The 57,671-nt window shown below is 67.4% G+C and carries 33 protein-coding genes (2 of these 33 running past the window's edge); 24 read left to right on the top strand and 9 right to left on the bottom strand.

Annotated features, from left to right (window positions below; all coding sequences use genetic code 11):
• The 8 genes in view from ACFWFP_RS12455 to ACFWFP_RS12420 are tightly spaced (at most 40 nt apart) and all read left to right on the top strand, a layout consistent with a single transcriptional unit that may run on beyond the window.
• Positions 1–1,314: the 3' portion of an MlaD family protein gene (locus tag ACFWFP_RS12455; protein ID WP_379294834.1), read on the top strand. 63 nt of this gene lie to the left of the window's left edge; the window shows 1,314 of its 1,377 coding nt (coding positions 64–1,377); its start codon lies off the left edge, out of view; its stop codon occupies positions 1,312–1,314.
• Position 1,315: 1 nt separating this feature from the next.
• Positions 1,316–2,341 carry an MCE family protein gene (locus ACFWFP_RS12450; RefSeq protein WP_379294833.1) on the top strand — a complete coding sequence of 342 codons (1,026 nt, stop codon included), beginning with the start codon at positions 1,316–1,318 and terminating at the stop codon, positions 2,339–2,341.
• Positions 2,341–3,405: an MCE family protein gene (locus ACFWFP_RS12445; RefSeq protein ID WP_379294832.1), complete on the top strand. Its 1,065-nt coding sequence runs from the start codon at positions 2,341–2,343 to the stop codon at positions 3,403–3,405. The genes ACFWFP_RS12450 and ACFWFP_RS12445 overlap by 1 nt, the downstream gene beginning before the upstream one ends.
• The gene (locus ACFWFP_RS12440; RefSeq protein ID WP_379294831.1) at positions 3,405–4,499 is read left to right on the top strand and encodes an MCE family protein; all 1,095 of its coding nucleotides are present in this window, start codon (positions 3,405–3,407) and stop codon (positions 4,497–4,499) included. Before ACFWFP_RS12445 ends, ACFWFP_RS12440 begins: the two co-directional genes overlap by 1 nt.
• A complete protein-coding gene (locus tag ACFWFP_RS12435; RefSeq protein WP_379294830.1) occupies positions 4,496–5,578 on the top strand; it encodes an MCE family protein in 1,083 nt (360 codons plus the stop codon). The genes ACFWFP_RS12440 and ACFWFP_RS12435 overlap by 4 nt, the downstream gene beginning before the upstream one ends.
• The gene (locus ACFWFP_RS12430) at positions 5,575–6,849 is read left to right on the top strand and encodes an MCE family protein (RefSeq protein WP_379294829.1); all 1,275 of its coding nucleotides are present in this window, start codon (positions 5,575–5,577) and stop codon (positions 6,847–6,849) included. Before ACFWFP_RS12435 ends, ACFWFP_RS12430 begins: the two co-directional genes overlap by 4 nt.
• Before the next feature lie 25 nt (positions 6,850–6,874).
• A complete protein-coding gene (locus ACFWFP_RS12425; RefSeq protein ID WP_379294828.1) occupies positions 6,875–7,459 on the top strand; it encodes a hypothetical protein in 585 nt (194 codons plus the stop codon).
• Between the two features lie 40 nt (positions 7,460–7,499).
• Entirely contained in the window at positions 7,500–8,093 is a 594-nt protein-coding gene (locus ACFWFP_RS12420) for an SRPBCC family protein (protein WP_379294827.1), read from the top strand.
• A 334-nt stretch (positions 8,094–8,427) separates the two neighbouring features.
• Here the strand turns inward: ACFWFP_RS12420 and ACFWFP_RS12415 are convergent, their stop codons facing one another.
• Complete coding sequence (locus ACFWFP_RS12415; protein WP_379294826.1) at positions 8,428–9,369, bottom strand: SDR family NAD(P)-dependent oxidoreductase; 942 nt, start codon at positions 9,367–9,369, stop codon at positions 8,428–8,430.
• 326 nt (positions 9,370–9,695) lie between these two features.
• Here ACFWFP_RS12415 and ACFWFP_RS12410 point away from each other — a divergent pair, with 326 nt between their 5' ends.
• Genes ACFWFP_RS12410 through ACFWFP_RS12385 form a run of 6 tightly spaced genes read left to right on the top strand, consistent with a single transcriptional unit; the run spans position 9,696 to position 29,419 of the window.
• Positions 9,696–19,295: a beta-ketoacyl synthase N-terminal-like domain-containing protein gene (locus ACFWFP_RS12410; protein ID WP_379294825.1), complete on the top strand. Its 9,600-nt coding sequence runs from the start codon at positions 9,696–9,698 to the stop codon at positions 19,293–19,295.
• On the top strand, positions 19,285–24,270 hold the full coding sequence (locus ACFWFP_RS12405; protein WP_379294824.1) for a thioester reductase domain-containing protein: 4,986 nt from the start codon (positions 19,285–19,287) through the stop codon (positions 24,268–24,270). Before ACFWFP_RS12410 ends, ACFWFP_RS12405 begins: the two co-directional genes overlap by 11 nt.
• Before the next feature lie 30 nt (positions 24,271–24,300).
• Positions 24,301–25,512 carry a cytochrome P450 gene (locus ACFWFP_RS12400; protein ID WP_379294823.1) on the top strand — a complete coding sequence of 404 codons (1,212 nt, stop codon included), beginning with the start codon at positions 24,301–24,303 and terminating at the stop codon, positions 25,510–25,512.
• Entirely contained in the window at positions 25,509–26,273 is a 765-nt protein-coding gene (locus ACFWFP_RS12395; protein ID WP_379294822.1) for a thioesterase II family protein, read from the top strand. The genes ACFWFP_RS12400 and ACFWFP_RS12395 overlap by 4 nt, the downstream gene beginning before the upstream one ends.
• Complete coding sequence (locus ACFWFP_RS12390; RefSeq protein WP_379294821.1) at positions 26,274–27,791, top strand: FAD-dependent oxidoreductase; 1,518 nt, start codon at positions 26,274–26,276, stop codon at positions 27,789–27,791.
• A 38-nt stretch (positions 27,792–27,829) separates the two neighbouring features.
• Positions 27,830–29,419: an MFS transporter gene (locus ACFWFP_RS12385; protein ID WP_379294820.1), complete on the top strand. Its 1,590-nt coding sequence runs from the start codon at positions 27,830–27,832 to the stop codon at positions 29,417–29,419.
• An 87-nt stretch (positions 29,420–29,506) separates the two neighbouring features.
• Here ACFWFP_RS12385 and ACFWFP_RS12380 read toward each other — a convergent pair whose 3' ends face one another.
• Together ACFWFP_RS12380 and ACFWFP_RS12375 are read right to left on the bottom strand one after the other, a co-directional pair.
• Positions 29,507–30,517, bottom strand: a complete 1,011-nt coding sequence (locus ACFWFP_RS12380; protein ID WP_379294819.1) for a FecCD family ABC transporter permease — start codon at positions 30,515–30,517, stop codon at positions 29,507–29,509.
• Positions 30,518–30,597: 80 nt separating this feature from the next.
• Positions 30,598–31,692, bottom strand: a complete 1,095-nt coding sequence (locus ACFWFP_RS12375; RefSeq protein WP_379294818.1) for a FecCD family ABC transporter permease — start codon at positions 31,690–31,692, stop codon at positions 30,598–30,600.
• A 151-nt stretch (positions 31,693–31,843) separates the two neighbouring features.
• On the opposite strand from ACFWFP_RS12375, the gene entS reads away from it, so the two are divergent.
• The 4 genes from entS to ACFWFP_RS12355 all read left to right on the top strand — a co-directional run bounded on the left by entS (position 31,844) and on the right by ACFWFP_RS12355 (position 45,466).
• Positions 31,844–33,160: an enterobactin transporter EntS gene (entS, locus tag ACFWFP_RS12370; protein ID WP_379294817.1), complete on the top strand. Its 1,317-nt coding sequence runs from the start codon at positions 31,844–31,846 to the stop codon at positions 33,158–33,160.
• 99 nt (positions 33,161–33,259) lie between these two features.
• Positions 33,260–33,469 (top strand): MbtH family protein, encoded by a 210-nt coding sequence (locus ACFWFP_RS12365; RefSeq protein ID WP_379294816.1) that lies wholly within the window; start codon positions 33,260–33,262, stop codon positions 33,467–33,469.
• Positions 33,470–33,569: 100 nt separating this feature from the next.
• Complete coding sequence (locus ACFWFP_RS12360) at positions 33,570–38,321, top strand: amino acid adenylation domain-containing protein (RefSeq protein ID WP_379294815.1); 4,752 nt, start codon at positions 33,570–33,572, stop codon at positions 38,319–38,321.
• Entirely contained in the window at positions 38,318–45,466 is a 7,149-nt protein-coding gene (locus ACFWFP_RS12355; protein ID WP_379294814.1) for an amino acid adenylation domain-containing protein, read from the top strand. Before ACFWFP_RS12360 ends, ACFWFP_RS12355 begins: the two co-directional genes overlap by 4 nt.
• A 58-nt stretch (positions 45,467–45,524) precedes the next feature.
• Here the strand turns inward: ACFWFP_RS12355 and ACFWFP_RS12350 are convergent, their stop codons facing one another.
• The gene (locus ACFWFP_RS12350) at positions 45,525–46,550 is read right to left on the bottom strand and encodes an ABC transporter substrate-binding protein (protein WP_379294813.1); all 1,026 of its coding nucleotides are present in this window, start codon (positions 46,548–46,550) and stop codon (positions 45,525–45,527) included.
• 153 nt (positions 46,551–46,703) lie between these two features.
• Between ACFWFP_RS12350 and ACFWFP_RS12345 the strand changes: the two genes are divergently transcribed.
• Entirely contained in the window at positions 46,704–47,651 is a 948-nt protein-coding gene (locus ACFWFP_RS12345; protein WP_379294812.1) for a TauD/TfdA family dioxygenase, read from the top strand.
• Positions 47,652–47,655: 4 nt separating this feature from the next.
• On the opposite strand, the gene ACFWFP_RS12340 is transcribed toward ACFWFP_RS12345, so the two are convergent.
• On the bottom strand, positions 47,656–48,594 hold the full coding sequence (locus tag ACFWFP_RS12340) for a methionyl-tRNA formyltransferase (RefSeq protein ID WP_379294811.1): 939 nt from the start codon (positions 48,592–48,594) through the stop codon (positions 47,656–47,658).
• Positions 48,595–48,733: 139 nt separating this feature from the next.
• Between ACFWFP_RS12340 and ACFWFP_RS12335 the strand changes: the two genes are divergently transcribed.
• Positions 48,734–50,011: a lysine N(6)-hydroxylase/L-ornithine N(5)-oxygenase family protein gene (locus tag ACFWFP_RS12335; protein WP_379295130.1), complete on the top strand. Its 1,278-nt coding sequence runs from the start codon at positions 48,734–48,736 to the stop codon at positions 50,009–50,011.
• The gene (locus ACFWFP_RS12330) at positions 50,008–51,318 is read left to right on the top strand and encodes a salicylate synthase (RefSeq protein ID WP_379294810.1); all 1,311 of its coding nucleotides are present in this window, start codon (positions 50,008–50,010) and stop codon (positions 51,316–51,318) included. Before ACFWFP_RS12335 ends, ACFWFP_RS12330 begins: the two co-directional genes overlap by 4 nt.
• A 40-nt stretch (positions 51,319–51,358) precedes the next feature.
• Here the strand turns inward: ACFWFP_RS12330 and ACFWFP_RS12325 are convergent, their stop codons facing one another.
• Positions 51,359–52,048, bottom strand: coding sequence for an isochorismatase family protein (locus ACFWFP_RS12325; RefSeq protein WP_379294809.1), 690 nt, complete (start codon positions 52,046–52,048; stop codon positions 51,359–51,361).
• 376 nt (positions 52,049–52,424) lie between these two features.
• On the opposite strand from ACFWFP_RS12325, the gene ACFWFP_RS12320 reads away from it, so the two are divergent.
• The 3 genes from ACFWFP_RS12320 to ACFWFP_RS12310 all read left to right on the top strand — a co-directional run bounded on the left by ACFWFP_RS12320 (position 52,425) and on the right by ACFWFP_RS12310 (position 55,838).
• On the top strand, positions 52,425–53,504 hold the full coding sequence (locus tag ACFWFP_RS12320; protein WP_379294808.1) for an MBL fold metallo-hydrolase: 1,080 nt from the start codon (positions 52,425–52,427) through the stop codon (positions 53,502–53,504).
• A gap of 166 nt (positions 53,505–53,670) precedes the next feature.
• The gene (locus ACFWFP_RS12315; RefSeq protein WP_379294807.1) at positions 53,671–54,624 is read left to right on the top strand and encodes an HAD family hydrolase; all 954 of its coding nucleotides are present in this window, start codon (positions 53,671–53,673) and stop codon (positions 54,622–54,624) included.
• Between the two features lie 263 nt (positions 54,625–54,887).
• Positions 54,888–55,838 (top strand): DMT family transporter, encoded by a 951-nt coding sequence (locus tag ACFWFP_RS12310; protein WP_379294806.1) that lies wholly within the window; start codon positions 54,888–54,890, stop codon positions 55,836–55,838.
• Here the strand turns inward: ACFWFP_RS12310 and ACFWFP_RS12305 are convergent.
• The 3 genes from ACFWFP_RS12305 to ACFWFP_RS12295 all read right to left on the bottom strand — a co-directional run.
• Entirely contained in the window at positions 55,732–56,196 is a 465-nt protein-coding gene (locus ACFWFP_RS12305; RefSeq protein ID WP_379294805.1) for a pyridoxamine 5'-phosphate oxidase family protein, read from the bottom strand. The two genes, ACFWFP_RS12310 and ACFWFP_RS12305, sit on opposite strands and share 107 nt — an antisense overlap.
• Before the next feature lie 119 nt (positions 56,197–56,315).
• On the bottom strand, positions 56,316–57,461 hold the full coding sequence (locus tag ACFWFP_RS12300; protein WP_379294804.1) for a fatty acid desaturase family protein: 1,146 nt from the start codon (positions 57,459–57,461) through the stop codon (positions 56,316–56,318).
• Between the two features lie 31 nt (positions 57,462–57,492).
• Positions 57,493–57,671, bottom strand: the final stretch of a protein-coding gene (locus tag ACFWFP_RS12295; RefSeq protein ID WP_379294803.1) for a ferredoxin reductase. 940 nt of this gene lie beyond the right edge of the window; the window shows 179 of its 1,119 coding nt (coding positions 941–1,119); its start codon lies beyond the right edge, outside the window — the gene reads right to left on this strand; the stop codon is at positions 57,493–57,495.

The following is a 57,671-nucleotide window of genomic DNA, read 5'->3' as shown; positions in this document are numbered from 1 at the left end:
ATCGGCGTGCTTATCGCCACCACCGTCTACCTGCTCGGACTGCGCTACAACGGCGAGTTTCTCGACACCGTCGAGGTGACCGCGGGCATGACCAGCACCGGCGACGGCGTCCCCGCGCGCGCCGACGTCACCTTCCGCGGCGTGCTGGTCGGCCAGGTCGCCCGCACCGACATCGCCGCCAGAGGCGAGCGTCAGAACATGCTGTTGCGCATCGAACCGCCGATGGCCCAGCGCATTCCCGCCACGGTCACCGCCCGGGTGGTGCCGAACAACATCTTCGGCGTCACGGCGGTGGAGCTCATCGACAACGGACCCTCGCCGGACCGGCTGCGCGACGGAACGACCATCGCGCAGGACACCAGTGAGGTGGGCGCCCAGTTGCAGACGACCCTGACCACCCTGCGGACCGTTCTCGATGCCATCGACCCCATCCGGCTGGCGACTGTCCTCGGCACGCTCGCCGACGCGCTCGACCCCGGCTACCGCATGCCCGGCTCCACCATCGAACGACTCGACACCTGGACCACCCAGGTCAGGGCGACGCCGGGGATCGGCGACCTGCTCGGCGACCTCGGCGCCGCGGCATCGGCGGTCAACGAGTCGGCGCCGCAGCTGGTCGACACCCTCGTCGCGTCGGTGACCGTGGCGCGCACCCTCACCGAGAAGCGGGCGAACCTGATCGCTCTGCTGACCGCCGCCCGCGGCGCGGTCGGGGTCACCAACACCTTGTTCGAGCGCAATCCGGAGGCAGGCCCGGAACTGGTCGGCGGGCTGCACGAGACTTTCGGCGCGCTGGCCGCCGACTCCGGCGCCATCGGCGCCGCGGTCGCCAACCTCAATACCGCGCTGAGCAGGCTGGCGACGGTCTTCAACTGGGGACCCGACCGGCAGATGCGCTGGGCCGTCGATGTGAGCTTCACACCCTTCACCCAGTACACCGCCGCGGACTGCCCCCGCTACGGCGACCTCGCCGGGCCGCGATGCGGCGGCTCCTCGGTGCCGTATACCGCGCCGGAACAACACATTCCGACCCAGCTGCTGCCGCGGCGGCTGGAAGCGGCAGGCCCGCCGGCCGTCGTTCCCGGTCTCCCCGCGCTCCCGGTGATTCCCGGCTTGCCCGCGATTCCCGGCCTGACCGCCCCCGGACCCGCCACGGCCCCGGCCTCCGCTCCGGCGTCCCTGCACGGCGTCGAGGCCATCGAGGCGCTCGTCGGGCGACCGCCGAACGCCGCGCAGCTGGTGCTGCTCACGCCGGTCCTGGCCGACGGGGCAGTGCAGGTCACCTACTCCAACCCAGCGACCGGGGGGAACTGACATGATGAAAACCCGCACCGCCGTGCTGATCCTGACGCTGTTCGTCGGACTGGCACTGGTCGCGAGCTACACCATCTTCTCGACCTTGCAGCGCGGAGTCAGCGGCGACACCGTCCGCTACACGGCGACCTTCGGCAATGTCCTCGGGTTGCGCGTGGGCGACGACGTCCGGATGGCCGGAATCCGCGTCGGCCGCGTGGATTCCATCGAACTCGACGCGGATCGGCGCGCGTCGGTGGTGCTGCGCGTGCAGTCGCGCCAGCAGCTCACCAGCACGACCAAGGCACTGATCCGCTATCAGAATTTGATCGGGCAGCGATATGTCGCGCTGGCCGCCGGAGACCGAGGTGGGGACCGGTTGCGCCCGGACGGGTCCATTCCCTACGAGCGCACCGAATCGTCCTTCGACGTGTCCACGGTGCTGGCGGGATTCGAACCACTGTTCGCCACCCTGGAGCCCGACGACATCAACTCGTTGTCGCACACGCTGATCCAGGCTCTGCAAGGTGACGGAGTGTCGCTGAGCGCGCTGGTCACCCAGGCGGCGCAGCTCGCCGGTACCTTCCGCGACCGCGACGAGATCCTCGGCCAGGTGATCACCAATCTCGGTGGCGTGGTGGAGGGTCTGGCCCATCGCAGTGGCGAGCTGGAAACGCTGATCACCCAGACCCGCACGCTGACGGTCGACCTCTACGAGCAGGGCACGACGCTCGCGACCGCGGTGGAGCAGGCGTCGGGGTCGACCAGGCAGCTCGCCGATCTCATCACCCGGATCAGACCCGGCCTCGCGCAGGCGCAACAGTCCGCGAACGAAGGTGTGCGCCTGCTGATCTCCAACGGCGCACGACTCGACATCACCGCCGCCGAACTGCCTTTCGTCCTGGCGGGTCTCGCCCGGATCAGCGGCAACGGCACCTACATCAACTCCTATGTCTGCAGTCTGGATGTCTCGCTGTGGGGTGTGCTGCTTCCGCCCGGGATGTTCAACCAGATCGGTGGCAATTCCCATTCGGAGGTATGCCGGTAATGAACTCCCCCCGACCACCCGAGCTCCTGCGACCGCTGGTGTCCATCGCGCGGCGAATGTGGCAGGCGATACCGAGCTATAAGAGCAATCGCCACTGGTGGCTCGGCCTCGGCGCGGGGGCGGCGGTGGTGGTCCTGCTGTTCGGTTCGAGCGCGCTCACCCAGTTCGACCTGGGCAATCGGACCGTGTACGCCGAGTTCGCCCAGACCGCCGGGCTCCGCCAAGGCGACAGTGTCGATATCGCGGGCATCGAAGTGGGCACGGTGAAGTCGACGCGGCTGGCGGGCGACCGGATCGAAGCCGCGCTCTCGATCGACAACGGCATCCGGGTCGGCGACGACGCCAAGGCCGCGATCAAGATGTCGACGATCCTGGGCCGGATGCATGTCGAGCTCGATCCCGGCGCGCTCTCGGCGCCCGAAAGCCGCCGAATTCCGCTGGACCGGACCGAAGTTCCGTACAACCTGGCCAAGGTCGTCAACGACGGCAAATACACCCACTCCTTCGAGCACCTCGAGCGGATGGACCCCGTGGCCTTGCGGACCTCGCTGGACGCGCTGGCCCGGCAGATGGGGGACTCGCCGCAATTGACCGCGGCGGCACTGGATTCGGTGGGTTCGCTGGCCGCGGTCATCAGCGATCGCCGGGACGAGGTCGAGCAGCTGCTGCGCAATATCGACACGGTGTCGAGCGTGGTGTCCGACAACCAGAACGCCGTGCTCGTGCTGTTGACCCGCGGTCAGGCCATCGGTGACGCGGTCGCACGACGGCAATCCTTGGTCACCCAGCTCCTGGAGAGTATCGCCGCGGTCTCGAAGGACCTACAGGCGATGGGCATCGACAACGGGGGACAGCTCGCGCCGTTGATCGCCGATCTGAACACGATGTCGGCGGGCCTGCAAAACAACAAAGCCAATCTGGACAACCTGTTCCAGATCATGCCGGTCACGCTCCGGCAGTTCAACAACACTCTCGGAAACGGCCCCTACGGGGAGATCTATCTGCCATGGATGTTCCCCGACAACTGGCTGTGTGCCGTTGAGGCTGTGGAAGGTTGCCGCTGATGCGCACGACATTCGTCCGGATGGCCGTCCTGGCCGCTGTCGCCGTCCTGTTGTCGGGCTGCTCGGCGCTGCCGCACAGCCTGACCTCGCTGCCGGACCGGCTGCTCGGCACGGAGAAGACGATCACGGCGGATTTCGAGAATGTCGCCGGGCTGTACGTCGGCAACGAAGTCTCCGTTCTCGGGATGCCGGTGGGCCGGGTGACCGAGCTGGTCCCCAAGGGCGAGTACGTGCAGGTGCACATGGTCGTCGATCCCGAGGTCGACCTGCCTGCCGACGTGATCGCGGCGCTGGTCTCCCCGCAGATGATCACCAACCGCCACATCGAACTCACTCCCGCCTACACCGGCGGCCCCACCCTGCTCGACGGCAGCCACATTCCGTTCGCCCGCACCAGGACACCCGTCGAGCTGGACCGGATTCTGCGCAATTTCGACGACATCGGAAAGGCGCTGGCGGGCAACAACTCCGACGGCCCGATGGCTAGCCGGGTGCTGTTCCCGCTGCTCGACGGCAACGGCGACCGCATCCGGGAGACCCTGGACGCGCTCTCCGGCGCCTTCGAGGTGACCCTGGCCAACAAGGACCAGATCTCCAACGCGATCGTCCGGCTCAACGACGTCACCCAGATCCTCGCCGACAACGACGCGACGGTCCGCGACTTCAGCGCCCGGCTCACCCAGCTGGTCAGCCTGATGCGCGAGCAGTCCCCGGGGCTGCAGGCGGTGCTCACCCAGATCAACGACTTCGTCGCCAACACCAGCGCCGTCGTCGGGGAGAACAAGCAACCGCTGACCGACGCGCTGCTGCGATTGATCACGATCACCGCGCAGATGCGTGACCACGCGCGAGGACTCACCGAGATCGTCGACATCGCCCCGCTGTTCCTCGGCAACCTGGGAAACGCGGTGAGCCCCGAAGCCCGGGCCGTTCGCCTCCACCTGCTGACGGACAAGAGCCTGCTCGACAACGAATTGCTCTCGCTGTTCTGTCAGCGGGTCGAGCTACGGGCCGACGGCTGCCGAACCGGCAGACTCCAGGACTTCGGCCCCGACTTCGGACTGTTCGCTGCGCTGCTGGGACTGACCCGATGAGCCGGCATCTCTGCCGTGCGGCGGTGCTGGCGGTGGCAGCCTGCTCGGTCGCCGGCTGCACGGTGACCGTCGACTCCATGCCCTTGCCCAAGCCCGGCCTCGACGGTCCCACCTACACGGTGCGGGCGCTGTTCGACAACGCGCTGAACCTGCCCGATCGCGCGCACGTGAAGACCGGCGGCACCGACATCGGCGTCGTCACCGGCCTCGACACCACCGATTTCGTGGCGACGGTCGAACTCGAGATCCGCGCGGACGTCCGTCTGCCGCGCGGATCGCGGGCCGAACTCCGTCAGCCGACCCCGCTCGGCGACATCTACGTGGCCATCGTGCTGCCCGAACTCCGTTCCGGCACACCGATGCTGGCCGAGGGCGACGTCATCGACAAGGACCACACCTCGGCGGGCGCCTCGGTCGAGGAACTCATGATGTCGCTGTCGATGCTGCTCAACGGCGGTGCGCTCAGCCAGGTCGCCCGGATCACCAGCGAGTCGAACTCGATGTTCGCGGGACGTGGGACCCAGCTCTCGCATCTGCTCACCGAACTGACCGCGACCCTGACCGCGCTCAACGAACGGACCGGCCAGATCGACGCCGTCCTGCACGGTCTCGACGCGCTCAGCGCCACTCTCAACCAGCGCAAAGCCGAGCTCGGTCAGGCCGCGGACACCTTCCCGCCGCTGATCTCGGTGCTCACCGAGAACAATCGCGCCATCACCGAGCTCACCACCGAGGTCTCGACCACCCTCGGCGCGCTGGGCGAGTTCACCTCCACCAGCAGCGCCGACTTCGTCGGGCTCTTCGACAGCGTGCAGGCCCTGATGACCGGCTTCACCCAGATGGGCGACAACCTGGCAGGCGCGCTCGACCAGCTGCACGCGCTGAACCCGTCGCTGCTGGCCACCACCCAGGGCACCAGCCTCGCGGTCGCGGCGACGATCTCCTACCTCAGCGTCGGCGCCCTGACCGACCCGCACGGAAGCAGGCTGCCCGACGGATCGGACCCCGGCGCCTTCGTCGGCAGTCTCGCCGAAGTCCTCGCGCGGGTCCTCGGCCGGTTGCAGGGTGGCGGGCGATGAACGGATACCCCCGTGGCAGTGTCCGCTACACCGTGGCGCTCGTCCTCACCGTCGGCATCTGGTTCGCCGGGGTGGCGCTCGAGGTCGCCGCCGAATTCCTGCTCCGGGCCGCGGGCTGGGCGAACCGGCACGTCAACGGCATCGCGGCCGCGGGCCTGGTGGTGACGCTGATGGTCAGCGGCGGCTATCTGCTCGTCGATGTCGTCCGGATCGATCCGCTGCGCGACACCTTCACCGTGCGGGTGGGACTGGCCGGGTCCGGCGGGCTGCTCGAACATTCCGATGTCACGTTCCGCGGCGTGCGCGTCGGCACGGTGCGGTCGTTGGAGCTGTCCGAGACCGGCGTCACCGCCGTCGCCGAACTCGATGCCCGCTATCGAGTTCCCGCGGGCGGCACGGTGGTCGTGGCCCGGTTGTCGGCCGCGGGGGAGCAGTACCTCGATATCCGGCCCGATTCCAACGACGGCCCCGCTCTGAGCGACGGCGCGGTCGTCGAGCTGGACCGGACCTCGACGCCGGTCACCATCGACGAGTTCCTCACCAACACCGCCGATTTCATCGGCGGCTTGAATCCGCAGCGACTGAACGTCATCGTCGCCGAACTCGACAAGGCGCTGGCCGGCGGGCCGGACCAGCTGCGCACCGTGATCAGCGGGATCAGTCAGGCCATGGTGGGGATGACGGAGTTGCTTCCGCAGACCCGCAACCTCGTCGAGAAGCTGTCCGTCATCGCGGAGACGACCTCGCACGCTCAGCCGGACCTGCGCACTCTCGTCGAGGGGTCGGGAGTGCTGTTCGGGCAGTTCGCCGCCGCCGACCAGGAACTGCGGCGCCTGCTCGACCTCGGGCCGGGACAGCTGGCGACGCTCGGCGGCGTGGTCGCCGAGACCACCGACCCGATCACGAATCTGGTGACCAACCTGCGCGCCATCACCCGGGCCGCGCGGCTGCGCACACCCGCGCTGACGGCGCTGTTCCCGGCCCTGCGATCGGGCACGGCCCTGCTCGGAGTTCCGGCGCACGACAACGCCTTCCACACGATGGTGGATATCTGGCCACGACCGTTCTGCGAGTACGACACCATCCCGGTCTCGCCCGCCACCGTCTCCGACGGCAGTGTCCGGCTCTACAACTACTGCATCACCAGCGATCCCGCGCAGCAGGTCCGCGGGTCGGCGAACGCGCCACGACCCGATACGCCCGACAACACCGCCGGACCGCCGCCGGGCAGCACCGGCGACGAGCGATCCGTGCCGCTGCCCGGCCGTTGATTCCCCTGCTACCGAAAGGAACTCCATGACAGACACCGACGAATCGACAGCGCCCGCGCCGCCGGACTGCGATGAAACCGATACCGCGGCAATACCATCCACCAGCCGGGATCGCACCACGGCGATCGTGGTCGCCCTGGCAGTCGCCCTCGGTATCGGCGGAACAGCCGCCGGCGGCTACTTCGGCTGGCAGCACCACCGTGCGAGCGAACTCGAGCGAGCGCGCACCGAGGCACGGGCGGCCGCCTGCGCGTACGGCTCGGTGCTGTCGACCTACAACGCCACCGATCTCGACTCCTACTTCGCCGCCGTGCTCGATCAGGCCACCGGCGCGTGGAAACAAGAATTCGAGTCCACCAGCGCCGACCTGCGCGAAGTCCTGATCCAGGGCCGGGTGCAGTCCACGGCGGGCACCGTCGACTGCGCGATCGCCACCAGCGGCACCGACACCGCCGAGGCGATCGTCGTCGTCGACCAGTCCATCGCCAGCGTCGGCACCCAGCAGCAGCCGCGCCGCGGTCAGCTGTCGATCACGTTGTCGCTGGCGAAGTCCGGCGACCGATGGCTGACGAGCAAAGTCTCCTCGCCCATGCTGCGCACCACACCGTGAACCCGACTCCTCCATTCCCGCGACAAGGACTGCGCTGCACATGGTTTGGCTCGTTCTCCTCGGCACCGCACTCGGGGCCCTCGTGGTGGCCGCGGTCGGCGGTCTCGTCGTTCTGCTCGTCCTGCAGCGCCGCGCCGCACGGCTGCTCGGCGCCGAGACCCCGCCGGTCGGCGACCACGCGATCCGGCTGATCGAATCCCGGCGCCCGACCTTCCAGATGTCGGTCGAGCAGGACTTCGCCGCCATGCCGTGGGAAGTGTGGTCCGCGCTCGAGGACGGTGCCTTCACCTGGATCCCGATGATCGACGGCGTCACCTATCGTGACCTGGATCGTGGTCCGGGAACCGTCCGCACCCTCGACGCCATCGTCTTCGCCGCCGCGGAACAGATCACCCGCCGCGATCCACACACCCGGCTGAGTGTGGCCGGCATCGAGACCTCGATCCCGCTGCTGGTCAAGTCCTACACCATGGACTTCCACCTCTCCCAAACACCCGAGGGGACGACGGTTCTCCGGTGGACGATCGCGGGGAGACCGGCTGTCTTCGCTTTCCTCCGACTGAGCTGGACCGCGTTCTTCATCCGCCCGTTCGTCCGGGTCGTCCTCGCGAGATGGGCGAACTACTACCGCTGAAAGGCCCAACGTGGAGCCGGTTCCGAACCTCGATGCCGGACCTGCGGATTGCTGCGCTGAGGCGCGTCGCCACCCGACCACGCCCAGCTGAGGGCCGGTGCCGCCCAGCTTGGTGGGGAGCCGCCCCCGAAACGTCGCCAACGACGGCACAAACCGCAGGACGTGGCTGACCTCACTGTCGCCCACCCGCCGCTATGACGCCCCCGCGACAATGTCTCATGGTGAGACTCGCAAGGGGGTCGCCGAACGCACAGCTGCCGCGGCGATCGTGATCACCGCGGCAACTGCGAGCGTAAGGATGCTGGTTCGGCGGGACCGAGAGGGCAGCGATGAGTTAGCTGGTCGTTCGAGGGCTCTTCGACCACCACGGCGCGACCTGATGACTATCCAGTCTTGTCGTGGCGTTGAGGAACTCGAACAGTTCGTGCTCCCGGCCTGGATCGTACGAGTCAGCCGAGGAAGGCACGAGATGGTCGATCTCGACGTACCCGCCCCTCAGGTCTGCCGCGGGGATCGGGGTATTCGCGGTGGCAATCGCAGTGAGGTGTGTCGCCGATCGCTTGGGCGTCGACACTCCGGGTACGACCCGCATCGCGGGAAGCAGGTACTTCCAGCCGAATCGCTCGATCGCACTGCGGTCGCGCGCGAGTCCGGTGCCGGGCATCATCCCCGGGTCGTAGCAGATCGCGTCGATGCGCTGGGGAGCGCGCCTGGCGAGTTCGTGTACCCAGTACAGGGTTCCGAGTTTGCTGGTGGAGTAGGCGCGGATGCCGTCGCCGACCCGCGGCTCGGCCAGGATCTCGGGCGCCTCCCACCGCGGGGCTGCGACCATGCCGTAGGAGCGCCGGAACTTGCCGTAGTGGGTTCCCGATCCGATGCACATGATCCGGGCCGGGGCGGTCAAGGCATCGCTCAGCAACCCGACGAGCAGGTGTGGTCCGACGAGGTTGGTTCCGAAGGTCAGTTCGTAGCCGTCGACCGTTGCGGAACCGGTGGAACCGGTTTGGATGCCGGCATTCAGGACGAGGCTGCGCAAGGGCGGAATCGACTGTGCCGCAACGAGCTTCTTGATCCTGCTACCTGCATCGCGAACGCTGTCGAGGTCAGCTTGATCGCACACCACGTAGTGGAAGTTGGCCGGATCGCCGACGAGCGCGCGAAGCTCGTCGGCGCGCGCCTGAGAGCGCGCGGTGGCGACGACGGTCCAGTTGGGGACGGCGGCAAGCAGATGGGCCATGGACAGTCCCAGACCGGATGTCGCTCCGGTCAGCAACATTGTGGCGCCATTTGTCGTCGGATCCAATTTGTTTCCCTTCATATTGTTGCCTCGCTCGAAGTCGGGGCTTTCGAATTCTAGCGAGCGGGTTGATGTCTCTTGACAGTCTGCACAGGTTGCGTTCGCAACATTGCGTGACCTGAATCACATTGTCATTCTTGAATTCGGCATCCTAGACTCAGGACAAGTGGAGCAGGGAGGCTTCCGGGGGAGTTCAATTGGTTTCGACTCCTCGCCGCTTGTGTGCACATCGATGTGCCGAGGGTATGAATTTGTTCTGGTATTCCGCATCGTCATGCTGGAATTGTTGCGTAGGGGATGTTTCAATGTTCAACCCTTTTGATTCCGGTGATCCGTGCACTCTGGTCGAATTGATCAACTATCGAGCCGATCGAGATCCTGATCGTGTTGCGTACAGATTCTTGGAACCCCGCGCCGACGATGGGTTCGACTCCGCTGAGGTGACTTTCCAGCAACTGCGTTCCCGAGTTCGAGCAGCGGCGGCGACCATTGCTGACCGCAGTGACCTCGGGGACCGGGTTGTGCTGCTCGCTGCGCCGGGCCTCGACTATATCGTTTCGTTCTTTGGCTGCATATATGCAGGTAGAGTGCCTGTTCCCGCGTATCCTCCAACCTCTGCCAGACACCTTCCCCGGCTGTTCGCGGTCGTGCGATCGGCGCGAGCGCAGCTGTTGATCTGCGATCAAATCTTCTATGAAAACCGTGCAGTGATGTTTGCCGATGAATCGGTTGCCGACATCGGCTGGCTGTCGGTTGCTGAATTCGGCGCGCAGGAGGAGCCGGTCGGGGTATCCGAGCATGCACCGATGTCGACGTCGGCCGCATTCCTGCAGTACACCTCTGGATCGACTTCTGATCCGAAGGGGGTGATCATCACCCATGAGAACATCCTGGCCAATGCAAAAATGGCGGTCGAGTGTTTCGGAATCACTGCGGAAAGCGTTTGCGTTTCTTGGCTGCCGCCGTACCACGATATGGGTTTGATCGGTGGAATCATCTTTCCCCTTTTCGCGGGAATTTCATCCAATCTGCTGTCTCCGCTCACCTTCGTGCGCAGCCCCGAAGTGTGGCTTCAGGTTATCTCGAAATATCGCGCAACCCACAGTCCTGGCCCGAATTTTGCTTACAAGATGTGTTCGGACCGCATCTCTCCAGAAATTGCGGAATCGTTGGATCTTTCGAGTTGGACGCACGCATTGTGCGGTGCTGAACCAGTCGACGCCGCAGTACTCAATGATTTCGCTGACCGATTCACCGCGCAGGGGTTCAGAGGCGACAGCTTCTACCCGTGCTACGGCATGGCTGAAACGACGCTCGTCATCTCGGGCGGTCGTGACCGGCGCGAGTCGACATCACGCCTCGTCTCGGTGAACGCGCTGGCAGAGGGGCTGATATCCACGCCGCGTGACGCGCGTGACGCGCGTTCGCTGGTGAGCTCTGGCTGGATACCAGCCGGCACCGAGGCTGTCGTGGTCGACCAGAAAACCGGTGCTCCTGCTGCCGAGAATGCCATCGGCGAACTCTGGGTTCGCGGGCCGAGCGTTGCCGCGGGTTATTTCGAACTTCCCGAGGCAACCGCGCAAGCATTCTCGCGGTTTCTCCCTGACGGGCGCGGACCCTATCTCGCGACCGGCGACCTCGGCGTGATCGTTGAGGGCAACGTCTACATCACCGGCCGGGCAAGCGACCTGATGATCATCCGGGGCCGCAACGTCTACCCCCAGGACATCGAATTAACCAGTGCGACAGCACATGTCGGCGTTCATGGCGGTCGTTCGGCGGCATTCGCCATCGACGATGATTCGGGCATCGTCTTGGTTCAGGAAGTCTCCGATCGAGAAGCGACCCCAGCGGCACTGGCCGAAATCGCGGCTGCGATTCGGACCCGAATCTCGGAGGAACACAGTCTGGCGATCGCGACGGTCGTCCTCCTGGCCGTTCGCCGACTGCCACTCACCTCGAGCGGAAAAGTTCGGCGCAAGTCCGCGCGAGCCATGTTCCTTGCCGACGAATTACCCGATGTGCTTGCTGTTTTCGGTGCGGCAAGCGTCAGCGTGCCCGCTACGCGAGCTGTGCAACCCGACGCAGTGGTGAGCCGCACCGATATTGTCGCCGCGATCGTGGCGGCGCTGGTGGGTGAGCTCGGCTGCCCGCCCGAATCCATCGACACCCGCGAACCCTTCACCGCACTCGGCTTGGATTCCGTGAAGAGCGTGCAGGTCGCCCAGAACATCGCCACGGCCACCGGTTTCGACATCGCGCCGACGCTGCTGTGGGAACACCCGACCGTCGAGGCGCTGGCCGATGCGCTGTTCGGAGGTGACGCCACGGTAGCCGGGCCGCACGATGCGGCCGTCGACGAACCGGTGGCCGTGGTCGGCATGGGATGTCGGTTCCCCGGCGGCGTCACGGGAGTCGACGAATTCTGGGAATTGCTGGTGTCGGGCGGCTCCGGGATCAGCGTGGTTCCCACCGATCGATGGTCGATCGAGGATGTCTTCGATGCCGATCCCGCGGCAGCGGGTCGAACGTACTCGCGCCATGGTGGGTTCGTATCGGGGGTGGACGAGTTCGACGCGGCGCTGTTCGGAATCGCACCTCGCGAGGCGGCAGCGATGGATCCCCAGCATCGGTTGATGTTGGAGGTGGCATGGGAGGCATTGGAGCACTCGGGAATTGCGCCGGACTCGCTTCGCGGGTCGGCAACCGGTGTGTTCGTCGGGATGGCCGCGGGCGACTATGCCCAGGTGGGGCTGGTTTCGGGCGGATTGAGAGGCGTCGATGCCTACGCCGCGACCGGCAACGCGTCGAACTTCGGCGCGAACCGATTGTCCTATGCGCTGGGCCTGGAGGGCCCGAGCGTGGTCGTCGATACGGCATGCTCGTCGTCGCTGGTCGCGCTACATCTCGGCTGCGCGAGCATCCGGTCGGGCGAGTCGAGCACGGTACTCGTCGGCGGTGTGAGCGTTATGGCCTCCCCGGCGACAACAGTCGCTCTGTCGAAGGGGCGCATGCTGTCCGCCTCGGGAGAATGCCGCACATTCGATGCCGGTGCGGACGGCTACGTGCGGGGTGAAGGGTGCGGTGTCGTCGTGCTCAAACGGCTGTCGGCCGCGATCGCCGACGGTGATCGTGTGCTGGCGGTGATCAGAGGCAGCGCAGTCAACCAGGACGGCCGTAGCAATGGTCTCACCGCACCGAACGGTCGTGCTCAGCACAACGTGGTCCGTGCTGCCTTGCGCGCGGCCGGCGTCGAAGGGTCCGAGGTCGGGTATGTCGAAGCCCACGGAACGGGAACTCCGCTGGGCGATCCCATCGAGGTCCGGGCTCTGGCCGCAGCCCTCGGCAATGATCGCAGCGAGGATTCCCCGTTGGTGATCGGCTCGGTCAAGACCAATATCGGGCATCTGGAGGCAGCTGCCGGGATCGCCGGGCTGATCAAAACGGTGCTGGTCATGGAGCGCGGCGTCATTCCGCCACACCGCAACCTCGTCGAGCTGAACCCGCACGTCGACTGGTCGTCGATGGCTGTGCGGGTGGTCACCGAAGTGACCGCATGGCCCGGAGCAGGGCGCGTGGCCGGGGTGTCGTCCTTCGGATTCGGTGGCACCAACGCCCATGCGATCGTAGGCGCGGCCCCGGAGCGGGAGCGACCTGGCGCGATCGGTGAATCGGGCAGTGTCGCGGTCAAGGTGTCGGGCAACAGTGTCGAAGCGATTCGCGCATCGGCCGGGTCGCTGGCGGATTTCCTGGCCCGCCGGCCTGAGGTAGATCTCACCCGAGTGGCGTGGGCCGCCAACGTCGGACGCGCGGATCTAGCCGAACGCGCCGCCGTGGTAGCCGCGACCCGGACGGAGTTGCTGGACGGGTTGCGGGCACTCGCTGCCGGCGGAGTCGACACCGCCGTCCTGGCACCGACCCGTGCCGCCGGGGCACCGCCGAAGATCGCCTTCGTGGTCCCCGGGCACGGAGCAGGCATCGCTGGAGTGCTGCACGAGATCTACGGCACGGACCCTGTTGTCACCCGAGTTGTCGACGAAATTGTCACTGTGACAGGACTTTCGCTCTCTGTTCTGACCACGGCGTCGGACGAATCCCGGGACGCGCTGCGGGATACGCGCGTCGCGCAGCCCGCCTTGTATGCCGCCGCGGTGGCGTTGGGCATGTGGTGGCGCGCCCGCGGAGTCGAACCCGGCATGATCGTCGGCCACAGCGTCGGCGCCTACGCGGCTGCCGCTCTGGCCGGAGTGTTCTCGGCGACGGACGGCGCCCGCATCATCACCGAACGCGCCCGCCTGGTTGATGAGCTCACCGAGCCTGGTCGCATGGCGGTCGTCAAGTGTGCACGCCGGCACGTGGAACAACTGCCACAGGTGCTCGACGGCACGCTGGCCATCGCCGTTGCGAACGGCCCCGACCATCATGTGGTGTCGGGCTCGAGCGAGGTGGTCGCATCAGCGTGCGAACTGCTGACAGCTCAGGGAATCGAGGTCATCGAGCTGCCGGTGACGCGCGCGTTCCACTCCAGCCACATGGACCAGGTTTCGGCGGCATTGCCCGCGGTCATCGGCCGATTCGCCCTCTCACCGCCGACCATCGCGATGATCTCCGACACCTCCGGTGAACCGGTCGGTCCCGCTGTCAGCGACCCGGCATATTGGGCCGCGCACACGCGGCGCCCGGTGGACTTCGCGGCAGCGCTGGACACGATGATCGGGCGTGGCGTCGATATCGTCGTCGAGCTGGGGCCGGGCGGTTTGCTGTCGCATGTGGAGCGAGCGGCGGGGGAGCGGACCGTGCTGTGTGTGGCCGCGGTCGCCAAGAATCTGCCCCAGCGTGCGTTGACCCGTGCGCTCGGATTGCTGTGGACCCGCGGAGTCCGGATCGACTGGCGCGCGTGTGGGCCGCGACCCGATACCTCGATCACCTTGCCCACCTACCCATTCCAACGTCAGCGGTACTGGATCGGTGAACAGCTCGAACCCGACGTCGTAGCACCGGAACCCGGACGTGCCCCCGAACCTCGACGCCGGGTGGCGGAACAGCCCGCGCGGGTAGACGTCGCGGCCCGAGACCAGATGCAACAGCTGCTGTGTCGGCAAGTGGCGGAGCTGATGGGGGTCGCCGACGATCTCAGCCCCTCGGCAGGGTTGTTCGACCTCGGTCTGACCTCGGCGATGGTGGTCGAATTGCGCAACCAATTGGAGTCGATCACCGGCCGAACGATCCCGAGCACCGCGGTGTTCGATCACCCGACCATCGAACGACTTGCCGACTATCTCGTCGACCTCACCTCCGGCAGCCCGCAGCCGATCGTGAGCGCGCGTGCCGTCGACGCACCGTCCGAGCGGACCGACGACCACGAGCCGATCGCCATCATCGGATTGGGCTGTCGTTTTCCCGGTGGCGCGAACAATCCAGAGGCGTACTGGCGCCTGTTGTGCGAGGGCCGCGACGCGACTTCCGAGGTTCCGCAACAGCGTTGGCGCATAGACGATTACGCAGCCATCGACCCGCAGGCCGATATCGCCACCCACCCGATCCGGGCTGGATTCCTCGACATGGCCGTCGATGGATTCGACGCCGACGCATTCGGTATCGCACCCAACGAAGCCCGCAGCATGGACCCCCAGCAGCGGTTGTTGCTCGAGGTGGCCAGCGAGGCGCTCGATGACGCCGGGTACGGCCGTGACCAGATCGCCGACAGCGCCACCGGCGTATTCGTCGGTATCAACACCTCCGACTACATGCAGCGGGCGACGGCCGCTGGAGTGGCGATCGACCCGTATCTGGCCACCGGCAATACCTTCAGCGTCGCCGCGGGGCGGCTGTCCTATCATCTCGGCGTTCGTGGACCGAGCATGGCCATCGACACTGCGTGCTCGTCGTCGCTGGTCGCGCTGCACCTGGCCGTGCGCAGTCTGCGCTCGGGGGAGGCCGACGCCGCGCTGGTGGGTGGCGTCAACCTGATGCTCTCGCCCGCGACAACAGTGAGTTTGTCCAAGCTCAACGCACTGTCGCCGGACGGGCGGTGCAAGCCGTTCTCCGCCGCCGCCGACGGATACGGTCGCGGCGAAGGTTGCGGTGTCGTCGTGTTGAAGCGTTTGTCCGATGCGCAAGCCGACGGTGATCGGATCTGGGCGGTCGTTCGTGGTTCCGCGGTCAATCAGGACGGTCGCAGTGCCGGCCTGACCGTGCCGCACGGGCCGAGTCAGCACGCTGTTATCACCGAAGCGCTGCGCGATGGCCACCTGACCGCTGAGGCGGTCGGCTATGTCGAGGCACATGGCACCGGAACCCCACTCGGGGACCCGATCGAGATGAGCGCTCTCACCTCGGCGCTGCGCCCGCACGGCGTGCAGTCGACGCAGTTGCTGGTCGGTTCGGCGAAGTCCAACCTCGGCCACCTCGAGGCGGCGGCAGGCATCGCCGGCCTGATCAAGGTCGCGCTGATGGCCCATCACCGCCAGGTCCCAGCCACACTGCACTACGACCGACCCAGCGTGCACATCGACTGGTCGCGTATCGGTGCGCAAGTGGCAACGGAACTGACCGATTGGCCCGCGCGCCGGCCGTTGGTTTCGGGCCTGAGCTCGTTCGGGTTCAGCGGTACCAACGCCCACGTCGTCATCGAGGAAGCGCCGGCTACGGCGCAGGCTACGAACCCGGTGCCGGCCGATGGGGTCTCGCCCGGGCTGCTGGTGCTGTCGGGACGAACCGACGGCGCGCTGCGCGCGACGGCCGACACGTACCGATCCTGGCTACGGGGTCCTGAGCAGGCGGATCAGTGGGCCTCGATCACCCGCACCGCGGCGAGCCACCGCCCGCATCACTCGGCGCGCCTGGCCCTGGTCGCACGGTCGGCGGCCGAGGCCGCGGACCGCCTCGACGAGATCGTGGACACCGATTCCTTCGCTGAGGTCTCGGCGGTGGTGAAGCCGGACCAGCCGCCACGCCTGATCTTCGTCTTCGGCGGGCAGGGCACCCAGTGGGCCGGGATGGGCGCTTCGTTGCTCGCCGACGACACCGCCCGCTCGATCCTGCTGCGATGCGAGGCGACGATTCATGCGGTCGCGGGTTGGTCGCTGATCGAGCAGCTCACCGCGGACGACTCGTACTCGTTGCTGGCCCGCACCGAGATCGCCCAACCAGCGATCGTTGCGGTACAGATCGCCTTGGTCGAGATGTGGCGTGGCTGGGGCGTCGAGCCCGATGCGGTGGTCGGTCACAGTATCGGTGAGATCGCCGCCGCCTACTGCAGTGGAGCGCTCACCGTGGAAGCGGCGTTGCAGATCGCCGTGCGGCGCGGGCGGGTGATGCGCGAGACCTTCGGGCACGGGGCGATGGTGGTCATCGGCGCCTCCCGGACCGTCGCGGCAGAGCTGAGCGCTGAATTCTCCGACACCATCACACTGGCGGCGGCCAACAGTCCGTTCAACACCGTGCTGGCCGGAGCCAAGGCCAGTGTCGAACGAGTAGAGGCGATCGCCAAGTCGCGTGGCATGCTCGCCACGCGCATCCAGCAGGACTACGCGTTCCACAGCTACCAGATGATTCCGTTGCGCGAGCGATTGATCGGCGAGATCGCCTCGATCGGTGTCGATGCTCCGCGGATCGCGTACTACTCGACCGTCACCGGCCGGCGTGTCCCGGTCAGCTTCCGGCCGACGGCCGACTACTGGGCCGAGAACCTGTCTCGCGCGGTGTTGTTCCACGACGCGCTGGTGGCCGCACGCGAGTCGGCCGAATCGGTGACCGTGGTCGACATCAGTCCGAACGCGGTCCTGCGCAGCAGTATCGTGCAGTCGTTGCCGGGGGACGTCGAGTCGGTGGCGTCGATGAAGCGGAGCGCTCCGGCGGGCCACAGCATGCTCACCGCGGCGGCAGCCCTGCATGTGCGTGGTCATCACCTCGACCACGACCGGCTCCAACCGAGGACATCGCGGCGTGCGCAACTGCCGACCTATCGGTGGCAACGACAGCGGCACTGGCTCGACTTCGGGTCCGACTCGCCGGCAGCGAAGACCGCTGCCCCGGACATGGTGGGGCGCAATGTCTACGACGTGCACTGGCTCGACGTCGAGCGTGTCGCCGACCAGCCCGAGAATGCCGGACGTTGGCTTGTGGTCGGCCAACCGTGCGCAGCCCAGGACTCGCTGGTCGAGTTGCTCCACGAACGCGGCGCGTCTGTTGTCGAGGCGGCGTTGTACGACCCCGAGCAGGCTGTGGACGGCGACCGAATTCGTGAACACGTCGCGGCGTTGGTGGCCGAATGTGGCCCGGTGGATGGCGTGATCCAGCTGGTAGCCGCCGCGGACGTCGCCACCGCGGGGTTCGACACCGTGGTCACCGTATCCTGTGCGGCGGCACTGGCGACTGCTTCGGCACTGGCAGCACGTGGTTCCGAAGCAAAGCTGTGGCTGCTGACCAGCGGTGCCGTCGAAGCGGGGTCCGCGCCCATCGCTCTCGAACAGGCACCGGTGTGGGGTCTGGGCCGGGTGATCGGGCTCGAACATCCAGAGATCTGGGGCGGTCTGATCGACCTGGACCCGACTGCCGCCATCACGGATTCGCTGTCCGCGGCTCTCGACGATGTGATCGACGGTGACGGCGAAGACCAGATCGCGGTGCGGGCGGGCCGGCGGCTCGTCGCCCGGCTGCAACGGTCGGAGCTGGCACGTCCGACGACGCCACCGGTGAGCATCGCCGCCGACCGGACCTACGTGATCACCGGCGGTCGAGGCACCTTGGGGCTTCGCATCGCCGAATGGTTGACTCGTCGGGGTGCGCGCGAGCTGGTCCTGCTCGGACGGTCGCCACTGCCGGAGTCGGCACAACCCGACACTCACACCGGTCGAGTTCTCGCGACGATCGAGCGGCTTCGCGACCAGGGCGTCACTGTGCACACCCCGAGTGTCGATGTCGCCGATCAGACACAGATGGATCAGCTGTTCGCCGCCGACCGACCGTGGGCGCGGATCGCGGGCGTGGTGCATGCGGCGGGCGCGTTCACCCCGTCCTCGATCGACCAACTCGACTGGCCGGCATTCCAGGAAACGTTGACCGCCAAGGTCAGTGGCACCCGTGTCATCGAAAAGGCCTGTGCGGACGCAGAGCTGGACTTCCTGGTGCTGTACTCCTCGGGGTCGTCGGTGTGGGGATCGGCGTTGGCTGGCCACTACGCCGCCGCCAATTACTACCTGGACATGACCGCACATCGGCGCTCGCGCGCCGGTGCGCCGACCTATGCGATCAACTGGGGTTGGTTCGCCGACAGCCACATGGGGGCGCACCACGACACCTACTTCGAATCGATGGGATTGCCTGCACTGCCCGACGTGGTCGCCTTCGAAGCACTCGATCGGTTGATCGGCTCCGGCATCGCGCAACTGACCGTCGCGTCGGTGGACTGGGCGCAGTTCAAGCCGGTCCTCGAAGCCAAACGGACCAGACCGCTGCTCGCTGAGTTCGAGGTCCTCACCACCGAGTCGAAGACCACCACCGAGTTCCGTGCGAGTCTGCGCGGGGCGGCGTCGCAGGCCGCACGGTCGCGGCTGATGGCAACCGCCCTGCAGCGCGAGCTGGCCCAGGTGCTGGGTCGTGATCCGAACAGCCACCTCGACCCGGATCTCGGCTTCTTCTCCGCCGGAATGGATTCCATCGCCAGCGTGGCGCTCAAACGGCGACTCGACCTGTTGCTCGGCATATCGGTCCCAGCGACCGCCGCGTTCGAGCACCCCACCGTCAACACCCTGAGCGGCTATCTGCTCCACGACGTGCTCGATTTCCGCGACGACACCGCCACCGATGTGGTGGAGCACGCCGACAACGCCGAACTCGAACCGTTGTCCGCCGACGAACTGCTCGAACTGCTGGATCAGGAGCTGGAAAACCATGACAACTGAGTCTCTGAGCCAGGCTCCGGCCCCCACCCGCGGAACTCAGGACCGCGACGACATCGTTCGCCGCGCGCTCATCGAATTGCGCACGACAAAAAGGGAACTCGCGCAGGCTAGGGCCCGCCTGTCGGAACCGGTCGCCGTGGTCGGTATCGGTTGCCGCTTCCCCGGTGGTGTCTCGGGGGCCGACGAATTCTGGGAATTGCTGGTATCGGGGGCCTCCGGCATCGGAGTCGTGCCCGCGGATCGGTGGTCGGTCGAGGATGTCTTCGATGCTGATCCCGGTGTCGCCGGACGCACCTATTCCCGCCATGGCGGGTTCTTGGCAGGCGTGCAGGAATTCGACGCGGCCCTGTTCGGGGTGTCACCACGTGAGGCGGCGACGATGGACCCGCAGCATCGGTTGATGCTCGAGGTGGCGTGGCAGGCGCTGGAGCACGCTGGCATTGCTCCGGATTCGCTGCGCGGGTCGTCGACCGGGGTGTTCGTGGGTATGGCGTCGGGCGACTACGCACAGCTCGGTCTGTCAGCAGGCGGGTTGGCCGGCGTCGACGCCTACGCCGCAACGGGCAACTCCTCGAATTTCGGGGCCAACCGGTTGTCGTACACGCTGGGACTGCAAGGTCCCAGCGTGGTTGTGGACACGGCATGTTCGTCATCGTTGGTGGCGTTGCATCTGGGTTGCGCCAGCGTGCGTTCCGGGGAATCGGATGTGGTGCTCGTCGGCGGGGTGAACGTGATGTCGTCCCCGGTGACAACAGTCGCGTTGTCGAAGGGGCGCATGTTGTCAGCGTCGGGGCAGTGCCACACCTTCGACGCCGCCGCCGACGGATATGTGCGTGGCGAGGGCTGCGGGGTGGTGGTATTGAAGCGGTTGTCGGCCGCGCTGTCGGACGGCGATCGGGTGTTGGCGGTGGTACGCGGCAGCGCGGTCAACCAGGATGGCAAGTCCTCAGGTGTGACGGTGCCCAATGGTCGCGCGCAGCAAGAGGTCGTTCGTGCCGCGCTGGGTGCGGCGGGGGTATCCGGGTCCGAGGTCGGCTACGTGGAGGCGCACGGCACCGGGACACCGCTGGGCGATCCCATCGAAGTGCGGGCGCTGGCCGCGGTGTTCGGACCCGATCGTGGCCCCGACGACCCGCTGGTGATCGGCTCGGTGAAGACCAATATCGGTCACCTGGAAGCGGCTGCGGGAATCGCCGCGCTGATCAAGACGGTGATGGTGCTGGAACGCGGCGTCATTCCGCCCCACCGGAATCTGGTCGCGCTGAATCCACATGTCGATTGGTCGACTATCCCGGTTCGAGTGGCCACCGCTACCACCCCCTGGACGCGGACCGACCGGGTGGCCGGGGTGTCGTCGTTCGGATTCGGCGGCACGAACGCGCACGCGGTGCTCGGTGTCGCACCCGCTCGAGCTGACTCCGATGCGACACCGAGCGGGGCGCGAATCTGTGTTGCTGTCAAAGTTTCCGGCAACAGTGCCGGAGCGGTTCGTGAATCGGCGGCGCTGCTGGCGGACTTCGTCACCCGGCGCCCCGAGATCGATCCGGTGCAGGTGGCACGTGCGGCCAATGTCGGCCGGGCGGACTTGCCCGATCGCGCCGCGGTGATCGCACGGACACGGGCTGAACTGCTCGAAGGCTTGCGAGTCCTCGCCGAAGCGCAGGTCGATGCGAACGTGCTCGCACCCGAACATGTCAGCGGTGCACCGCGTACAGCGTTCGTCGTCGGCGGCGACATCGCGGCCCTGGGCGCAATCCTCGACGGCGTCTATGGATTCGATCCCGCCGTCACCGCGGCGGTGGACAGCATCGTCGAAGCGACCGACTTTCCGCTGTCGGTCCTGCTCGAAGACAGGGCCGAGCACAGAGCACAGTTGGCCGACCCCGCGATCGGCCGACTCGCGGACTACGTGGTCGCTGTCGCTGTGGGCCTGTGGTGGCGTGCGCGCGCGGTAGAACCGGAAGTGATCGTCGGCCACGGCTTCGGCAGGTACGCGGCCGCGGCCCTGGCCGGAGTTTTCTCGGTGATCGACGGTGCTCGCATCGTCACCGCGAAGGCCGGCGCGCCCGACACCCAGACCATGGAGCTGTGTGCCGGGATGACCTTCGCCGCGCCGCGAATCGACCTGCTGCTGTCGGACGACCGAGACCTCGACGCGGCGCGGTTCACTACTCCCGGCCTGTGGGCTCAGTGGAGCTGTGCGCCCGGCGAATTCAAACCTGCCGCGCTCGAGATCGTGGCGCGCGGCATCGACACGGTGATCGATCTCGGTGTCGGCACGCTGTTGGCGGCTTTCGATGACGTCGAGCACGGAGGGCCTCGGATAGCGACCCTCGACAGCGACGATCCGAAACGGGCGATGGTCCGTGCCGTCGCCGCACTGTGGCGGGCGGGCACCGCGATCGACTGGAAGGCGGCCACCCCGCGACCAGCCGAGCCGATCACCGTGCCGCACTATCCGTTCCAGCGAGAGCGGTACTGGATCGACGCCGGCTCCGCGTCCACCCCGCTGGTGTCGCGGCCGTTGCGACCCCGATTCGTCGCACTGGCGTCGGGCGGGCTGGTCGCGGAAACCATAGTTTCCGTCGCTGACCTGCCGTTCCTCGGTGAACACATGGTGTTCGACGAGTACGTCGTGCCCGGTGTGGTGTTCATCGAACTGGTGTTGCGTGCCAGCACCGAACTGCTGGGTACCGAGGTCCAGATCGACTCGATCCAGATCAAGCGTCCCCTGGTGCTGGGCCCTGATGCGGCAGCGACGGTGCAGGTCTCGGTCACCGGCGCCGACAACGCCTACACCGCCACCGTGCACAGTCGAGGCACCGATGGTGGCTGGCACCTGCATCTGTCGGCGCAGGTCCGCTCCGGTGTGGATCAGCAGATCGAACCACTGCGCCATGTCGGCCCCGCGCGAGGTGACGACCTGCCGCGCTACGGCACGCACGAGTTCTACACCGACTTCTGGCACCCACAGTTCCGGCTCGGCGCCAGCTTCCAACTCATCGACGATGCTCGCGGCGGATCCGGTTGGGCCGAAGCATCATTCACGATGCCCGCGAGTGACACCCGCGGCGTCCGCGCCGGCGTTCGTCCCGAATTGCTGCTGCTGGACGCGGCCGTACAGCTGGTTGCCCTGGCAGCGCACGACCCGGCCTCGCCGATAGGCACGCAGCGGCCGCTGCGACTGGGTACCGGGTATCGGCGCATGGCCATGCGGACCGAGGTTCCCGAAGGCCCGATCCGGGCGACGGCAACCGCTGTGGCGGGACCGAACGGGCAGCTCATCGGTGACGTCACCCTGGTCGGTAGCGACGGCAAGCACCTGGGATTCCTGGAAGGCGTCTCGTTCGCCCAGGTCAACCACGCCATGCTGACCCGCATGGCGGCAGCGGTGCACAGTGGCGAAGCCCCTGTCGGTCGAGCCGATCCAAGGGTCGGGGTCGACGCCACAGCCATCGCGGCGCTACCACGCACCGAACGAGTCGAGCGGGTGATCGAGTTTCTGCGAGCGGCGTTGGCCCGCATCACCAAAGACGACGCGGCGAACTTCACCACCTCCGAATCACTGGTCGAGCGACTCGACTCGCTGATGCTCATCGAACTGAAAGACAGTATCGAGCAAGCCTTTCCGCTCGAACTCGACACCGAGACGATGTTCGACGCGGCCTCGCTGACCGGATTGGCCTGCTGGATCGCAGACCAGGTGCCCACCGTGTCGACCCCGCGACCGGCGCCGGCCCCGGCGACTGTCGAACGACCCGCTGGCCCCGACCGGCGACCGCGGCGCGGTCGGTCGCGCCTGATGAGTGTCGATCAGATGTCGGCGAAGGCCGTCCTCGACGCCGACATCACCGCCATCGGCGCACCCGACCCCGACGCTCCGGCGGCGACGCTGCTCACCGGGGCGACCGGGTTCGTCGGCGCCTACCTCCTGGCTGAACTCCTCCGCACGACCGACGACGAGGTGGTGTGCCTGGTCCGCGCCGACGACGAGACGCACGCCGCCGAGCGGATCGGCGCCAACCTGGCCAAGTACGGCCTCGACAGAGCCGGCTATCGCGACCGCGTCATTCCCCTTGTCGGTGATCTGGCCGAGCCGCGGTTCGGGCTGTCGCAACCGGCGTTCGATGCGGTACACGGGCTCGTCGGCCGAATCCTGCACTGCGGCGGCATGGTGAAGTGGACCTACCCCTACGAAGGCCTGGCACCGGCCAATGTCGCGGGCACGATCGAGGTGCTGCGCCTGGCGACCGTCGGCGCACCCCGGCCGGTGCACTTCATCTCGACAGTCGGCGTGTTCTCCTCACGCGCCTACACCGCCGACACGGTCGAGGAAAGCGCTGAACTCGACACCAGTGGTCCGCTCGCGGTCGGCTACGCACAGTCGAAATGGGTGGCGGAGAAGGTGGTCCGGATCGCGCACGAACGCGGGGTGCCGACGACGGTCCACCGGATCAACACCAGCGGTGACAGCGTCACCGGAGCGTTCAACCGCCAGGACCATCTCAGCATGATGATCAAGGGCTGTGTCGAAGCGCGCATCGCTCCGACCGAGGCGCCGATGCCGCTACAGCCTGCCCCGATCGACTACGTCGCGCGCGGGATCGTGGCACTCAGCCGCGCCGAGTCGGCGGTCGGTGGCACTTTCCACCTCGTGCACCCACAGCAGCTGAGCTGGGCTGAATTGTTCGACCACATCGCCGCCTACGGATACCGGTTCGACGGGCTGTCGTTCGAAGCATGGCGAGACCAAGTGGTCAATCGGCGCGCGGGCACGATGGCGCTGGTCGGGCTGACACCGTTCCTGCACGAGTCTGTCGATGATGTGCGGCTGCCCTTCTCGGCGTCGGCCCACACCAGAGCGGCGCTGCGCGAACTCGATATCCAGTGTCCAGCGCTGGACCGCGCGCTGATCCACCGCTACCTCGACGCTTTCGTCGCCTCGGGCTTCCTGCCCGCGCCGTCCGAATCCTGAGCGTCCCCATCCTCGAAAAGGAGAACAATCGTGTCGACTGCGTTGATCGATCTGGCCAGTCCCGAATACCGGCTGAGCCCGTGGGACATCTATCGGCGGCTGCGTGACGAGCACCCGGTGTACTACATGCCCGAGGGCAGCTGGGACGGCGAAGACCTCTACGTGCTCAGCCGCTACGAAGACGTCGGCTTCGCACTCAAGGACAAGACCCAGTTCTCCTCGCAGATCCAGCACGACAACTACATGAACCTGCCCATGCTGGTGAACCGAGATGCCCCCGAACACACTCGCCTGCGCCACTCGACCAACCGCGCCTTCAACGCCCGGCTGGTACGCCAGCTCAGCGGCTGGGTTCGGACGTTGGTCGACGAACTGCTCACCGAGCTCTACCGCCACGACTCGGTGGAGTTCGTCGACGCCTACTCCACCGCGCTACCGCTGCGTGTCGTCGGCGGCATGCTCGGAGTCCCGCTCGACCGCAAGGCAGATCTGCGGCGCTGGTCGCAGGCGGTGATGAATTCCTTCGCGGTGTCGGCAGGCCTTGACCCCGACAAGGTGCCCGGCTTCTTCGAAGACATCGTCGAGTTCAGCAACTACATGGAAGAACTCGCACACGAACGCCGCGGCAAACCCAACCGTGGCGACATCCTCGGCGAACTGGTCGAGGAGCACGAAAGCGGTGCGCTGACGCGCGACGAAATGGTCACCATGGCATGGTCGTTCATCGCCGCAGGCCATGAGACCACCATGAACCTGCTCGGTGGCGGCATCGAGTTGCTGCTCCGCGAACCCGGCCTCGCGGCCGAACTGCGCGCCGATCCGAGCAAGACCGCGGCGTTCATCGAGGAGTACTTGCGGTTGAACAGCCCGACCCAGTGGCTGCTGCGCCGGACCGCGACAGAGCTCACCTTGCATGACACCACCATCCCCGCCGGTGCGCTGATCCATGTGGTGCTCGGGGCCGCCAACCGTGACCCCCGGCAGTTCGAGAACCCCGACGAGCTCGACCTGGGTCGACCGAATGTGAACCGGCACTTCGCCTTCGGCGCGGGCGCGCACTTCTGCCCGGGCGCGGCGCTGTCACGGCTGCTGGCCGAGACCACGTTCACCGCGTTCCTGCCGGTGCTCGACCGCTTCAGCCTCGACCCCGAACGGCCCGCGCAGTTGCGCAAGCAGCAGGGCTCCTACGGGTTCTCCCAGATGTGGATGAAGGTCCATCCGCAGACAGCACAGGCACTGTGAGTACCGACCTGGCGCTTCGGTGGTTGCGGGAGTTGGGGTCTGGCGCGCCGGGCAGGCCCGTGCTGGTGTGCCTGCCGCACGCCGGTGGAACGGCGGGGTTCTTCCGGCCGCTGTCGGTGACCCTCGCCCGGACCCACCGGGTGCTCGCCGTGCAGTACCCCGGGCGCCAGGATCGGTTTCGTGAACCGCTGATCGGGGACGTCGAGTCGATGGCAGAGGAAATCGCCGACGTGCTGCGCACCACTGTGGCCGGCCAGATCGAACTGCTCGGTCACAGCATGGGTGCGCTGATCGGCTTCGAAGTCGCGCGCTTGCTCGATACCGATGCGAACACGCAGGTTCGACACTTGACGGCCACCAACGCGCGTCCTCCCGCGTCGTCCTCGCCACGTCCGTATCTCCACGAGTTCGGCGACGCGCAGTTCTTGGAGCGGATCAGCGCGCTCGGTGGGACCGAGTCGAGCATCTTCGATCATCCCGAAACCCGGGCGATGTACCTGCCGTCACTACGCAGTGACTATGGCGCGGTCGAACGCTATCGGGCTGCCGAATCGGCGGACGTCGGGTGCGGGATCACCGTGCTCGCAGGGCTGCGCGACCCCCTGGTGCCGGCGGCGACAGCGCGAGGTTGGCGCGCCCACACTCGCGGTCGGTTCCGAGTGCGCGTGCTCGACGCCGATCATTTCGGCGTCCACCGCAACTCTGCTCGACTCGCCACCGAACTGCTGGCCGGAGCGAGCCTTCGGCAGAAAGACAATTGAGTGACAACGACGAACACCACCCGGCGCGAAGTCCTGCTGGCCGCGGCCGGCGTGCTGGCGGCTGCCACCCTGCCGATCGCACGAGCGCCGATGAGCCGGGCCCAGCCACGCGCGGACGTAGTAGTCATCGGTAGCGGGTACGCGGGTGCGGTCACGGCACTGCGCTTGGCGCAGAAGGGAATATCCTGCGTTGTCCTCGAGCGAGGACGACGGTGGCCGATCACCGCGGCCGGGGATACCTTCGCCACGGCAGTCGCTCCCGATGCCCGTGCTGTGTGGCTGCCGGGAGTAGCCACCGGCGTGCTCGAAGTCGTCACCGGCTCGGGCATCAACTGCTTCGCCGGCGCGGGCGTGGGCGGCGGGTCGCTGGTGAACTACACGGTGATGATGACCCCGGAAGAAGACCTGTTCACGGCCAGTTTCGGCGATCGGCTCGACTATGACGAGATGGTCAACCGCTGGTATCCACGCGCACGTGAGCTCATCGGATGCAGCCCGATTCCCGATGATGTCCTTGCCGCAGGCCAATACTCGGCTGCCCGTGCCTTCGATGAGGCGTCTCGGCGCGCGGGTCTGGAAGTGCGGCGTGTGCCGATGGCCACGGACTGGGACGTGGTGCGCGAGGAGATCGGCGGCCGAATCGGTCCGTCGGCCACTGCCGGGGACTGCATTCTCGGGGTGAACAGCGGCGCCAAGCTCAGCGTCGATCGCACCATCCTTGCCGCGGCCGAGGCGACAGGGCTGGTCACCGTCCTTCCTCTGCACTCGGTGACAGACGTCCGCGCCGACGGCGATCACTACTCGCTCACCTGCGCGGTTCTCGACACTGCGGGCCAGACGCGCTCCACTGCCGAATTCCACTCCAGCACGGTGGTTTTCGCCGCGGGATCAATCGGTACCTCGAAACTGCTGGTCCGTGCACGAGCCCGGGGCGATCTGGCCCGGCTGCCCGCCGATGTCGGGCGCTACTGGGGTTCCTCGGGCGACCATGTCACTGTTCGGCTCGGCAGGACCGCGGACGGACAGGGCGGACCGGCGCACATCGTCGCCCTCGACTGGCGCAGCGGTACGACACCGACCACCCTGCTGAATTTCCCCCTCGGCGTGCCGGTCCTCGGCGGTCTGAGCCAAAACGCGTTGGCAGTCAGCATCACCCCGCCATCGGGCTCACTCGTCTACGACGCGGGCCTCGACCGAGTCGAGTTGCGCTGGCCGGCCGATGACCCCGAAATCGGCCGGGTAACAAAGGATATCGGCACCATCCTGGCCAAGATCGGCGCGGTGACTTCGGGCGCGGCCCCTGCACTCGCACTACCTGCGGTGACCTCACACCCGCTGGGTGGTGCCGTACTCGGCACGGTGACCGACAGCTACGGGCGCATCGACGCGCATCCGGGCCTGTATGTCGTGGACAGCTCACTCGTTCCCGGATCGACCGGGGCGGTCCCGCCCGCATTGACGGTGACCGCACTGGCCGACCGATGCGCGAGTGCGCTGGTCGCGGACCTGACTCGGTGACCCCTCGACCCGCACAACGATATCCGGATGGAGAAACCGTGACAGTGTCTGTGGACCTCACTCCCGAAACCGACCGCCGCGCCGCAGGCTGGACGTTGGCGGCGGTCGCCATCGCGACCTTCATGCTCATGCTGGACCTCACCGTGGTGAACGTGGCGCTCTCGGACATTCGGGCCACGTTCGATTCCACTTTCACCGAGCTTCAATGGATACTCGACGCCTACGCGCTCGGTTTGGCCACGGTGCTGCTCGCTGCCGGGTCGCTGGCCGACCGGATCGGGCGGCGCCGGGTATTCCAATACGGCATGGTCGTTTTCACCCTCGCCTCCCTGGCCTGCGGGCTGGCCACCAGCGACGCCGTGTTGATCGGCGCGCGGTTCGTCCAGGGGCTCGGCGGTGCGGTCTTGTTCGCGGTCGGCCCCGCCCTGCTCGGGCACGAGTTTCGCGGCAAGGACCGGGGCCGCGCGTTCGGTGTCTTCGGCGCAGTCGTGGGGTTGGCGATCGCGTTCGGCCCGTTGATCGGCGGAGTGCTCACCGAGACATGGAATTGGCGCTGGATCTTTCTGATCAACGTGCCCTTCGCGGTGATCGCCTTGCTGATCGGCCGGCAGCGGATGCGTGAATCCTCCGACCGGGACGCGCCGAGAGTTGATTGGCTCGGGATGGCGACGTTCTCCTCGGCGCTGTTCTTCCTCGTCTTCGGACTGATGCGAGGTGAGACCGACGGCTGGACGAGTGTGCCGGTCCTCGGCAGTTTCGTCGCGACGGTGGGATTGCTGGTCGCGTTCGCTGTCATCGAGCGCCGCCGTGGCACCGACGCGATGGTCGATCTGTCGCTGTTGCGAAACCGGACGTTCAACGGCCTGTCGATCGTGGCAACGCTCTCGGCCATGTCGGTGATGCCTGCCCTGTTCCTGCTGATCTCGTATGTCCGTAACGTGCTGTCCTACACAGCCTTCGACAGCGGAATCAGGTTCTTGCCATTGACACTGACGCTGTTCGCCGCCGCAGTTGTCGCCGGAATCCTCACCGCCCGCGCCAATCCCGGGCTGCTGGTCGGTGCGTCGCAGCTGTTCATCGCCGCGGGTCTGGTCGCGGTGCTCTTGGTCGACGCGGCGTCGGATTGGACCGCGCTGATCCCGTCGATGCTGCTGATCGGCTTCGGCATGGGGCTGTTCAACCCGCCGCGTGCCGCGATCGCGATCGCGGTGGTCACCCCGGACAAGGCCGGGATGGCATCGGGCATCAACGAGACGATGCAGCAGGCGGGGATGGCCATCGGGGTCGCCGCGCTGGGGTCGCTGTTCCACAGCAGGGTCGAGACGGCGTTCCATGAGACCGAGGTAGCCGGCCTCATGGGTGCTCGCGCCGACGAGGCTGCGGAGGCAACCGCCGTCGGTGCGGGCCAGCAGGTCATCGACGCGGTGCCGACTCCCCTTGCCGCAGCAGTGGCCGACGCCGTCCGCAGTTCGTTCATTACCGGTCTGCACGAGGTCCTGGTCGGCGCGGCGGTCGTCGCCGGGTTGGCCGGTGTGGTGGCGCTGGTCTCGATTCGTCGACAGGATCTGGACGCGAACGCGCTCGCCGCGCCCGGGATACCAGTCGAGGTGAACGACGGCCACAGTTGACACAGCAGAGTCGATCACACTGCGCGACAGGATGATCCGCGCGCACGGCTGCCCATGTCGAAGGCCGATGAGGTGTGGCCGGTCGTTTCAGACGGTGTCGCTTCGACGGCGTCGAGTGATCAGGTGGATGAGATAGGGGGCGCCGAGCACTGCGGTGACGACGCCGACCGGTAGTTCCGTGCTGCCGAATGCCGCTCGGGAGATCAAGTCGGCGGTCAGGACGAGGATCGCGGCGAGAATCATCGACAGGATCAGCGGTGGACGTGGTAGTCGTGCCAGGCGTAGCGCGATCTGGGGCGCGCACAGGGCGACGAACTGGATCGGCCCGGACACCGCTGTCGCGACCGCGGCGAAGACCACGGCGGCCAGCAGCAGCACGCCGCGTGCCGGCGTCAGACGCACGCCGATCGCGCGGACGGTGTCGTCGTTGAATTGCAGTGCGCCCAGTGTGCGGGACCCGATCAAGGTCGGTGGGACCAGTATCGCGAGCGTGATCGCCAGGGGGACAGCGTCACTCCAGCCTCGTCCGTTCAAGCTCCCGGTCAGCCAGATCAGGGCGCGACCGGCGTCGTTGAGCTCGCCGACACTGAGCAACCACACGGTGGCGCTCGAGGCGATGGCCATGACTCCGACGCCGACCAGAAGCAGTCGCAGCGAATCGAGTCCGTCCCGGTAGGTGAGCCCGAACACGACGAGTCCGGCGAACAGCCCACCGACCAGCGCCACCGCGGGCAGCCCCGTGGTGCTCAGGATGCCGCCGGAGGTGCCGCCGAAGACGATGGCCGCGGTGACAGCCGCACCGGCGCCCCAGGTGACACCGAGGATGTCCGGGCTGGCCAGTGGATTTCGTGCGACCGTTTGGATGATCGCGCCGGACAGGCCCAATGCCGCGCCCACCAGCACAGCCGCGACGGCGCGCGGCATGCGCAGTTCGAGAACCGCGAGTCGATCGGCCGGGTGACCGCCGCCGAGCAGGACTGCCACGACCTCGGCCGGTGTCAGGGTGAATGCGCCGAGGCCGAGATTGACCACGAAAACAACGAGGAGAACGAGGGTCGCGACGATCACCAGCAGCAGTGGCCGTACGCGCAAAGCCATGGAGAACGCACCGATTCGCAGTGCGGGGCGTCGGAGCGAGGGCGGCGGTGCGGCGCTGACCCCGGTGCGCGAGCTGTGGTTCACAGTCGGACCAGCTTTCGTCGGCGCACCAGAACAACGAAGAACGGTGCGCCGATCAGCGCCAGCATCACACCGACCTCGATCTCGCCTGGCCGGGCGACGATGCGACCCACGGTATCGGTCAGCAGGACCAGGATGCTCCCGGCCAGTGCCGAGAAGGGGAGCAGCCAGCGATGGTCCGGTCCGGTGACCAGTCGGACCGCGTGGGGAACGAGCAGGCCGACGAACCCGATCGGCCCGCAGACCGCGACACTCGCGCCGACCAGGATCGTGATCGCGGTGATGCCGAGGATGCGCACCCGTTCCACGCTGTGACCGAGCGACCGGGCCACGTCCTCACCCAGCGCCAGCGCGTTCAATCCGGACGCGCCGGCGAGACCGAGCGCCAGCCCGATCACGAGAAACGGCAGGACCTGCACCACCAGGGGCATTCCGGCGACAGCGATCGATCCCACCTTCCAGAAGCGGAACGCGTCCAGGCTGCGCTGATCGAGCAGGACGACAGCGAACGTGATCGCTTGCAGCAGTGCGCTGATCGCGGCACCCGCCAGAACGAGCGTCAGTGGTGTCGGTCCACCTTTGCCTGCCGACCCGACCGCGAACACGATGACCGCGCCGAGGGCGGCTCCGGCGAAACCGAACCAGATGAAGCTGTGCAGATCGGTGATTCCGAGCGAGAAGGTCGCCAAGACGATGGCCAGGCCCGCGCCGTGGGTGATCCCCAGGATTCCGGGATCGGCGATCGGGTTGCGGGTGTGCCCCTGCGTCAGGGCTCCCGCCAAGCCGAGAGCCGCGCCGACCAGTGCGCCGATCACCGTACGGGGAACACGCAGATCTCGAATGATCATGTCGTCCTCGAGACCGGTCGGCGTGAGCAGCGCGTGCCAGACCGCGTCGAGCGGAATGGGCTTGGCGCCGATGCAGAGGCTCAGCGTGGCGCTCAGCACCAGAAGCCCGAGCAGCGCGATGATCTGGAGCGTGCGGGTGCGGTAGCGGGTCGCGGTGCGCTCGGGCACCGGGGAGTGCTCGACCACAGATGGTGCGGCGCCGGGATCGGCCGTCGAGACTCGGGCGCGCGACCCTGTGCGCCGCATCGGCGTATTCCTTTCGTGCACATCCAGATTCCGCTGGACTCGAATCGAAACTCTGCCCAACGATATCGGTGCTGAAGATCGAGAACCCCCCGAACGGCAATGAAATTTAGGTTAGGCTCACCACATCGTAGCTCGATGGCTGGAGGGGCTTGTGCGGCTGGGAGACGTGGTCATCGATGTCGGACCGCTGCGCGCCGCGCCCGAATTCCGGTTCGTCCTCGCCGCGCAGGCGATTTCGATGCTGGGCACGCATCTCACTGTCGTGGCGGTGAACCTGCAGGTCTATCAGCTCACCGGTTCCTCGTTGCAGGTCGGTGCGGTGGGGTTGGTCTTCGCGGTGGCGCTGCTCGTCGGCATACTGAGCGGAGGCGTGGTCGCGGACAGAGCCGACCGGCGCATGATCGCCGTCGCCACGCGGGCGGCGGTCGTGGTCGTCTTCGTGGGACTTGCCGTCAACGCGGCGCTGCCTGCTCCGCACCTCTGGGTTGTGTACGCCGCCGCCGTACTGGCGGGCGGTATCAACGGGCTGGGAGCTCCCGCGCTCATGGCACTCGTGCCCGCCCTGGTCGGCCCCGAGCGGTTGGCCGCCGCGGCCGCGTTGACTGCTCTCTCGATCCAGTGTGGTGCGGTGATCGGACCGGTGCTGGCCGGGGTGATCGCCGCGGGGCCCGGGCTGGCGGTGTGTTTCGCCCTCGATGCACTCTGCTTCGTGATCAGCGCGGTCTTGCTGTGCTTGCTCACCCCGGTGCCGCCGCCCGACATCGCGGAGGATCGGCATCCGATCCGCTCGATCGTCGAAGGATTGTCGTTCGTGCGGCGCGATCGCGTCGTCGGCGGCGTGCTGTTGATCGATACTCTGGCGATGGCAACGGCCATGCCGTACGCCTTGTTTCCGGAGTTGGCGAGCGAGCACTTCGGTGGTGGGCCGCAGACGGTGGGGCTGCTGTACTCCGCGCCCGCCGTCGGTGCGCTGTTCGCGGCGTTCGTCAGCGGGTGGGCCGGCCGGGTTCGCGAGACCGGCGTGGTGCTCATCGGCGCTGTGCTCGTCTGGGGTGTGGCGATCGCCTGCGTCGGGCTCACGGCGTCGCTGTGGGTCGCCCTGGCAGCCTTGGTCTTCGCGGGCTTGGCGGATACCACCTCGGAAATTCTTCGCAGAGCGCTGATCCAGCAGCGGACGCCGGATCGACTACAGGGCCGGGTCGCCGGCCTGTGGCTGGCGCAGGGAACGGTCACTCCCAATGTGGGCAATATGGCGGCAGGGGTGCTGGCGCGATTCCTGCCCGCGCCCGTCGTGCCGGTGATCGGCGGCCTGCTCTGTGTCGTCGCGGTGACAACGTTGTCGCTGCGCATGCCGGGTCTGCGCCGAGCGCGCCTGTCGAGTTCGGTCGACCCGCGAGCTGTCGATGCCGACTCCTACCCGCGCGAGGATGCTGCGGCACCGGATCACCTTGGCGGCGAACGTATTTGACGCATAGCCGCAAGGCTGTCGCGCCGTCAACCCCTTGCCATAATTAGGCAAGGCTTGCTTTACTTCATGGGCCGGCATTCGTCCGATCGAGGAGATTCCATGTCCCCCAATCCCTTTGACGATGACAGCGGCGAGTTCTACATCCTGGTCAATGCGGAGAAGCAGTACTCGCTGTGGCCGGTGTTCGCGGAGGTGCCCGCGGGCTGGACGGTCGATCACGGGCCGGGGGATCGGCAAGCGTGCCTCGACTATGTCGAGACCGTCTGGACGGATATGCGCCCGGCGAGCCTGATCGAGCGGATGCGGTGACGCGGCGACACCCCGAGCATGCCTGAAGTCCGATGAACATCTCGGGGGAGCTGATCGCACAGCCGAATTCGGTTGCCCCGGAAGCGAAAGGCGGTTCCGCATGAATGCGGACAGATCTGCGAACCTGGCCGAACGTCGTCGTGAACTGCTCCAACGCCGCCTGGCCGCGGCGAATCTGCTCAACGCGCCCGCGGTGCGCGCCGACGAATCCGCCCCATCCGGTGTCCCACGCCCACTCTCGCCCGGCCAGCAGCGCATGTGGTCGATCCAGCAGCTCGATCCGGGGACGGTCGGCTACAACGTGACGATCGCGGTGGATGTCGTCGGCACCCTGGATCCGGACCTGCTCGGGCAGGCTGTGCAGAGCGTGGTCGCCCGGCACGACATCTTGCGCACCACCTACCGCATGGACAACGACCGGCCCGTGCAAGTGGTGGCCGACGAACTGCCCGCCGTATACGAGCAGTTCGACCTCAGCGAGCTGGCCGATACCCCCCGTGCCGCGCGCGTCGACGAGCTCGCCCGCGCGGTCGCCGGGCGACCGTTCGACCTGTCGCAGGATTCGCCCTTGCGGGTCCGCCTGATCCGAACCGGTACCGCGACAAGCACACTGGTCGTGGTCGCCCACCACATCGTGTGGGACGACGCCTCCACCGCGGTGTTCTTCGGCGAGTTGATGGACGGTTACCGGGGCCTGCTCGCCGGGCGACCACTGCGCGAGGATCGAGCGCAGCGGCAGTTCGCCGATGTCGCGCTCGGTGCGAGCGGACCCGACGAGGCCGGACTCGCCTATTGGCGCGGCAGGCTCGCGTCCCTGCCTGCCGTGTTGGATCTGCCCGGCATCTCCGGCGGCGCGGGCGGCCGGGGGCAGGAGCTGTCGCGGCCGATGGGTCCGAGCACCGGACGTCGGGTCAGAGAGCTCGCCCGGCGCGAAGGCGTGTCGACCTTCATGGTGCTGTTCGCCGCGGTGTCCGCGCTGGTGCACGGCTATACCGGCGCACGCGAATTCCTCATCGGCGCACCGGTTGTCAACCGCGACTTCGTCGGCTCGGAGTCCGTCATCGGCTATCTGGGCAATACGATCCCACTGCGTGCCGAGGTCGATCCGGCCGATGATTTCGCGACACTGCTGGCTCGGTGCCGCAACACCTGCCTCGACGGCTACATCCATCAGCACATCGAGCTCGACGACATCGCCAAGGCCGCCGACACGCAGCGGCCGCGCGGCGACGGGCGCCTGTTCGACATCGTGTTGTCGCTGCGCTCACCGATGCTGGAACCGTTTCGCGCCGCGGGTCTGCACGTGAGCCGGCGACATGTGCCCGGCGGCGATGCCCGCTTCGACCTGACCCTCGCGATCGAAACCGACGGCGACGAGATGTCGGTCGAGGCCAATTATCCGGCGGGCGAGGGAGCCGGCGACCAGGTAGGCAGGTTGCTCACCCAGCTCGATCGGCTACTCGGCGCGGTGCTGGCCGACCCCACCGCCCCGCTCGCCGAGCTGGTCCTGCTCACGCCCGGCGAGCGCGAGCAGGTTGTGCGTGCGTGGAACGACACCGCGACACCGGCCGACACCCGATTGCTGCCTGACCGTTTCGCCGATCGAGTCGCCGCAACGCCCGACGCGACAGCGGTCATCGATTCCGGAAGTGGCTCGGCCACCGTCGAAATGACCTACACCGAGCTGCATGTCCGGGCCAATCGGCTCGCTCGGCATCTGGCCGGGCACGGTATCGGCCCCGAGAACATCGTCGCGCTGGCTGTCCCACGATCTGCCGGCATGCTGGTGGTGGTCCTGGGAACCCTCGCGGCGGGCGCGGCCTATGTCCCGGTGGATCCGTCCTATCCCGCCGACCGGGTGCGGCTGATGCTCGACGACTCGCGCGCGGATCTGGTGATCACGACGAGCTCGGTGGCCGCGGGCCTCCCCGAGGCGGGTGTGCGGCGACTGGTGCTGGACGAGCCGGATGTCGTGGCGTTGCTGGAGTCGCGTTCGGGCGCCCCGCTGTCCGATCGAGACCGGACCGGCCCACTGCACCCGGACAATCCCGCCTACGTCATCTATACCTCCGGGTCGACCGGCGTACCGAAGGGCGTCGTCGTCTCGCACCGGGCCGTGGGCAACCACCTGGATTGGGCGATCCGCCGATTCACCGGTCTGGCCGGACGCACCCTGCTGCACTCGTCGATCTCCTTCGACTTCACCGTGACCCCGCTCTTCGGGACGCTGCTGTGCGGTGGCGTGCTCGAACTGTGCGACGAGGGGCCCGACGCGATCGCGACGGCCGCCGGGCCTGCTTCCTTCCTCAAGGTCACCCCGAGCCATCTCCCGCTGGTGTCGTCGGTGAACTTCGCCGCGGACGGTCCACGGACCCTCGTGATCGCCGGTGAGGCACTACGCGCAGAAGCACTGGACCGGTGGCGACCCCCGGCAACCGGCACGATCGAGGTGATCAACGAGTACGGGCCGACCGAAACGACAGTGGGCTGCACGCTGTACGACATCGTCACAAGCGATGACCAAGTACGACAAGCGGGTTCGATTCCGATCGGCCGCCCGGTCGCCAATACCCGGTGCTACGTGCTGGACCGCGCTCTGCGTCCGGTTCCGGTCGGCGCCACCGGGGAACTCTATGTCGGCGGGGTTCAGCTGGCCCGCGGATATCTGCGGCGGCCGGGTCTGACGGCGGCGCGGTTCATCGCCGATCCTTTCGTCCCCGCCGATTCCGCTGTCGGTGGACGTCTCTATCGCACCGGCGACCGGGCGCGCTGGAATCCCGCCGGCGCTCTCGAATTCGTGGGCAGAGTCGACGAACAGGTGAAGATCCGCGGATTCCGGGTGGAACCGGGGGAGATCGAGGCGGTGCTGGAGCGACATCCGCTCGTCGCTCGCGCCGTCGTGGTGGGCCGCTCGGACGGGCCCGGCGGAATCTACCTCGCGGCCTACGCGATTCCCGCCGATTACGTGGGCTCCCGTTCTGCCGTCGACGGTGCCACGCTGCGTGCGTACCTCGCCCGCGAGCTGCCCGAGCACATGGTCCCGGCGGCTGTCGTCGTGCTGGACGAACTGCCCCTGTCGCCGTCGGGGAAAACCGATCGGCGCGCACTGCCCGCACCGGAGTTCGCGAGGGGCACGGACACGTCCCGGCCGCCGTCCGGCGCCGCGGAGGAAACGCTGGCACGAATCTTCGCCGAGGTACTGCATCGCGACACCGTCGGCGTGACCGAGGCGTTCCTGGAGATCGGCGGCGACAGCATCCTCGCGATCGGGCTCGTCAGCCGCGCCAGGAAGGCGGGGCTGAAGATCCTGCCCAAGGACGTTTTCGAGCATCGCACGATCGAGGCACTGGCTGCCTTCGCGACCCGTGACGACGAACCGGAGCAGGCGACGGCACCCGATGATCCGGTGGGAGCCGTCGAGGCGTCGCCGATCATGCGGTCCTTCGCCGAGCGTGGCCTGCTCGGTGACCGCCACCGCATGTGGGTGCTCGTCGACGTTCCACCCTTGGAACCCAGCACCCTCGGCAAGGCGCTCGACGCGGTGCTCGACACCCATGATGTCCTGCGGGCGCGGCTGGTTCGCGCGGACCGGCCACACCTGGATGTCCGCCCGCGAGGAGCGATTCGCGCGCGATCACTGGTGCGCCGAGTCCCGGTCACCGAGGCGAGGACCGCCGGCACCGTCGCAGGCGAGCTCGAGTCCGCCGCGGACCGCCTCGACCCGGTGAACGGGGTGATGGCGCAGGTGGTCTGGTTCGATGCCGGTCAGGACCGAGGACAGTTGCTCCTGGTCGCACACCATCTGGTGGTCGACGGGGTATCGCTGCGCCTGCTCGTGGAGGATCTGGCGGGTGCGTGCCGCGCGGCCGAGGCCGGTGCGGACCCGGCCCTGCCGGCCGTGGGTAGTTCGGTGCGGGCGTGGTCGCGAGGCCTGGTCGAGCAGGCCGGGTCACGGGCGAAGGAACTCGACTACTGGCGTGACGTAGTGCGCGGACCCGACGAACTGCTCGGGTCGCGTCGGCCGGACCCGGTTCGGGATACGTGGTCGACCGTCGAGTCGGTGACCGTGGAACTGGACGCGGCGACGACCGACGCCCTCCTCACCACGGTGCCGCAGGCCTTCTTCGGCACCGTGGAGGACACGTTGCTCGCCGCTTTCGCCCTCGCCGTCACCGGCTGGCGCCGCGAGCGCGGCACCGACGCCGAGTCGGTGCTGGTGCTGATGGAGGGGCACGGGCGCGAGGAGTCCGCGGTCGCGGGCGCGGATCTTTCGCGCACGGTCGGCTGGTTCACCACGCAGTATCCGGTGCGCCTGGATCTTGCGGGAATCGATCTCGATGACGCGTTCGCCGCCGGATCGGCGGCGGGCGTCGCCCTCAAGCGCGTCAAAGAGCGTCTGCGCGAGATACCCGACCACGGTGTCGGTTACGGGATACTCCGCTATCTGGATTCCGGCGCCGCGGCGCCGCTTCGTGAATTCGCTGCTCCACAACTGGGTTTCAACTATCTGGGCAGGGTGGAGGTCGGCACCGGTGCCTGGTCGATCAGCCCGGGTGGGCTCGGTGCGGCTTACGATCCGGCCATGCCGATGCCGACCACCGTGGTGGTCAACGCGGTCACCGAAGTCGGACCGGAGGGCACCCGGTTGACCGCGCATTGGATGTACGCGGGTGGGATCCTCGCCGACGGCGACGTGCTCGCCCTGGCCGAACGGTGGCGGGCCGCGCTCGACGCGCTCATCCGGCATGCGGCCGGGCCAGGTGCGGGCGGCCGTACACCGTCGGATCTGTCCCTGGTGTCGCTGGACCAGTCTCAGCTCGACGCCCTCGAAGCGAAATGGCGGAAGTCGTGACCGCGCCGGGATCGGGGATCGAGGACATCCTGCCGCTGTCCCCGCTGCAACAGGGCCTGCTGTTCCACGCGACCTGGGACGAGCACGATCCCGACGCGATCGACGTCTACATCGCCCAACTCGTCATCGATCTGGAAGGGCTGTTCGATCGGGATTGGATGCGGGCGGCCCTGGCCGCGTTGACCGCACGCCACACCGTGCTGCGCGCCGCGATCGTCCGGGATTTCGACGAGCCGATGCAGGTGGTGCTGCGCGCTGTCGAGGTCCCCGTCACCTATATCGATCTCAGCGACCACCCCGAGGCCGAGACCGAGGCCCGCCGCCTCGTCGAGCAGGACCGCCGCACCCGGTTCGACCTGGAACAGCCACCGCTGCTGCGGTTGCTGGTGATCCGCCTCGGCGACCGGTCCCACCGGATGGTGCTGGCCAACCACCACATCATCAGCGACGGCTGGTCAACACCGTTGCTGATGCGCGACCTGTTCACCCTCTACGCCGGGACAGCGGGCGACAGCGGACCGCCCCGGCCGTATCGGGACTATCTCACCTGGCTGCGCCGGCGTGACAATGCCGCGTCGAGGGCGGCGTGGGCCGCCGCACTGGACGGGATCCGGGAACCGACACTGCTCGCGCCACAGCTGCGCGGGACGTCGATGTCGCTGCCGGACAAGGTGGGTCGGGTCATCGAACCGGAGTTGGCCGGTGGGCTCGGCCGGTTGGGTCAACGCCTCGGCGTCACTGTCAACACCGTGCTCCAAACCGCGTGGGGTCTGCTCGTGGGGCGGCTCACCGGACGTGACGACGTGGTGTTCGGCGCGACGGTTTCGGGTCGGCCCGCCGACCTGCCCGGCGTCGAATCGATGATCGGGCTGTTCATCAACACCGTGCCGGTCCGGGTCCGCCTCCCCGCGGGGGAACGCCTCACAGATCTGCTGACCCGGATGCAGTCCGAGCAGGTGGCGTTGCTCGACCACCACCATGTCGGGCTCGCGGACATCCAGCAGGCGCTCGGCACCGGAGCGGGGGAGCTGTTCGACTCGCTGGTGGTGTTCGAGTCGTTCCCGTTCGACGCCGAGGCGATCACCCGGGTGCAGACCGACGGCGGGTTGCGATGCACCGCCATCGATCGCCCCATCGCCACGCACTATCCGTTGACGCTCATGGCGTTGCCGACGCCGGGTGCACTCGAACTCAGCCTCCGATATCGGCCGGACGCGTTCGACGCCGCCGCGGCACGAACCCTGCTCGACCGGCTCGCCGCGCTCCTCGCCGCCCTCGTCGCCGATCCGGAAGTTCCCGTGGCGGCGATCGATCCGTTCACCGATGTCGAGCGCGCCGCCTTCCTGCGGGCCGGGCACGGTGCGCGGACCGCCGTCCCCGCGACGACTCTGCCCGAATTCTTCGTCGCTCGAGCGCGCCGCGCACCGGACGCGGTCGCGGTGGTGTGTGGTTCGGTGGAACTGTCCTACGGCGAACTCGATGCCAGGTCGCAGCGGCTGGCGGGCAGGCTGATCCGGGCGGGCATCGGCCCGGAGGACCGGGTGGCGATCCTGCTCGGCCGTTCCGCTGATCTCGTCGTGGCGATCCTCGGCGTCGTCCGGTCCGGCGCGGCATATGTGCCGATCGACCCCGACTACCCGGCCGACCGCATCCGGTTCGTCCTCGACGACTCCGCGCCCGCGGCCGTAATATCCGACGAGAGTCACACGGGCGCAGCGGATCTCGGTCTTCGACTCTTCACCGTCACCGACGGATCCGAGCCCGGGGGCGACCCGGCCGATCGGTTCGCGCCGATCGCGAGACTGCGCCCGGATCACCCCGCTCACGTCATCTACACCTCCGGCTCCACCGGCAGGCCGAAGGGCGTGGTGGTCTCCCATCGCAGTGTGGTGGCGTTGTTCGCCGCCGCGCAGCCACTGCTGAGCCTCGGCCCCGACGACGTGTGGACGCTGTTCCATTCCACCGCATTCGATTTCTCGGTGTGGGAACTGTGGGGGCCGCTGTTGCACGGTGGGCGCTTGATCGTCGTCCAGCGGGCGGTGACCCGTTCACCCGGAGAGTTCCTCGACCTGCTGGCCGAGCATCGGGTCACCGTGCTCAACCAGACGCCGTCGGCCTTCGCGGAGCTCGTGCGAGCCGACGCGGAACGCACCGGGATCCCGCTCGCGTTGCGCCTCATCGTGTTCGGCGGCGAAGCGCTCGAGCCGACTCGTCTGGCCGGTTGGTACAGCAGGCACGCCGGCGACGCACCCCGTCTGGTCAATATGTACGGCATCACCGAAACCACCGTGCACGTCACACATCTGGCGCTCGACGCCGCGCACGCGGACTCGTCGGCGAGCGCGATCGGCAGGGGACTGCCCGGACTGGATGTGTACGTGCTCGACAGCGCCCTGCGCCCGGTCCCGGACGGGGTCGAAGGCGAGATCTACATCGGCGGAACCCAACTCGCGCGCGGCTACCTGGGACGACCCGGCCTCACCGCGGCCAGGTTCGTGGCGAATCCGTTCGCCGTGCCGGGACAACGCCTGTACCGATCCGGCGATCTGGCTCGGCGGACATCGGACGGATCGCTCGAATACCGCGGCCGCGCCGACGACCAGGTGAAGATTCGCGGTTTCCGCATCGAACCCGGCGAGATCACCTCGGCGCTGGCCACCCACCCGGAGGTGACGCAGTGCGCGGTGGTGGCCCGCGACGACCGTCCCGGCGGAACCTACCTCGTCGGCTACGTCGTCGGTCGCTCGCCGGATCCACTTGTGTTGCGCTCCTACCTGCGTGACCGGCTGCCCGAGCACATGATTCCCGCGACGTTCGTCGACCTGGACCGGCTGCCGTTGACCGGCAACGGCAAGCTCGACCGGCGTGCGTTGCCCGCTCCCGACTTCGGCGACGGCACCGGCGGCCGCGCTCCGGAGACCGGTACCGAACGCGAACTCGCCGCACTGTTCGCCGAGATCCTCGGCCACGACCCGTCCCGGATCGGTGCCGAGGACTCGTTCTTCGCGCTGGGCGGGCACTCCCTGCTCGCCACGCGACTCGTCTCGCGGGTCCGCACCCGCCTGGGGCGCGAGATCAGCGCGCGGTCGATCTTCGACCATCCGACGGTCGCCGGCCTCGCCGCCACGATCGAGCACACCGCCACCGGCACCCGGCCGTCGCCGCGATCGGGGCGAGCGGACCGGGCCCGTATCCCGCTGTCGTTCGCACAGCAGCGGCTGTGGTTCCTGTACTGCTTCGAAGGTCCGACACCGCACTACAACATCCCCTTCGCCCTGCGCATCACCGGTCCACTCGACGTGGCGGCCTTGCGGGCGGCCCTGGCCGACGTGCTCGCGCGCCACGACAGTCTGCGCACCGTCATCGCTGTCGACGCCGAAGGACCTCGGCAGCAAATCCTCGACGCGGCCGAGTGCCGACCGGAACTCGAGGTGCGCGACGTCGCCGCGGATCAGGTCGACATCGAGCTGGTCGAGGCCGCCGGGCACGCCTTCGAGCTGGACCGCCACCTGCCCATCCGTTTCCGGTTGTGGCACTGCGATGCCGAGGACGAGCACGTGCTGTCGGTGGTGCTGCACCACATCGCGGGCGACGGTTGGTCGACCGGTGTGCTGCTCGACGACATCGGCACCGCCTATCGCGCCCGCCGCGCGGGCCGTGCGCCGGGATGGTCGCCGATGCCGGTGCAATACGCCGACTACACCCTGTGGCAACGCGACCTCCTCGGCGCCGACGACAATCCCGGCAGTCTCGCGGCCACCCAGATCAGCTACTGGCAGGAAACGCTCGACGGCATCGGCGACGAACTCACCCTGCCCACCGACCGGCCGCGTCCCCGGCAGCCGTCCTACCGTGGCCGGGCCGTGCGCGAATCGGTGCCGGAGCGCACGGCGAGCGGCGTGCGTGAACTCGCGCGTGAGCTGGGCGCGAGCGAGTTCATGATCGTCCAAGCGGCGGTGGCGGTGACCCTGGCCAAACTCGGTGCGGGAAAAGATATTCCGCTCGGCACGCCGATCGCGGGCCGCACCGACGACGCACTGCACGGCCTCGTCGGCTTCTTCGTCAACACCCTGGTGGTGCGCACCGACGTCGCGGGCAATCCGACCCTGCGCGAGATCGCCGCCCGCAGCCGAGACGCGGTCCTCGGTGGCCTCGAACACCAGGATGTGCCGTTCGAGCGACTCGTCGAGGCGCTGAATCCGGAGCGGTCGCCTGCCCGGCATCCGTTGTTCCAGGCGATGGTGACCTACGACGACGCACCGGGCAGGGTCGACCTCGACGGTGTGCGAGCCCGGCTGATCGTCCCGGAGCTACCGGTCGCGAAGTTCGACCTGTCGTTCCGGTTCACCGCCGGAGCGGGCCGTGCCGGGCTCGACCTCGAAATCGGTTACAGCACAGATCTGTTCGATGCAACGACGGCGCAATCGATGCTGGCCAAGCTGCTGCGGGTACTCGATGTCATGGCCGCCGCACCGGACACGAGGCTCGCCGAGCTCGCCGTGCTCGACGCCGCCGAACGTCGTCGCCTGCTCTACGAGTTCAACGACACCGCGGCGCCCGAACCGGAGCACACCCTGCCCGAGCTGTTCGCCGCGCAGGTGCGGCGGGCACCGGATGCCGTCGCGGTGGTCGGTGCGGGCGCCCGGCTCACCTACGGCGAACTGGATTGCCGGGCAGCGGCATTGGCCGCCGAGATCGCCGCGTACGGGATCGGGCCCGAGCAGATCGTGGCGATCCACCTGGACCGCGGCGCCGAGCTCGTCGTCACGCTGCTGGCCGTGCTGCGCTGCGGCGCGGCGTTCGCGCCCGCTGAACCGTCGCTGCCCGCGGCCCGCGTCGCCGAGATCTGCCGCAGCTCGGCAGCGCGGCTGGTGCTGACCACCGCGAGCCACCGCGCCGATCTCCCGGATCTGGCCGATGTCGACGTGCTGGTCGTTGATCCGGTCAGCACCCCGCTGCCGTCGGCGGTGCCCGCGAGCACCCCACCGGCGCTCACCGGGGACAGTCTCGCCTACGTCATCTACACCTCCGGCACGACCGGGCGCCCGAAAGGCGCGATGATCCGGCACCGGCCGATCTGTTTCCGCCTGCTCTGGCAGGCCGGCCTCCTCGGATTCGGCCCCGGTGACGCGACCCTGTTCAAGGCGCCGCTCGGGTTCGACATCTCCATCAACGAGATATTCCTGCCGCTGGTCACCGGAGCCCGCCTGGTGATCGCCGAGCCCGGCGCCGAACGCGATTCCGCCAGGCTGCTCGACATCATCGGCGAACACCGCGTCACCTTCGCCTATCTGGTGTCCTCGGTGCTGGACGTGATGCTCGGGCTGCCGGGTATCGAGGAGGTGGCAGGCACGCTCACGCATGTGTGGTGCGGCGGTGAGGCGCTCACGCCCGAGCTGTTCGCCCGGTTCCGGGACCGGCTGGGCGATTCGATCATGTATCACGGCTACGGTCCGGCGGAGGCGACGATCGGGGTCAGCCACCTGATCTACCAGCCCGGCGCCGAACGTGGTTCGGTGAGCATCGGCAGGCCCAACCCGAACACCCGCATCTATGTGCTCGACGAGCTGCTCCATCCCGTCCCGATCGGCGTCCAGGGCGAGTTGTATGTGGCGGGTCTGCCCCTGGGGCGCGGATATGTCAACGATCCCGCGGCGACGGCGGCACGGTTCGTCACCGACCCGTTCGGCCCGCCGGGCGAGCGCATGTACCGGACCGGCGACCTCGGCTACTGGACCCCGGAGGCGACCCTCGAGTTCCGTGGCCGCGCCGACGACCAGGTCAAGATCCGGGGCATGCGGGTCGAACTGCAGGAGATCGAATCCGTTCTGGCCGAACACCGGTCGGTTCGCAACGCGGTGGTCGTCACGACCCGGTCCTCGACGAAGGTGGCGGTGCTCGTCGGGTACTGCGCCACCGGCGCGGACGACCCGGTCACCGGCGAGGAATTGCGCGGATTCCTGCGCGGCCGGTTGCCCGAACACATGATTCCCGCCGCGGTGGTGTGCCTTCGCGAGCTACCGCTTCGCCCGTCGGGCAAGGTGGACCGCCGGGCGCTGCCGATGCCCGAGCTCGGCGCGTCCGCGCCGCACCGTGCGCCGACGACCTCGACCGAGAAGACGCTGTGCGCGCTGTTCACCGAGATCCTCGGCGTGGAACAAGTCGGCGCTGACGATTCCTTCTTCGAACTCGGCGGCTATTCGCTGCTGGCGACCAAGCTGGTGGCCAGGGTCCAGGCCGAACTCGGGGTGGAGGTGGCACTGCGGACCGTCTTCGACGCCCCGACCGTCGCCGCGCTGGCGCGCATCGTCGATATCGGTGACGTGGCCGCACTGCCGACTGGGACCAGGGAGGAGGGAGCGTTCGCGCCGCTGTTGCCGATCCGCCGGACCGGTGACAAGCCCGCCCTCTTCTGCGTGCACCCCAAACTCGGCCTGGCGTGGATGTATTCGGGCCTGCTCCCGCATCTGGATCGGGACCGGCCGGTCTACGGCTTGCAGGCCACGGCCATCGACGCCGACCACCTGGCCGCTCCCGGCATTCCCTACCTGGCGCGCAGCTACGCCGCCCGGATTGTCGCGATGCAGCCGCACGGGCCGTATTACCTGCTGGGCTGGTCGCTGGGCGGACGGATCGCCCAGATGGTGGGCACGGTGCTCGAGAGCTGGGGGCACGAGGTGCCGCTGCTCATCCTGTTGGACGCCTACGCGGACGTGGATCCGCCTGGGGCGGTGGCTGATTCACCGCTGGACCTGTCGACCCTGTACTACCGCTGGCTCGAACGGGCCGGTTACGACGTGAGCGGTCTGGATCCGGTCACCGTCACGGCGGCGACCGTGCGCGGCTACGCCGCCGAATTCGGTGGCGTGTTCGGTGGTCTGGCGGAGGGCGAGATCGGGGAGCTGGTCGACAGCTTGCTCGCGATCACCCGGATCGATCGCACCGCGGCGCCGTCGAGATTCGCCGGTGACGTGGTGTTCTTCGCGGCCGAAGACAGCGAAGGCGCCGCGCTGGCCGGCTGGCGTCCCTACCTGTCCGGCCGGATCGACGACTACCCGGTGAACTTCGACCACGACGATCTGATGGCTCCGCATTCCCTCGCGCAGATCGGTCCGATCGTCGCGGACCATCTGCGCGGGAGATGACAGCACGGTGCCCGGCCGCGACGCGTGCGCGGCCGGGCAGACAGACGGCAACGGCGGATCAGGCGAACCGGCGCGCCAGCAGTGGCACCAGACCGTCGACGGCGTACGGCACGCTCAGCACCGAACCGGCGGACAGCGCCAACGAGATGTTGAAGTCTTCCACGACGACCAGGCGATTGTCCTGTGCGGCCCGCGAGGCCGCCAGCGCCGGGTACTGCGCGAGGGTGTCGGCGCGGCTGAGCCCCTCTCTGGTCAGCACCACGACGACGTCGGCGTCGGCCTGGTTGACGAGTTCCGCCGACAGTTCCACGAAGAACTTCGAGGGGTCGAGCCCGGCCACGTACGCCGTGGGCACCAGCCCCAGCGCCGCGGCGATCTTCATCCGGGTGTCGTTGACGGTGTACACGCCCAGTTGCCGCGCGCTGCCGAGCAGGATCGATACGGTCTTGCCGTGGAAGGCCGGATTCGCTGCCTTGGCCCGGTCCAGGACCGCCTGGGTGTCGGTGATCAGCTTCTCGCCGTCGGCTTTGCGGCCCACCGCCGCGGAGATGATCCGCGTGGAGTCCTGCCAGGTCACCGTATTCGGCGCGGTGTTCGGCGGCAGCCCGAGCGTGGGCGCGATCTTGGTCAGCGCCCGGTACTCGGTCTCGTCGCCGGCGGACTGCACATCGAGGACGAGGTCGGGCCGCGCGGCCAGCACCTGCTCGATGTTGATCGGGTTGGTCAGAATCGTCGGATTCGCCGAACCGAGTTTCGATTCCGCCCAGACGCCGACGCCTTTCGTCATGGGCGGGACGAAGCGATACACCGTGGCCGGGGTGATGCCGAGTGCGAGCAGCACATCGTGGTCGGTGCGGCCGACGGAGGCGATCGTCGTGGGAGCCCGGTCGATGGTGACGGGACCGAATTTGTCGGTGACGGTCACCGGGAAGGAGTCTGTCGAATCAGGCTGGGGTGCACCGGTTTCGGCTCCACCGCTGGTGCCGCAGGCCGCGAGCAGTGCCGCCGATCCGACGGTCGCGGCGCCGAACCCGAAGAACTGTCGACGGTTCCAGGTCCGCGGCGATACGGGTTGTCGATTCATGGATGAGTGCTCCTTCGCAGCGCTGCACAACTGGTCTCGGCACAGATGCCGCGGCAGTCGGTAAGGGATTCAACGGGTTTCGTCGAAATAGACGGAAGCCGAGCGTCAAAATAGCATAGGCTACCCTAATAATGCAGAGGTTCGGGAGGATGGATGACCATCGACACGCCATCGGCGCCACCGGCAATGCCCTTCGTCGTCGACGGAGCGGGCCCCGCGGCCGACCGGCTGCGCGAGGATCGCACCGCGATCCGTGACCGGCTCACCGAACACGGAGCGGTGCTGCTGCGCGGATTCGACGTCGGGGGAACCGACGGGTTCGAGAACTGCGTGCGCGCGGTATCGGGGGAACTGCTGACCTACGTCGAGCAGTCCTCGCCCCGGACGCGGATCAAGGGCAATGTCTACACCTCCACCGAGTACCCCCAGCACGCGGAGATCCCCCTCCACAACGAGATGTCCTACCAGCAGATCTGGCCGCTGACGCTGTTCTTCCACTGCGTCGAACCGCCACAGACCCAGGGCGCGACACCACTGTCCTCGACGCGGCGGGTGTACGAACTCATCGATCCGGCCGTCCGGGCCGAGTTCGAGCGACGACGCTGGATGGTCGTGCGCAACTACGGCGAGGACATCGGTCTGCGATGGTGGACCGCCTTCGGCACCGAGGATCGGCACGAGGTGGCGCGGTTGTGCGCGGCGGGCGGCGTCGAACCCGAGTGGCGTGACGGTAATGCTCTGCGCACCAAGGCTGTTCGTGATGTCGTTCACCCTCATCCGAGCACCGGTGTGCCGTTGTGGTTCAACCACATCGTGCTCTTCCACGAGAGCAGCCTCGAGCCGTCGGTGCGGGAGGGGCTGCTCGACATCTACGGGTGGGACGGACTGCCGAACAACACCTATTACGGCGACGGTGCGCCGATTCCCGATGATGTCGTCGCCCACCTGCGGCAGTGCTACCGCGAGGCGTCGACGCGATTCGACTACCGGCGCGACGATCTGCTGATCGTCGACAACATGGCGACGTCGCACGGTCGCGAGCCGTTCACCGGACCGCGCAAGATCGCCGTCGCCATGTCCGAGCCGTCGAGTGGTGGCTGAGCGCCTACGTGCCGAGATAGCCGCCCATGGTGTGGAAGTGGTCGCGGGCGGCGATCTCGGTACCGTCCTCGGTCCGGACGCGTTCGATGACCAGCCCGCGGCTGCGCCCGCGCCGGGCGTCCGCGCCGGCGACGATCACCACGCCCTCGCCTTCCGGGATGAAGATGCGCCCGGGCGTGCCGCCGTAGGCGCGCTGGGAGACCGAGGCGCGCACGATCCGCAGCGGTCGCCCACGGTGGAGCGTGAAAGCATTGGGATACGGGTCGGATTGGGCGCGGATGAGTCGCTCGATGTCCTCGGCGGGCCAGGTCCAGTCGATCCTGCTGTCCTCGAGCGACCGCTTGTGGAAGAAACTGGCCGCGGTGGGGTCCTGGTCGGTCGGCGCGACCTGCCCGTCGGCGATCAGGGTCAGGGCCTCGGTGACAACGGGTTCGATGAGATCGACGGTCTTGTGGAACAGGTCGGCCCCGGTGTCTCGCGGGCCGACCGGCACCGAGTGCTGCACCACGATGGCGCCGGCGTCGAGGTCCTCGTTCATCATGTGCGCGGTGACGCCGACTTCCTTCTCTCCGTTGATGAGTGCCCAGATCACCGGCGAGAAGCCCGCGTAGGCGGGCAGCAGGGAGTCGTGCACATTCAGGGTGCCGTATCGCGGCAGTGCGAAGATCTCGGGCGGCAGCCAGGTGCGCCAATTGTTGGCGACGACGATGTCGGGCTCGGCCTCCTTGACCGCTCTGGCCATGTCGTCGTCGGGCCGGTTGGCGATCACGACGGGCACGCCGTTCGCGGTGGCGAGATCCGCGACGGAGTCGGCCCAGATCCTTTCGTAGACATGCTCGCTCTTGGGGTGCGTGACAACCAGCGCCACCTCGTGGCCCGCGTCGAGCAGCGCCTTCAGTGTGCGGTGACCCCAGGTCTGATACCCGAACATCGCGACTCGCATGCTTCCTCCTCGTGCCGGATCACTATGTCCGCCAACGTAATAAGCCAATCCTGACCTAACTTAGGTTAGGCTAGCTTTGCGCTTTCATCGAGGGATGGGACAAAAAATGCCGGTATGTCACGATGCTCCGGTCCATGATCTGATCGGGGTCGGTTTCGGCCCCTCGAATCTCGCGCTGGCGATCGCGGTCAGCGAACTCGATCCCCGAACCGACGCCGCGGTGTCGGCCCATTTCCTGGAGCGCCAGCCCAAGTTCGGGTGGCATCGCGGAATGTTGATCGAGGACGCCACCATGCAGGTGTCGTTTCTGAAGGACCTGGTCACCATGCGAAACCCGGTGAGCGAGTTCAGTTTTCTCGCGTACCTGCACGAGCGGGGACGGTTGGCCGACTTCATCAACCACAAGCGGCTGTTCCCCCTTCGGGTCGAGTTTCACGACTATCTGGAGTGGGCTGCCGCCGGCGTCGAGCACCTGGTGTCCTACGGGAGCGAGGTCGTCGCGGTGACGCCGGTGGCCGACGTGTTCGCGGTGAGTCTGGCCGACGGCCGGGTCTTCCACGGCCGCAATGTCGTGCTCGCCACCGGCCTGCGGCCACGCCTGCCTGCCGGGATCGAGCCCACCGACCGCATCTGGCACAACCACGAGCTGCTGCACCGCGTCGAAAAACTGAGCGATCCCGCTACGTGCGTGGTCGTCGGATCAGGGCAGAGCGCCGCCGAGGTGACCGCTTTCCTGCACGACCGCTTTCCCGCCGCGACCGTCTGCTCGGTGTTCGCGCGCTATGGCTACAGCCCCTCGGACGACAGTCCCTTCGCCAACCGGATATTCGATCCGGACGGGGTCGATGCCTTCTACTCCGCGCCGGAGGAGATCAAGCGGCAGCTGATGGCCTATCACGGCAACACCAATTATTCGGTCGTGGATCTCGACCTCATCGACGATCTCTACCGCCGCAGCTACCGGGAGAAGGTGGGGGGCGAGCAGCGGCTGCGGATCTTCCACGCGTCGCGGGTCACGGAGGTGGTCGAGAGCGGCGACGGCGTCCGGGTGGTCGTCGAGTCCTCGACCAGCGGCGAGAAGACCGTGCTCGACGCCGATATGGTGGTCTACGCCACCGGCTACCTGCCCGCCGACCCGGCACCACTGCTGGGGGAGCTGGCCCAGCACTGCCGCACCGACGACCAGGGCCGCTGGCAGATCGAACGGGATTACCGGCTGGTCGTGCCCGACTCGATCGGCGGCCTGTACCTGCAGGGCGGGACCGAGCACTCGCACGGCATCACCTCGTCGTTGCTGTCCGCCACCGCCGTCCGAGCGGGGGAGATCCTGCGTTCGATCCTGGATCGACGCGACGCGGGCACGCCGCGGTCGAGCGACCGCGCCGCGGACGTGGCACGGAACGAGGCGAACCGATGATCGAATACGACTACGAGTCCTTCGCCCTTGCCCACGACCCGATCGCCTCGGCGGTTCGCCTGGCTCGCGAGGCCGTCGACGACTATGTGCTCTACGAACGCACCGGTGAATGGTGTTTCGCCGCAGGTGAACTCGCGACCGTCACCCTGGACGCACAGCGGATCTACTGCCGTTGCGATGACACCGAATCTGTCCGGGAATGGTCCGGGTCGCCGAGCAGCGCATTGCACGCGGCGCTGGCGGAATTGCCGGTCGACGACTGGCACGCCTACGGCCAGGTGAATTTCGGATTCGCGGAACTGCTTCCGCCTGTGCGCCGCCGTGGTGCCGCGCCGCCGAGCGGAACGCTGGTTCGCCTCATCGTCCCGCGCACCGAGGTCCGGCTCAACGGTCGCCGCGTATCGATCCGCAGTGTGCGGGCGAGCGACCGGGACCGCGTCCGCGAGCAGCTCGCCGCCCCCGCGCAGTCGGGTGAGCACGCCGCCGCCCGGATCGACATCCGGACGGAGGGATCGGCCTACCGAAGCCGGGTTGCGCAGGCCGTCAAGGAGATTCGCAAGGGTCAGTATCAGAAGGTGATCCTGTCCCGCTCGGTGCGGCTACCCTTCCCGGTCGATCTGCCCGCGACCTACGAGCTCGGCCGACGGGCGAACACACCCGCCCGCTCGTTCCTGCTCCGCCTCGACGGTGTCGCGGCAGCCGGTTTCAGCCCTGAGGTGATCGTCACCGTCGACGAGGACCGCCGGGTCGCGACGCAGCCACTGGCCGGAACACGCGCGTTCGGTCGCGGCACGCAAGCCGATGCCGCCGCGCGCGCCGAACTGGAAACTGATCCGAAGGAGATCCACGAACACGCTGTGTCGGTGCGGACAGCCGTGGCGGAGTTGCGTCCGGTCTGCACCCCGGACTCTGTCTGTGTCGAGGAGTTCATGGGCATCCGGGAACGCGGGAGCGTCCAGCATCTGGCCTCGCTTGTCTGTGGCGTTCTTGCCGACGGCCGAACCGCTTGGGACGCGCTGGAAGCGGTCTTTCCCGCAGTGACCGCCTCCGGCATACCCAAACGCGAGTCGCTCGACGCGATCGCTCGGATGGACGAACCGCGCGGCCTGTACTCCGGTGCCGTCCTGCGGATCTCACACAGCGGCGCCCTCGACGCCGCCCTCGTCCTACGGGCGGTCTATCAGGAGGGCGACGGCGCCTGGCTGCGGGCGGGCGCGGGCATCGTCGCCGACTCCGTACCCGAACGCGAATTCGAGGAGACCTGTGAGAAGCTCGGCTCGATCGCGCCCTTCGTCGTGCGGGCGTGAGTCCGATTGCACTGGGGGTAGGCGCTTTTGGGCAGAGCCGTCAGGTCGTGGCGGAGAGCATCTCGAGCACGTCCGCGGTGGGTCGCACGTCACCGAATGAGCGGTAGATGGTGTGGAGGGCGGCGTTGTGGTCCTGGTCGCGGCGGGCGGCGTTGGCGTCGGCGACCAGGATGACCCGGAAGCCGAGGGTGGCGGCGTCGCGCGCCGATGACTCACAGCACACGTTGGTGACAGTCCCGGTGATCAGTACGGTGTCGATGTCTCGCTGAGCGAGCAGATCCGGCAGCACACACCGATCGGGAAAGAAGGCGCTGAAGGCGGACTTCTCCACGAACAAATCGGTGCTGTGGGTGCTCATCGCCGGCCACAGGCGCATGTGAACCGGACCGGAACCGCCTGTACTGCTGTAGATCTCAGCAATCCGCGGGCCGAAGAACTCGATCTCCCGCGGGGTCGGTGTGGTGAATGCGGGTGCAACCCAGGCCACCACTCCACCCGCGGTGCGCAGAGCTTCGGCCATGAGGTTGATGTTGGGCACGATCGCGCGACAGTAGGCGCTGTCCGCTACATGGAACGGCACCATGTCGATCACCACCAGGGCTGTCCGGCACGGGTCGAGTGCGGGAAAGGCGAACCGTCGCCCACGGCGTGCTTCATGGCGAGCGTACTCACGGGAGTCGATCCGCCACGCATGCGTTTCGAGCCTCTGGCCGCTGTTCTCGGTATCCACGGAAACACAGTCTGTCACGACCTGACCGGTTGAGATCGAGGTCGTTGTTGATGGAGGGCCGCATCGTGGCTATGCACGGGCACGGTTCGTTACGGCTGCAAACGGAACGCTGGTACTGTCGCTTCGTCACCCGGCCCATGGCGCGGAGTGGTAGTCGAGTCTGGAGTTCTCAGTGGCGCCGGCGGTACTCTGATCAGGCATGTTTTTCGGAGATGCGGTTCGCCCGCAGCGTTCGTGCCTGTGCCGCGGCGCCGTGTAGACCTCGACGTCTCATGCGCCTGTGCTGGAAGGACACCGGCTTATGTGTATGTCGTGCGAGGATCGAGACAGCGAAAACCGACGTTCTGGCCTGAGTCGCCGGTCGGCGTTGGCCGGGATGGGCTCGGCGGCCGCGCTGCTCGCAGTCACCGCCTGTGGTTCGTCGGACAGCGGAGGCACGACGTCGTCGGCGAGCGCCCCGGCCACGTCGACGCCACCGACGTCGGTGAAGCTCGGTGTTGTCCTGCTCGGCACTCGCGCCGGGCCCTACGTGCAGGGCGATCGGACCGGGATATCGACCGCTTTGGTGGTCGACGGCCAGGTCTATCTGGTCGACTGCGGCCAATCGTCGGTGTGGCAATACCACCGCTCCGGGCTGAAGTTCGCCGCCTTGAAGAACATCTTCATCACCCACCTGCACGCCGATCATGTCGCCGACTACAACAATTTCTTCATGCTGGGCGGCTCCACCGATGTCCAGACCACCGACGGCGTATCGCCGCCGGTCCAGGTCTACGGGCCCGGCTCCGCAGGCGGGCTGCAACCCGCTTTCGGCGGAGCGGACCCGCCCGTGGCCTCCCCGGACGATCCGACACCTGGCATAGCGGAGCTGACCCGCAGATGCAACGAGGCTTTCGCCTACAGCAACAACGTGCTCATGCGCGACACCGGGTTGCAGAACACGGCGGCGATCGCGGTCGTGAACGAGATCCCACTCCCCGACGTCGGGGCCAGCTATACCGAGACCGCTCCGGTCACCGCACCGTTCCCGGTCATGAGTGACGACCATGTGCAAGTCACCGCGACGCTCGTCCCGCACGGCCCGGTATTTCCCTCGTTCGCGTTCCGTTTCGACACCGAATACGGTGCGGTGACCTTCTCCGGAGACACCACCAACTCCGAGAACCTCATCCAGCTCGCTCGCGGTTCACAACTGCTCGTCCACGAGGCGATCAACACCGAGGGCGGAAGCCTGTCGCCCACGGCCCAGTCGCACATGACCGAGTCACACACCGCGGTGCAGCAGGTCGGCACCATCGCTTCCCGAGCCGACGTTCCCAGACTTGTCCTCTCACATATCGCGGACTTCGGTCCTACCGCGACTGTCGACCCGGCGCAATGGACTCGCTGGGCTCAACAGGGATACTCCGGCGAGGTGATCATCGGCAACGACCTGCAGTCGATCACCCTGCGTTGATCGCGCTCGCGGGGTGGTCCGACGGATCGGATCGCGTGAATGCCGTACCCCGGGCGATGCCCGCAGGTGCCCGGCAGTGGATCACCCGATCCGGATGATCCGTGCACTCGCACGACCGGGTTGGCTGAAGCCGGTATCCGAGCACACCGAGACGGAAGGCGCTCAGATGGGTCCTGAGTTGGATTCGTGGGCCGACGGCGGCGCCCGCGGCGCTGTCGAGGAGTTCGTCTCGCGGGTCACCGATCGAGACAGCGACGAGTACGTCGAACCGGCTGCGCGGGTGGCGGTTTTCGACAACGACGGCACCCTGTGGTGCGAGAAGCCGATGCAACCGCAACTCGACTTCACGATCCTGCAGTTGCGGGAGATGGCCGAGTCCGATGTCGCGCTGCGGTCGAAGCAACCGTGGCAGGCCGCGTTCGAAGGGGATGCCACCTGGCTGAACGAGGCCTTGCTGAAGCACTACCGGGGTGACGACGGGGACCTGGCGGTGCTGATGGATGCGGTCAGCCGCGCATTCGGCGAGGTGAGCGTGGAGGAGTACGAGCAGCGGGTCAGGGGGTTCTTCCAGACCACCGAACACCCCAGCTTGGGACGGCCCTATCGCGAATGCGGGTACGCGCCGATGGCCGAGCTGATGCGATTCCTCGCACACCACGGATTCACGAATTACATTGCCTCCGGCGGTGATCGGGACTTCATGCGGCCGGTCGCCGACGCGCTCTACGGCGTGCCGCCCGAGCGGATCATCGGCAGTTCCCTCGGCCTGTCGTATCGAGCCGAGGCGAACCGGTCGGAGTTGCTCTACAAATCGGCGATGGAGTTCTTCGACGACGGACCGGAGAAGCCTGTTCGGATCTGGAGCCGCATCGGTCGGCGGCCGATTCTGTCGGTCGGAAATTCGAACGGTGATATCCCCATGCTGGCGTTCTCGGAGACGGCCGGCGCCCCAGCGCTGCGCATGCTCATCCACCACGACGACGCGGACCGCGAATTCGCCTACGACGCCGGCGCAGAGGAAGCGCTCGACCACGCCGATCGCCAGGGATGGACAACCGTGAGCATGCTGAGCGACTGGAGTCACGTATTCCAGGACACAGTCCCGTGCACGGTTCCGTAGACGAGCGCGGCTACGCGGTCATCGTCCAGCAGGGTTGAGTCTCGATCGCGCCGCCGAGCGGCCGCACGTGCACCGCAATACGGTGCTGGTCGTACCTGTCAGCGGCGGGGATCGAAGGACATGCTCGCTTGACCGTGGCTCCGTGAGCGAGGACGAATGGAGTAATGACTTCATCACAGCAATTCGGAGCCGACACGGCCGGGCAGTCCGGCGTGGTGGCTTCGATGCGGCGTGTACCACCTACGGTTTTGGTGCTCTGCAGCGTGGCGAGCGTCCAGTTCGGTCAGGCGTTGGGCAAGGGCCTGTTCGGCACTGTTTCGCCGGAGGGTGTTGTCACCCTGCGGTTGACGATATCGGCAGTTCTGGTGTGGGCGTTCGTTCGTCCGACGCTGCCGCGGTCGCGGCGTGAGATCGCCTTGACCGTGTCGTTCGGTACGGCCATCGCGGGGATGAACGTGGTGTACCTCGCGCTGGAACATCTGCCTGTCGGTGTGGCGGCCACGATCCAACTGTGCGGCCCGCTGGGGGTGGCGTTGTTGTTGTCGCGCCGCGCGATCGATGCCGGGTGGTCGATTCTGGCGGGTTCGGGGCTGGCTCTGTTCGCGGTCCCGACGTTGCTGGGCGGCGAGGCGCTGTCGTTGCCGGGTCTGCTGCTCGCTGTGGTCTCTGCGGTGTCGATGGGCATCTACGTCCTGCTCAGCAAGAAGGCGGGTTCTGCGTCGATGGACGGTCGTTTCCTTGCGCTGGCGCTGGTGTGGGCGTCGTTGATGTGGGCGCCCTTCGGGATCGCTGCCGACGGCGGATCGCTGCTCACGCCGTCGACACTCGCCGTGGGTGCGATCGTGGCGGTGCTGTCTGCTGCGGCTCCGTATTCGCTGGAACTGGTCGCTTTGCGGCGGATGAGTCCGCGGGTGGTGGGCACGTTGCAGAGCCTGGAACCGGCGGTAGGGGCTTGCGCCGGGCTCATCGTGTTGGGTGAGTGGCTGACGATCACCCAGCTCATCGCTATCGCCTGTGTCACCGCCGCCTCGATTGCCTCGGTCGCCACCGCCGCTCGCCGACGACCGGAGGCCCGAGCCCACTTGAGCTACCGCGGCGAAAGGGGCCTCACTCCGAAGGCGACCGTCGCACGTTCGAGAAGGGAGTCTGCCACGCGGCCGGGTCGGCAACAGGAAATCGGCGGCCGGTCACCATGGTGGGTACGAGTCGGATGAAGAAGTTCTTCGCTCCGGCCTGCCACGGAAACAGTGGCAGATCCACGGTGTCCGTCACGTCGCCGATCTCGCGGATCCCTTCGGCAGGCCCCTTGATCACCACGCTCCAGGCTTCGTGAGAGTCGGGGATGTAGCCGTCGACTTCCAGCGCCACGGGCGCATCCGCCAACGCGGCGGACATCTTGGTGCCTTCCGCGGATCGAAACACGATGGTTCCGTGATCGACCGCGTAGTTGAGGGGGAAGATGTCGGGATGGTCGTCCACCCACACGGCGAGGCGGCCTACCTCCCCGGTACGCAGCAGTGCCCAGCATTCGTTGACAGCGAGTTCCTCGGTACCCGGGTGGTCGCTTCCCATCGTCTTCGCCTTCCTGTCGTGGGCAACAGCCCTGTTCGTTCTCCTCCTATCTTCGCGACTCTGTTCGGTTCGGCGGCTTCGTTCGGTCTCGGCGCGTTGCGGATCGGCGCCGGTTTCGGTCAGGCGGCCGTGAGCTGGCGCCGTACAGTCCGAATCGGCAGCGCCACGATGTCGGTGATGGTCGCCTTCGGCGATTGCGTGTAGACCCAGTCGGGCAGCGACAGTTTGAAGACCTTCTTCCAGACGCTCCACAGCTGCCGCGGCATCGACGCCTCGTGATACGGAATGTCGTAGCGCTTGCAGATATCACGGACCTCGACCGACATCTCCGCGTAGCGGAACGCCGGGATATCGGGGAACAGGTGGTGCTCGATCTGGTAGCTCAGGTTGCCCGACAGGATGTCGACGGCTTTGCCTCCGGTGAAGTTCGCCGAACCGAGGATCTGCCGGTAGTACCAGGCCGCGTGGCTCTCGTCCTCGGTCTCTTCGATGGTGAAGGTCTGCACATCCTCGGGGAAGTGTCCGCACCAGATGACCGACGAGGCCCAGAGATTGCGCACGAGGTTGGCGGCGGCGTTGCCGGCGAAGGTGAACGGGGCGCCGGGGCCCGACAGCAGCGGAAAGATGACGTAGTCCTTGAGCGCCTGCTTGCCGCCCTTGTCGCGCACGCGTGCCAGGCCTTCCTTCATCTGCGACCAGGACTGCTCGCCACGGAAGAACTTCTCCGCCTCGAGCTCCTGCAGCGCGGTGCCCCACTGGAAGAAGGTCTGCAGCAGTGCGCAGAACACCGGGTTGAGCAGCCAGATCGGGTGCCACGGTGTCTCGTCGGTCATCCGCATCACGCCGTAACCGGTGGCGTCGTGGTCCTTGCCGATGATGTTGGTGAAGGTGTGGTGCACGTAGTTGTGGGTGTAGAGCCAGCTGTCGGCGTGGATCGAGTTGTCCCAGTCGAAGTTCTTCGACGTCAGCGCCGGGTCCTGCATCCAGTCGTACTGACCGTGCATGACATTGTGGCCGATCTCCATGTTGTCGATGATCTTCGACAGCGACAGCGCGGTCACCCCGGCGACCCAGGCCGGCGGCAACCAGCCGAAGAACAGCAGTGCGCGTCCGGCGATCTCGAGCTTCTTCTGCTTGTCGACGATGTCGCGGATGTATTCGGCATCGCGCTCGCCGAGATCGGCGACGACCCGGGCGCGCAGATCGTCCATTTCCTTGCCGAAGGCTTCGATCTGTTCGGGGCTGAGCTTCTTCAGGTCTGACATGGTGTCTCCTCGGGGCAGGGCTGGAATCGGCTCAGAGAGCGATGGATACGTCGCCGACGGGCGCGTTGACGCAGAGCTTGATGTTGATGTCGCCGTCGCTGCACAGGTCGCCGGTGAGGACGTTGCGGGTGGTGCCGGAGTCCTTCTTGCGGACGCAGGAGAAGCAGATCCCGATGCGGCAGCCGTAGTCGGGATTCAGCCCGGCTTCCT

It is taken from the genome of Nocardia sp. NPDC060249 (genome assembly GCF_042728755.1).
GTDB lineage: Bacteria > Actinomycetota > Actinomycetes > Mycobacteriales > Mycobacteriaceae > Nocardia.
The sequence above is the reverse complement of the archived record's forward strand: the minus strand, read 5'-3'. Positions and strand labels throughout refer to the sequence as shown.

Coding starts and splice junctions, on each gene's coding strand:
- ACFWFP_RS12435 (WP_379294830.1), top strand. CDS start 4,496: ATGAGCCGGCATCTCTGCCGTGCGGCGGTGCTGGCGGTGGCAGCCTGC.
- ACFWFP_RS12440 (WP_379294831.1), top strand. CDS start 3,405: ATGCGCACGACATTCGTCCGGATGGCCGTCCTGGCCGCTGTCGCCGTC.
- ACFWFP_RS12345 (WP_379294812.1), top strand. CDS start 46,704: ATGACCATCGACACGCCATCGGCGCCACCGGCAATGCCCTTCGTCGTC.
- ACFWFP_RS12340 (WP_379294811.1), bottom strand. CDS start 48,594: ATGCGAGTCGCGATGTTCGGGTATCAGACCTGGGGTCACCGCACACTG.
- ACFWFP_RS12450 (WP_379294833.1), top strand. CDS start 1,316: ATGATGAAAACCCGCACCGCCGTGCTGATCCTGACGCTGTTCGTCGGA.
- ACFWFP_RS12360 (WP_379294815.1), top strand. CDS start 33,570: ATGAATGCGGACAGATCTGCGAACCTGGCCGAACGTCGTCGTGAACTG.
- ACFWFP_RS12380 (WP_379294819.1), bottom strand. CDS start 30,517: ATGGCTTTGCGCGTACGGCCACTGCTGCTGGTGATCGTCGCGACCCTC.
- ACFWFP_RS12320 (WP_379294808.1), top strand. CDS start 52,425: ATGGGCTCGGCGGCCGCGCTGCTCGCAGTCACCGCCTGTGGTTCGTCG.
- ACFWFP_RS12365 (WP_379294816.1), top strand. CDS start 33,260: ATGTCCCCCAATCCCTTTGACGATGACAGCGGCGAGTTCTACATCCTG.
- ACFWFP_RS12330 (WP_379294810.1), top strand. CDS start 50,008: ATGATCGAATACGACTACGAGTCCTTCGCCCTTGCCCACGACCCGATC.
- ACFWFP_RS12415 (WP_379294826.1), bottom strand. CDS start 9,369: ATGTTGCTGACCGGAGCGACATCCGGTCTGGGACTGTCCATGGCCCAT.
- ACFWFP_RS12410 (WP_379294825.1), top strand. CDS start 9,696: ATGTTCAACCCTTTTGATTCCGGTGATCCGTGCACTCTGGTCGAATTG.
- ACFWFP_RS12425 (WP_379294828.1), top strand. CDS start 6,875: ATGACAGACACCGACGAATCGACAGCGCCCGCGCCGCCGGACTGCGAT.
- ACFWFP_RS12350 (WP_379294813.1), bottom strand. CDS start 46,550: ATGAATCGACAACCCGTATCGCCGCGGACCTGGAACCGTCGACAGTTC.
- ACFWFP_RS12300 (WP_379294804.1), bottom strand. CDS start 57,461: ATGTCAGACCTGAAGAAGCTCAGCCCCGAACAGATCGAAGCCTTCGGC.
- ACFWFP_RS12405 (WP_379294824.1), top strand. CDS start 19,285: ATGACAACTGAGTCTCTGAGCCAGGCTCCGGCCCCCACCCGCGGAACT.
- ACFWFP_RS12430 (WP_379294829.1), top strand. CDS start 5,575: ATGAACGGATACCCCCGTGGCAGTGTCCGCTACACCGTGGCGCTCGTC.
- ACFWFP_RS12315 (WP_379294807.1), top strand. CDS start 53,671: ATGGGTCCTGAGTTGGATTCGTGGGCCGACGGCGGCGCCCGCGGCGCT.
- ACFWFP_RS12375 (WP_379294818.1), bottom strand. CDS start 31,692: ATGCGGCGCACAGGGTCGCGCGCCCGAGTCTCGACGGCCGATCCCGGC.
- ACFWFP_RS12445 (WP_379294832.1), top strand. CDS start 2,341: ATGAACTCCCCCCGACCACCCGAGCTCCTGCGACCGCTGGTGTCCATC.
- ACFWFP_RS12305 (WP_379294805.1), bottom strand. CDS start 56,196: ATGGGAAGCGACCACCCGGGTACCGAGGAACTCGCTGTCAACGAATGC.
- ACFWFP_RS12420 (WP_379294827.1), top strand. CDS start 7,500: ATGGTTTGGCTCGTTCTCCTCGGCACCGCACTCGGGGCCCTCGTGGTG.